The sequence below is a fragment of the Arthrobacter sp. 01N444 genome (assembly GCF_056399305.1).
Genome location: NZ_JBFTRB010000006.1, coordinates 230,686 through 277,373 on the forward strand (window position 1 = coordinate 230,686; position 46,688 = coordinate 277,373).

General features: G+C 68.6%; 43 protein-coding genes and 1 riboswitch (1 of these 44 running past the window's edge). Of the genes, 28 read left to right on the top strand and 15 right to left on the bottom strand.

The window, feature by feature from the left end:
* The 4 genes in view from AC1DKN_RS09970 to mutM are tightly spaced (at most 36 nt apart) and all read left to right on the top strand, a layout consistent with a single transcriptional unit that may run on beyond the window.
* Positions 1–501, top strand: the 3' portion of a protein-coding gene (locus AC1DKN_RS09970; RefSeq protein ID WP_079553424.1) for a YceD family protein. The gene continues 24 nt to the left of window position 1, outside the view; the window shows 501 of its 525 coding nt (coding positions 25–525); its start codon lies beyond the left edge, outside the window; the stop codon is at positions 499–501.
* Between the two features lie 36 nt (positions 502–537).
* Positions 538–741: a 50S ribosomal protein L32 gene (rpmF, locus tag AC1DKN_RS09975; RefSeq protein WP_009356569.1), complete on the top strand. Its 204-nt coding sequence runs from the start codon at positions 538–540 to the stop codon at positions 739–741.
* A 21-nt stretch (positions 742–762) separates the two neighbouring features.
* A complete protein-coding gene (gene rnc / locus AC1DKN_RS09980) occupies positions 763–1,485 on the top strand; it encodes a ribonuclease III (protein ID WP_079553422.1) in 723 nt (240 codons plus the stop codon).
* 9 nt (positions 1,486–1,494) lie between these two features.
* Positions 1,495–2,466 carry a bifunctional DNA-formamidopyrimidine glycosylase/DNA-(apurinic or apyrimidinic site) lyase gene (gene mutM, locus AC1DKN_RS09985; protein WP_476860313.1) on the top strand — a complete coding sequence of 324 codons (972 nt, stop codon included), beginning with the start codon at positions 1,495–1,497 and terminating at the stop codon, positions 2,464–2,466.
* Here the strand turns inward: mutM and AC1DKN_RS09990 are convergent.
* The 3 genes from AC1DKN_RS09990 to AC1DKN_RS10000 are packed head-to-tail and all read right to left on the bottom strand — an operon-like array spanning position 2,402 to position 7,151.
* Complete coding sequence (locus AC1DKN_RS09990) at positions 2,402–3,439, bottom strand: NAD-dependent epimerase/dehydratase family protein (RefSeq protein WP_476871163.1); 1,038 nt, start codon at positions 3,437–3,439, stop codon at positions 2,402–2,404. The genes mutM and AC1DKN_RS09990 overlap by 65 nt on opposite strands.
* A complete protein-coding gene (locus tag AC1DKN_RS09995; protein ID WP_476871164.1) occupies positions 3,436–6,135 on the bottom strand; it encodes an alpha/beta fold hydrolase in 2,700 nt (899 codons plus the stop codon). Before AC1DKN_RS09995 ends, AC1DKN_RS09990 begins: the two co-directional genes overlap by 4 nt.
* The gene (locus tag AC1DKN_RS10000) at positions 6,129–7,151 is read right to left on the bottom strand and encodes a 3-oxoacyl-ACP synthase III (RefSeq protein WP_476860310.1); all 1,023 of its coding nucleotides are present in this window, start codon (positions 7,149–7,151) and stop codon (positions 6,129–6,131) included. The genes AC1DKN_RS09995 and AC1DKN_RS10000 overlap by 7 nt, the downstream gene beginning before the upstream one ends.
* A 262-nt stretch (positions 7,152–7,413) precedes the next feature.
* Here AC1DKN_RS10000 and smc point away from each other — a divergent pair, with 262 nt between their 5' ends.
* Positions 7,414–11,058, top strand: a complete 3,645-nt coding sequence (gene smc / locus AC1DKN_RS10005; protein ID WP_476871165.1) for a chromosome segregation protein SMC — start codon at positions 7,414–7,416, stop codon at positions 11,056–11,058.
* An 88-nt stretch (positions 11,059–11,146) separates the two neighbouring features.
* The gene (gene ftsY / locus AC1DKN_RS10010) at positions 11,147–12,358 is read left to right on the top strand and encodes a signal recognition particle-docking protein FtsY (RefSeq protein ID WP_028276845.1); all 1,212 of its coding nucleotides are present in this window, start codon (positions 11,147–11,149) and stop codon (positions 12,356–12,358) included.
* Positions 12,359–12,436: 78 nt separating this feature from the next.
* Here the strand turns inward: ftsY and AC1DKN_RS10015 are convergent, their stop codons facing one another.
* Entirely contained in the window at positions 12,437–14,143 is a 1,707-nt protein-coding gene (locus tag AC1DKN_RS10015) for a hypothetical protein (RefSeq protein WP_476871166.1), read from the bottom strand.
* 161 nt (positions 14,144–14,304) lie between these two features.
* Positions 14,305–15,555, bottom strand: coding sequence for an MFS transporter (locus AC1DKN_RS10020; RefSeq protein ID WP_476848955.1), 1,251 nt, complete (start codon positions 15,553–15,555; stop codon positions 14,305–14,307).
* Positions 15,556–15,806: 251 nt separating this feature from the next.
* Here AC1DKN_RS10020 and AC1DKN_RS10025 point away from each other — a divergent pair, with 251 nt between their 5' ends.
* Complete coding sequence (locus tag AC1DKN_RS10025; protein ID WP_243177164.1) at positions 15,807–17,189, top strand: ammonium transporter; 1,383 nt, start codon at positions 15,807–15,809, stop codon at positions 17,187–17,189.
* Positions 17,186–17,524, top strand: coding sequence for a P-II family nitrogen regulator (locus AC1DKN_RS10030; RefSeq protein ID WP_028276847.1), 339 nt, complete (start codon positions 17,186–17,188; stop codon positions 17,522–17,524). The genes AC1DKN_RS10025 and AC1DKN_RS10030 overlap by 4 nt, the downstream gene beginning before the upstream one ends.
* Positions 17,525–17,699: 175 nt before the next feature.
* Here AC1DKN_RS10030 and AC1DKN_RS10035 read toward each other — a convergent pair whose 3' ends face one another.
* Entirely contained in the window at positions 17,700–19,088 is a 1,389-nt protein-coding gene (locus AC1DKN_RS10035) for a glucose-6-phosphate dehydrogenase (RefSeq protein WP_476871167.1), read from the bottom strand.
* Positions 19,089–19,240: 152 nt separating this feature from the next.
* Between AC1DKN_RS10035 and ffh the strand changes: the two genes are divergently transcribed.
* Positions 19,241–20,830 (top strand): signal recognition particle protein, encoded by a 1,590-nt coding sequence (gene ffh / locus AC1DKN_RS10040; protein ID WP_223916506.1) that lies wholly within the window; start codon positions 19,241–19,243, stop codon positions 20,828–20,830.
* Between the two features lie 71 nt (positions 20,831–20,901).
* Complete coding sequence (locus tag AC1DKN_RS10045; RefSeq protein ID WP_230011099.1) at positions 20,902–21,636, top strand: alpha/beta fold hydrolase; 735 nt, start codon at positions 20,902–20,904, stop codon at positions 21,634–21,636.
* Here the strand turns inward: AC1DKN_RS10045 and thiC are convergent.
* Positions 21,633–23,438 carry a phosphomethylpyrimidine synthase ThiC gene (gene thiC, locus AC1DKN_RS10050; protein ID WP_476871168.1) on the bottom strand — a complete coding sequence of 602 codons (1,806 nt, stop codon included), beginning with the start codon at positions 23,436–23,438 and terminating at the stop codon, positions 21,633–21,635. The two genes, AC1DKN_RS10045 and thiC, sit on opposite strands and share 4 nt — an antisense overlap.
* Positions 23,434–23,541: riboswitch (TPP riboswitch) on the bottom strand. (Overlaps the previous gene by 5 nt.)
* A gap of 76 nt (positions 23,542–23,617) precedes the next feature.
* On the opposite strand from thiC, the gene AC1DKN_RS10055 reads away from it, so the two are divergent.
* The 13 genes from AC1DKN_RS10055 (at position 23,618) to AC1DKN_RS10115 (ending at position 33,217) form a co-directional block, all read left to right on the top strand.
* Entirely contained in the window at positions 23,618–24,118 is a 501-nt protein-coding gene (locus tag AC1DKN_RS10055; protein ID WP_476871169.1) for a GNAT family N-acetyltransferase, read from the top strand.
* 3 nt (positions 24,119–24,121) lie between these two features.
* Positions 24,122–25,228, top strand: a complete 1,107-nt coding sequence (locus AC1DKN_RS10060; protein WP_476871170.1) for an amidohydrolase family protein — start codon at positions 24,122–24,124, stop codon at positions 25,226–25,228.
* A 75-nt stretch (positions 25,229–25,303) separates the two neighbouring features.
* On the top strand, positions 25,304–26,179 hold the full coding sequence (locus AC1DKN_RS10065) for a VOC family protein (protein WP_476871171.1): 876 nt from the start codon (positions 25,304–25,306) through the stop codon (positions 26,177–26,179).
* A 580-nt stretch (positions 26,180–26,759) separates the two neighbouring features.
* Entirely contained in the window at positions 26,760–27,197 is a 438-nt protein-coding gene (locus AC1DKN_RS10070; RefSeq protein WP_223916518.1) for a hypothetical protein, read from the top strand.
* 218 nt (positions 27,198–27,415) lie between these two features.
* On the top strand, positions 27,416–27,835 hold the full coding sequence (gene rpsP / locus AC1DKN_RS10075; protein ID WP_476871172.1) for a 30S ribosomal protein S16: 420 nt from the start codon (positions 27,416–27,418) through the stop codon (positions 27,833–27,835).
* A 1-nt stretch (position 27,836) separates the two neighbouring features.
* Positions 27,837–28,079, top strand: a complete 243-nt coding sequence (locus AC1DKN_RS10080; RefSeq protein WP_018773450.1) for an RNA-binding protein — start codon at positions 27,837–27,839, stop codon at positions 28,077–28,079.
* A gap of 123 nt (positions 28,080–28,202) precedes the next feature.
* Complete coding sequence (gene rimM, locus AC1DKN_RS10085; RefSeq protein WP_476871173.1) at positions 28,203–28,820, top strand: ribosome maturation factor RimM; 618 nt, start codon at positions 28,203–28,205, stop codon at positions 28,818–28,820.
* A complete protein-coding gene (gene trmD, locus AC1DKN_RS10090; protein WP_476871174.1) occupies positions 28,821–29,684 on the top strand; it encodes a tRNA (guanosine(37)-N1)-methyltransferase TrmD in 864 nt (287 codons plus the stop codon).
* Positions 29,685–29,919: 235 nt separating this feature from the next.
* Positions 29,920–30,279, top strand: a complete 360-nt coding sequence (gene rplS, locus AC1DKN_RS10095) for a 50S ribosomal protein L19 (protein WP_018773447.1) — start codon at positions 29,920–29,922, stop codon at positions 30,277–30,279.
* Positions 30,280–30,409: 130 nt separating this feature from the next.
* On the top strand, positions 30,410–31,090 hold the full coding sequence (lepB, locus tag AC1DKN_RS10100; protein WP_476871175.1) for a signal peptidase I: 681 nt from the start codon (positions 30,410–30,412) through the stop codon (positions 31,088–31,090).
* Positions 31,091–32,128, top strand: coding sequence for a signal peptidase I (lepB, locus tag AC1DKN_RS10105; protein ID WP_476871176.1), 1,038 nt, complete (start codon positions 31,091–31,093; stop codon positions 32,126–32,128). It abuts the gene before it with no gap.
* A gap of 10 nt (positions 32,129–32,138) precedes the next feature.
* Positions 32,139–32,804: a ribonuclease HII gene (locus AC1DKN_RS10110; RefSeq protein ID WP_476857269.1), complete on the top strand. Its 666-nt coding sequence runs from the start codon at positions 32,139–32,141 to the stop codon at positions 32,802–32,804.
* Positions 32,805–32,890: 86 nt separating this feature from the next.
* Positions 32,891–33,217 carry a DUF2469 domain-containing protein gene (locus AC1DKN_RS10115; protein WP_018773443.1) on the top strand — a complete coding sequence of 109 codons (327 nt, stop codon included), beginning with the start codon at positions 32,891–32,893 and terminating at the stop codon, positions 33,215–33,217.
* 10 nt (positions 33,218–33,227) lie between these two features.
* On the opposite strand, the gene AC1DKN_RS10120 is transcribed toward AC1DKN_RS10115, so the two are convergent.
* On the bottom strand, positions 33,228–34,157 hold the full coding sequence (locus tag AC1DKN_RS10120; RefSeq protein WP_476871177.1) for a transglycosylase domain-containing protein: 930 nt from the start codon (positions 34,155–34,157) through the stop codon (positions 33,228–33,230).
* Between the two features lie 431 nt (positions 34,158–34,588).
* The gene (locus AC1DKN_RS10125; RefSeq protein ID WP_223916528.1) at positions 34,589–35,011 is read right to left on the bottom strand and encodes an HAD domain-containing protein; all 423 of its coding nucleotides are present in this window, start codon (positions 35,009–35,011) and stop codon (positions 34,589–34,591) included.
* Between the two features lie 171 nt (positions 35,012–35,182).
* On the opposite strand from AC1DKN_RS10125, the gene AC1DKN_RS10130 reads away from it, so the two are divergent.
* The 5 genes from AC1DKN_RS10130 (at position 35,183) to AC1DKN_RS10150 (ending at position 40,234) form a co-directional block, all read left to right on the top strand.
* On the top strand, positions 35,183–35,539 hold the full coding sequence (locus tag AC1DKN_RS10130) for a YraN family protein (protein WP_476871178.1): 357 nt from the start codon (positions 35,183–35,185) through the stop codon (positions 35,537–35,539).
* Entirely contained in the window at positions 35,540–37,087 is a 1,548-nt protein-coding gene (locus AC1DKN_RS10135) for a YifB family Mg chelatase-like AAA ATPase (protein WP_476871179.1), read from the top strand.
* 45 nt (positions 37,088–37,132) lie between these two features.
* A complete protein-coding gene (gene dprA, locus AC1DKN_RS10140; protein ID WP_476871180.1) occupies positions 37,133–38,320 on the top strand; it encodes a DNA-processing protein DprA in 1,188 nt (395 codons plus the stop codon).
* Between the two features lie 48 nt (positions 38,321–38,368).
* Entirely contained in the window at positions 38,369–39,349 is a 981-nt protein-coding gene (locus AC1DKN_RS10145; protein WP_476871181.1) for a tyrosine recombinase XerC, read from the top strand.
* Between the two features lie 381 nt (positions 39,350–39,730).
* Positions 39,731–40,234: a DUF3145 domain-containing protein gene (locus AC1DKN_RS10150; protein WP_026266435.1), complete on the top strand. Its 504-nt coding sequence runs from the start codon at positions 39,731–39,733 to the stop codon at positions 40,232–40,234.
* Between the two features lie 131 nt (positions 40,235–40,365).
* Here AC1DKN_RS10150 and fabF read toward each other — a convergent pair whose 3' ends face one another.
* The 6 genes from fabF to AC1DKN_RS10180 form a co-directional block, all read right to left on the bottom strand.
* Complete coding sequence (gene fabF, locus AC1DKN_RS10155) at positions 40,366–41,601, bottom strand: beta-ketoacyl-ACP synthase II (protein WP_028275211.1); 1,236 nt, start codon at positions 41,599–41,601, stop codon at positions 40,366–40,368.
* 177 nt (positions 41,602–41,778) lie between these two features.
* Entirely contained in the window at positions 41,779–42,024 is a 246-nt protein-coding gene (locus tag AC1DKN_RS10160) for an acyl carrier protein (protein ID WP_018773434.1), read from the bottom strand.
* 202 nt (positions 42,025–42,226) lie between these two features.
* The gene (locus AC1DKN_RS10165) at positions 42,227–43,288 is read right to left on the bottom strand and encodes a beta-ketoacyl-ACP synthase III (RefSeq protein WP_026537071.1); all 1,062 of its coding nucleotides are present in this window, start codon (positions 43,286–43,288) and stop codon (positions 42,227–42,229) included.
* On the bottom strand, positions 43,285–44,214 hold the full coding sequence (locus tag AC1DKN_RS10170; RefSeq protein ID WP_028275209.1) for an ACP S-malonyltransferase: 930 nt from the start codon (positions 44,212–44,214) through the stop codon (positions 43,285–43,287). The genes AC1DKN_RS10165 and AC1DKN_RS10170 overlap by 4 nt, the downstream gene beginning before the upstream one ends.
* Before the next feature lie 87 nt (positions 44,215–44,301).
* Positions 44,302–45,546, bottom strand: a complete 1,245-nt coding sequence (locus AC1DKN_RS10175) for a PucR family transcriptional regulator (protein ID WP_018773431.1) — start codon at positions 45,544–45,546, stop codon at positions 44,302–44,304.
* 215 nt (positions 45,547–45,761) lie between these two features.
* The coding region (locus AC1DKN_RS10180; protein ID WP_476871182.1) for a transketolase-like TK C-terminal-containing protein at positions 45,762–46,688 on the bottom strand (927 nt) is incomplete at its 5' end.

The following is a 46,688-nucleotide window of genomic DNA, read 5'->3' on the forward strand; positions in this document are numbered from 1 at the left end:
GGACGCAGTCCGGGAAGCATGCGGACGCTGACGGAACATGTACCCGCGCCAAGTGATCTTGGCGTGGCGCTCATTGGCGTGCAGGAAGGCTCGGATGTCGAGCTGGACCTGCGGCTTGAGGCCGTACACGAAGGAATTCTGGTATCAGGAACCGCGCACGTTGAAGTTACTGGCGAATGCGGCCGATGCCTGGATCCCCTTGCGTATGACCAAGAGGTTGATGTGCAAGAACTTTTCTTCTACGAGGATGCTGTGTTCTCCGACGAAGAAGACGAAGAAGAGCAACGTCGAGTCGAGCACGATCTGATCGATCTTGAGCCGGTGTTGCGGGACGCAGTTGTCACCATACTGCCGTTCCAGCCGGTGTGCCGGGAAGACTGCCAGGGCCTTTGCTCCGAATGTGGAGTGCGCCTGGAAGACGAGCCGGGGCATCACCACGAGGTCGTAGATCCTCGCTGGGCCGCCCTGGCTGACTTGGCTAAGCCTGACCGGCAAAACTGATTTGTAAGTGTTTTTCTAGAGAGAAATGAGTTAGCCGTGGCTGTCCCGAAGCGGAAAATGTCTCGCTCGAATACCCGCGCCCGCCGCTCCCAGTGGAAGGCAACTGCCCCCCACCTGGTGAAGACTGTCGAGAACGGCCAGGTCACGTACAGCCTGCCGCACCAGGCAAAGGTCGTTACCGACTCGGCTGGCACTGCGCTGTTCCTTGAGTACAAGGGCCGCAAGGTCGCAGACGTCTAATCCGCCAACAGGCTGAAAAAGATGTCTTCAACTGAAGAGCTTCTGAAGCGTCTCGGTGTCACTATTGACGCCGGGACGCTTCGTCTTGCGCTCACACACCGTTCCTACGCCTACGAAAACGGCGGCATCCCCACCAACGAACGGCTCGAGTTCCTGGGCGACTCCATCCTGGGGTTCTCCGTAACGGACGCGCTGTACCGTGACAACCCCACGCTGCCCGAAGGCGACCTGGCCAAGCGCCGCTCCGCCGTCGTCAGCACCCGGGCGCTGGCCGGCATCGGCCGCAGCATCGGGCTGGGGGAGTACATCTACCTTGGACAGGGCGAAAAGCTCACCGAAGGCAAGAACAAGGCCTCCATCCTGGCGGACACCATGGAGGCGCTGATCGGCGCCACCTACCTCTCCAACGACATCGAGACGGCCCGGCAGCTGGTCATGCGGCTGGTCGGCCCGCTGTTGAAGGACGCCGCCGCCCTCGGCGCGGGCACCGACTGGAAGACTTCCATCCAGGAGCTCGCCGCCAGCCGGCAGCTTGGGACCATCAACTACGCGGTCGACGGCTCCGGGCCGGACCACGCCCGGACGTTCGAGGCCGTGCTGCGGATCGGCGGCACGGACTACGGCACCGGCACCGGCAACTCCAAGAAAGAGGCCGAACAGGAAGCCGCCGCCGACGCCTGGCGCCGGCTGACCGCCCCGTCCGCGCCGGATCCGCAGCAACTGCAGTCCCAGACCGGCAGCTAGGCAGCGGCATTGCCTGAACTGCCCGAGGTCGAGGTGGTCCGGCGCGGCCTGGTGAGCTGGGTGCGCGGCCGGACCATCACCTCCGTCGAGGTGCTGGACCCGCGCTCCCTGCGCCGGCACGCCCTGGGACCGGACGACTTTGCCGGCAACCTTGAAGGCGCGCGGGTCCTGGACGTGGTCCGCCGCGGCAAATTCCTGTGGATGCCACTGGCGGACACGCCCGCCCCGCCCGGAAACGGTGCCCCGGCCGGCGAACCGGCCCCCGCCGTCGCGCTCATGGCCCATCTGGGCATGTCCGGCCAGCTGCTTATGCAGGACCCCGGCGTTCCGGACGAAAAACACCTGAAGGTCAGGCTGCGGCTCAGCCCAGCCGACGGCATGCCCGAACAGCTCCGGTTCGTGGACCAGCGCATCTTCGGCGGCCTGTTCCTGACCACGCTGATCCCCACCGACGACGGCGGCCCCGGCGGCCTCGCCGAAACGCCGCTGCCGCTCATCGCCGAGGAAGCCGCGCACATTGCCCGCGACCCGCTGGATCCCTGGTTCTCCTTCGAGACCTTCTACCGGCGCCTGCGGGCCCGCAAAACCGGGCTCAAGCGGGCGCTGCTGGACCAGGGCCTGGTCTCGGGGATCGGCAACATCTACGCGGACGAGGCCCTCTGGACGGCGCGGCTGCACTACGCCCGGCCCACCGACACCCTGCGCCGACCCGATGCGCTGCGGGTCCTCGACGCCGCCCGTGCGGTCATGACGGATGCCCTGGCCGCCGGCGGCACGAGCTTCGATTCGCTCTACGTCAACGTCAACGGAGCCTCCGGGTACTTCGACCGTTCCCTGAACGCCTACGGCCGGGAGGGGCTCGAGTGCAAGCGCTGCGCCGCCGCCGGCCGGGTCAGCCGGCTCCTGCGGGAACAGTTCATGAACCGGTCCTCGTACACCTGCCCCGTCTGCCAGCCCCGGCCGCGGAACGGGCGCTGGTAGGGGGCGTCCGGGCGTAGTGCCCGGCCAGCCTCGCCAGGCCCTCGTCAAGCGAAACGGCGGGGGCCCAGTTGAGGAGTTCACGGGTCTCGCGCTGGTCGAACCAGTGGGCCGTGGAGAGCTGCTCAGCGAGGAATCTGGTCATCGGCGGCTCCCCGGCCCGGCCGGACCGGGACCACACCTTCTCCACCACCGATCCCGCAGCCCGCGCGAGACTGCCCGGCACCGTCCACGACGGCGCAGGGACGCCGCCCGCGGCGCAAATGCCCGCCAGCAGCTCACCAACCGGGCGGGGTTCGCCGTTGCTGACCACGAGCGCCCGGCCGTGGATGTGCTCCATCCGGTCAAGCGCGGCGACGATGGCCGAAGCGGCGTTGTCCACGTAGGTCGTGTCGATCAGGGCCGCACCGGCGTCGAGCAGCGGCAGGCGGCCGCGGCTGGCACGTTCCAGCACCCGTTCCACCAGCTGGGTGTCACCCGGGCCCCAGACGATGTGCGGGCGCACCGCCGTGACCCGGAAACCCGGCGAGTCCGCGGCCAGCGCCAGCAGTTCGGCCTCGGCCTTCGTGCGGGAGTAGTCACCGTGCGCGCGGGCCGGGTCCGCCGCCTCGGCGCCCAGCCCGGCGATGGCGGCCCCGGAATTGGCCACGGACGGGGAGGAAACAAACACCAGCTCCCGCACACCGGCCTCGCGGGCGGCCCGGAGCAGGCGGCGCGTGCCTTCGACATTGACCTCGTCGAACTCCGCGGCACGGCCCGTGAAGGACACCTTCGCGGCCAGGTGGATGACGCCCTCGGCGCCGGAGACGGCGCGGCGCACGGCGGCCTCGTCCGCAACGGACCCTTGGAGGTCCGTTACGCCGTCGACCCCGGAGGGGCGGCGCTGGAACGTGCTGACGGCATGGCCCTGCCGCACCATCAGACGTGCCACCTCCCGCCCGAGCAGCCCGCTCGCGCCGGTGACGAGGACCCTCATGGCGTGCCTGGACGGCCGCCGGCCAGCACCGCCGAAGCCCACCGGGCCACGCGGCTCCGGTCGATCTTGGCGTTGTGGCGGATGTCGGTCGGCTGGGAGGGGACAGCGAGCACGGCGGAGACACTGACCCCTGCCGCGCGGGCGGCGTCCCGTACGCGGCCCGCCAGCTGCGGCGCGGCGGGACCGGCCCGGCGGACCGGCGGAACTGTTTCGACGACGGCGACGACAGCCTGCGTCCCGGACGGACCGACCCCGACGACGGCTGCCATCCCGACGTCGTCCAGGCGTTCGATGGCCTGCTCGGCGCCCACCGGCGTCACCACGGCGCCCGGGGCCGTCACGACGTGCACGAGGCGTCCTTCCACCCAGAGCCGGCCGGCGGCGTCGAGGTGCCCCACGTCGCCGGTGCGGTGCCATCCGGCCGTGCGGACGCTCTCGCGCTGGGTCAGCCAGAGCCGGTCGTAGGCTTCTTTCACGTGCGGGGCGCTGACGAGGATCTCCCCGCTCACTCCGGCCTCGCTGACGGGCTCGTTCCCGGGTGCGGTGCCGTCCGCGGCCAGCGGGATGATGGCCACGCGGGCGCCCTGCACCGGCCGGCCCACGCACACGCCGTTGCCGGCGCCTGCCATGGTTCCGGCGGCGGCGTCGGCCGCGGCGGCACGGATCTGTTCGAGGCTGATGTCCGTGACGGGCAGCGCCTCGGTCATCCCGTACGGGGTGTGCAGCGAGGCGCGCGGCAGCAGCCGCTGCACCTCTGCGAGGAGGGTTTCAGGGACCGGTGCGCCGGCGGAGAGCAGCAGCTCCACGCGCCCCAGCGCCTCGTGTCCGGCCCGGCTCAGGCCGGCCCGGGTGGCCAGGACGTTGCGCAGCGCCGCGGGCGAGGCGAAGACCACCGTCGCATCGATGGCTGCTGCGGCGTGCGCCAGCGCGCTGGCCGTCAAGGTGCGGGGGGCGGTGACGTCCATGGCGGGCGTCACTGAAACGGCTCCGAGCGCCGGTCCCAGCAGGGCGAACGGCGCGAAGCCCGCCACCAGGCGTGCGCCCGGGCGGATCTCCAGCGTCGCGGCCACGGCATCGCGCATCGCTGCCAGCCGCCGGTGCGTGTAGACCACGCCCTTGGCGGGCCCGGTGGAACCGGAGGTGAACAGCACCGCGGCGGGGGCGTCCGGGTCCGGAACCGGGGCCGTGCCCGGGCGAGGGAGTCCGGGGCTGAGGCCGGCTCCGCGGCGGGCAAGGGCAGCGAGGGAGGTCTCGACGGCGAGGAGCCGGCGGCGGCGGGCCGGCAGGTCCCGCACACTGATGCGCCGCCCCGGCCAGCCAAGTACCGAGGCGGCCGCCAGGGCCTTGTCGATTCCGATGAGGAAGTCCGGGGTGGCGCCCTTCACCGCACGGCTCAGGCCGCGGGTGCCCAGGCCGGCGTCGGCCACGATGACCACCGCGCCGAGCCGCAGGCAGGCGTAGAGGACCACGGTCAGGTCCACGCCCGGGGGAACCATCAGGCTCACCCGGGTGCCGTTCCCTACACCGGCGTCCTGCAGGCCCGCCGCGAGGGCGGCGATGTTCTGTTCGAGCTCCTGCCAGCTGAGCGAGCGGGCGACGCTGCCGTCCGTGGCCATTTCCGCGACGGCGGTATCCCCGGCCGCCGGTCCCGCCGCCAGCTCGGCGAGGGGCGCCCAGAGGGGCGTGACCCCGGCGCCGGGCTCCAGGGGCCCGGCCCCGAATTCCAGCATCGAGTCGTCGGCCGGGCCGTCGGCCGGTCCGCTGTCCGGGCCGCACCCGGCCAGCCACTCGAAGACGGGCGCGGCGATGTCCCGGTCTTCCGCGACCAGGTGGCCGGCACCCTCGAAGCGGTGAACTTTCGCGTCCGGCAGCCGGCCGATGAGGTCCTTGAGGTACCGGTCGGAAAAGATCGGATCGCGCGGGCCCCAGAGCATCAGGGCCGGAACCCCCAGCCCGCGCACCCCTTCAGCGACGCGGCTGAGCGTCGGGAAGCTGGGATGGGACGCGTCGGCGGGAATGTCCGCGACAAAGTTCCCCACGCCGGCGCGGCGGCCGGCGCCGCGGTAGGGGGCCATGAAGGCGCCACGGACATCCGCGGTGAGCGGCGGGCGGGCCAGGGCATGCGTCACGCGCAGGAAGCTGTCCGTGCCCGTCGTTCCCCAGCGGTGCACGGCAGGGTGCAAGGCAAGCCGCAGCGCCGGCGGGATGCGGGCGCCGGAGGGCTGGTGCACGGCCGTGTTGGTCAGCACCACGCCGGCGAGCTGCTGCGGATGGGCCACGGCCCAGCCCAGGCTGATCACGCCGCCCCAGTCGTGGCCGACGGTGACGACCGGCCCGTCCAGGCCGAGCGCCGCGGTGAGGTCGCCCAGGTCGTTGATCCGGTCCTCCAGGCGCCGGAACGTGCCGGTGCGCTCGGAGAAGCCCATGTCCAGCTGGTCCACGGCCACCACGCGCCACGGGTGTGCGGGGTCGGATCCGGCGGCCAGCAGGGTCCGCCACAGGTAGGACCACGTCGGGTTGCCGTGCACGCACAGCAGGGCGCCGGCAGGTGTCAGGCCGCGGCGCGCGAGCTGGGCACCGTTGTCCAGCAGGTGCCAGCGGCGCACGGTGCCGGGCTCATCCGCGGCGGAGGTGGACGCCACATCGATTTCGCGCGACCATTCGGGGTCGACGCCGGGCCAGTCGGCGGCTACCAAACGATTTCCACCATGGCGGTGTTCAGGCCGGAACCGACGCCCATGCACAGCACGCGGTCCCCGGCGGCGAGAGTCTGCGCTTCGGCCGCGAGGGTCATGGGGAGGGAGGCCGGGCCCACATTGCCCCAATGCGGGAACGTGATCGGCACCTTGTCCGGGTCCAGGTCAATGGCGTTGATGATGGCCTGGGTATAGGCATTGCTCACCTGGTGCGTGACGTACCGGTCCATCGAGGCCCAGTCCCACTCCGGCTGGGCCTCGTGCCAGGCATCGACCACGAGCTGCAGGCCGCCGTCGAGCAGGCCTTTGGTGTCGGTGGCCATGCCGTCAATGCTGCCCACGCACAGTTCATGGTGCTCGGTTCCGGCACGCATCACGCCGCCGAGGACCCGGTGCGCCCCGGGGTGCTCGTCCGCCGGGCCCAGGACGGCCGCAGCGGCTCCGGAGCCGAGCGTCAGTGTGGCGAACTCGCGGTTGAAGTCCTCGCGGGTGGTCTCGGGCCGCTGCAGCCGGGCCAGGGTGGCCTCCTGCGTTGGCTGGGCGTCTTCACCGTTGACGATCATCGCGTACTTGATCTGGCCGGAGTCGATCATGTTGGCCGCCAGCGTCATGCCGTTGACGAATCCAAGGCAGGCGTTGGCCAGATCAAAGTTCATGGCCGACGAAGGCAGGCGCAGTCCGTGGTGGATCTTCACCGCGACGGACGGTTCGAGGTTGCGCCGCGTCACGGAGGTGTTGATCAGCAGGCCAATCTCGGACGCTTCGATGCCGGACTCGGCCAGGGCCTTTGCGCCCGCCTCGATGGCTGCGTCGTCGAACGATGTCCCGGGGGCCCACCAGCGCCGGTGTGTGATGCCCGCGACCCGTTCGAGCAGCTTCGGGGGGACCCTCAGCCGCCGCAGGGTCGAAGCCAGCCTGCGGTCGAAATCCATGGAACTGATGATCGTCGGAGCTTCGACGCTGCTTACCGAAAGTAGAGCGGTGTTGCTGTGCCGGAATGTTGCATTGCCTACCAATTCAAGCCCCTCTTCATGTCCGTCCTGCGCTCCGGCGGTGGCCGCTCACAAGCCCGAGAGCTTAACTATGCCCCGTGCAGGTCAATTCCCGCATATGCGGCCTCAGCCATCTGCGGCGGCTTCGCGCTGGTTCTGCGCGGAATGGCCGCAGATGCGCAGTAGATTGTAAGTATCCGGGGCCGCCCCGGAACCCCCGTGTCCGTCCGAATCATGCTTTCGTCGGACAGCGGACCAGTCCGCCGACCAGGAGAACCGAAGCGCCTTGCACCTGAAAAGTTTGACCGTCCGGGGATTCAAGTCGTTCGCCTCGGCGACGACCTTCGAATTCGAACCGGGCGTCACCGCCGTGGTGGGCCCCAACGGCTCGGGCAAATCCAACGTGGTGGACGCGCTGGCGTGGGTCATGGGCGAACAGGGAGCCAAGACCCTCCGCGGCGGCAAGATGGAAGACGTGATCTTCGCCGGCACCTCGGGCCGGCCGCCCCTGGGGAGGGCGCACGTCTCGCTGACCATCGACAACAGCGACGGCGCCCTCCCGATCGAATACAGCGAGGTCACGATCTCGCGCACGCTGTTCCGGACCGGCGGCTCGGAATACGCCATCAACGGCGCGGGATGCCGGCTGCTCGATATCCAGGAGCTGCTCTCTGACTCGGGCCTGGGCCGCGAGATGCACGTGATTGTCGGCCAGGGCCAGCTGGACAAGGTCCTGCACGCCACCCCCGAGGACCGGCGCGGCTTCATTGAGGAGGCCGCCGGCATCCTCAAACACCGCCGCCGCAAGGAAAAGACGGTCCGCAAACTCGAAGCCATGCAGGCCAACTTGTCCCGGCTCAGCGACCTCACCGGCGAAATCCGGCGGCAGCTGACCCCGCTGGGCAAACAGGCCGAGGTGGCCCGGCGCGCCCAGAGCGTCCAGTTCGAGGTCCGTGACGCCCGCTCACGGCTCCTGGCCGACGACCTCGTTGCGCTGCAGTCCGCGCTGGCGCAGGACGTGGCGGATGAATCGGCGCTCAAGGCACGCCGCGCCGTCGTCGAACGCGACCTCGAGGCCGGGCGGCAGCGCCAGGCCGTCCTCGAAGGGCTCGCAGCCGAGGCCACGCCCGCGCTGAACGCCGCGCGGGAGAACTGGTATTCGCTTTCCACCGGGCGCGAACGGCTCCGTTCCCTCGGTTCGCTCGCAGAGGAACGCCGCCGCCTGCTCGGCGCCGCGGACGTGGTTCCGGACACCGGCCGGGACCCGGACCAGCTGGAGCAGCAGGCCGCCCGCGTCCGCGACGAGCAGGCCGGGCTGGAACGGCAGATCCTGGACCGCACCGAGGCCCTGGACGCCGCGACAGCCGCCAAACACGACGCCGAACAGGCCGCCGCCGCCGAGGACAAGCGGCTCGCTGCCCTGCTCCGCGCCGCCGCGGACCGGCGTGAAGGCCTGGCCAAGCTCGCCGGGCAGGTCGGCGCGGCACGGTCCCGCGTCGAGTCTGCCCAGTCCGAGCTCGGCCGCCTCCGCGAATCGCAAAAGGCGGGCGAGGAGCGCCGCCGGCAGGCGCACAGCGAGTTCACGGCTCTGGAAGCGCAGGTCGCAGGGGTCGAGGACGGCGAGGAATCGCTCGACGCCGATTACGAGGCCGCGAGCGAGGCCCTCGAAACCATCATCGCCGAAATTGACGCCCTGAAGGCGGCCGAGCGCGAAGGCGAGCGGGAACGTGGCGCCCTTATGGCCCGCCGCGATGCCCTCCAGCTGGGCCTGAACCGCAAAGACGGCTCCGGGCATGTGCTCGGCGCGGCAGCCGGGGACCTGGCCGACGGGGTCCTGGGATCGCTGGCATCCATGATCACCGTGGATCCAGGATTCGAGGCCGCCGTCGCCGCCGCACTCGGCAGCGCGTCCGACGCCGTGGTGGTCCGGGACCAGCAGACGGCCGCCGCTGCCGTGCGGCTGCTGCGCGCGGACGACGCCGGCCGTGCCGCGCTGCTGCTGGCCGGCCCCCCGGCCGGGTCCCCGCCGCCGGTGGCCGATGCGCTGACGGCCGATGCATTAACCGGCGGCAGCACGCTTCCCGCGGGCGCGCGCTGGGCTGTGGATCTGGTGGATCTTGTGTCGGCTGCGGCACCGGACGCCGCCGGCCTGCCGCTGCCCGCCCTGCTGGCCGGCGTCGCCGTCGTCGAGGACCTGGATGCCGCAGCGCAGCTGATCGCCGCGCGTCCCGAGCTGACCGCCGTGACCCGGACCGGGGACGTCTTCACGGCGCTGACCGTGACCGGCGGGTCCGCGTCGGCGCCGTCGCTGCTGGAAGTCCAGGCCGCCGTCGACGACGCCGCGTCGAAGCTGGCCGCCGTCACCGCCGCGCTCGAACGCAACCGCTTCGCACTCTCCACCGCCCGGACCCGGCGCGCCGAAGCTCAGGACCGTGCCGACGCGGCCCTCGCGAAACTCCACGATTCCGACGCGAAACTCGCGGCCGTCGCCGAACGCCTGGGCCACCTGAACGCGGTGCTGCGCAGCGCCGTCGCCGAAAGTGAGCGGCTGGCCGCGTCCCTGGCCAGGGCTGAGGCCCAGATTGTCAGCGAACAAGGTGCGCTGGAAGCGGTGGCGGCCCGGCTCGCCGCGGCCTCAGAGGCCCCCGCGGAGCAGGAACCTTCCCCGGAGCACCGGGATGCCTTGGCCCTGGCCGCCTCGCTGGCCCGCACGGCCGAGATGGAGGCCAGGCTCGCCCTGCGCAGCGCCGAGGAACAGCTCACGGCCACCCGCAACCGGGCGGCGTCGCTGGAACGGGCCGCCGCCACCGAACGCCGCGCCCGCGAGGAAGCCGCGGAACGGGCCCGCCGCCGCCGGCTCCAGGCCCGGCGCGCCGCCGCCGTCGCCGGCGCCGTGCAGCAGGTCATCGGATTCATCGACGTGTCCGTGGAGCTGGCCCGCCGCGAGCGGGACAGCGCCGAGGAACGCAGGGACGCCATGGACCTTGAACTGGCCGGGGTCCGCAGCGGCAACGACGCGCTGGCCCGCGAACTGGCCGAACTCACCGACTCCGTGCACCGCGACGAGCTCGCCCGCACGCAGCAGCGGCTGCGGATCGAGGCGCTGGAACTGAAGAGCGTGGAGGAGCTCGGGCTGACTGCCGGACAGCTCGTGGCCGACTACGGACCGGACCTGCCCGTCCCGGTCCCTGCCGGCGACTCGGCGGACAAATGGGCCGCACTGCGCGCCCCGGTGGACGAGGACGGACGCGAGATTTCCGAGGGCAAGCCCTTCGTCCGTGCGGAACAGGAAAAGCGGCTCAAACGCGCCGAACGCGACCTCGCGGCCCTGGGGAAGGTCAACCCGCTGGCGCTCGAGGAGTTCGCCGCGCTTGAAGAGCGCCACCAGTTCCTCAGCACCCAGCTCGAAGACCTGAAGGCCAGCCGCAAAGACCTGCTGGACATCATCAAGGAAGTCGACGACCGCGTCCAGAAGGTCTTCGCCGAGGCGTTCGAGGACACCTCCCGGCAGTTTGTCCGCGTCTTCGCCCGGCTGTTCCCCGGCGGCGAGGGCCGGCTGGTCCTGACCGACCCCACCGACATGCTCACCACCGGCATCGAGGTCGAAGCCCGCCCGGCCGGCAAGAAAATCAAGCAGCTCTCGCTGCTTTCCGGCGGCGAACGCTCCCTGACGGCCGTGGCGCTGCTGGTGGCCATCTTCAAGGCACGGCCCTCGCCCTTCTACGTCATGGACGAGGTCGAGGCCGCGCTCGATGACACCAACCTGGGCCGCCTCATCACCATCTTCGAAGAACTCCGCGAATCCAGCCAGCTGATCGTCATCACGCACCAGAAACGCACCATGGAAGTCGCCGACGCCCTCTATGGCGTCACAATGCGCGGCGACGGCGTCTCCACGGTGATCAGCCAGCGGCTCAGTGCGGAGATCTGAGCAAACGTCCAGGTCCCGGCACGACGGCGTCCGCGCGCAACAAAAGCGCTGGCCACGGCCCATTTGGGGTTTGTGAGAAGCTAGGGGAGTGAACGATATCCTCCCCATCATTCTGCCCATTTTCGCTGTCCTGGTGGTCCTCGGTGTGCTGATCCCGGTGCTCATGAAGACCCGGAAGAGCGCCAAGACCTACACCGGCCCGCGTGACGCAAACGACCCCGTGCAGGCCCCGGGAGCCGGAACCCTTGTGGAGGACCGTCCCGCGCAGGCGCCGGCACCGGCACGGACCTCGCCCGACGGCGTCGAACTCGAAGAACCAACCCTCGAAGTTCCGGACGACGCAGCCGGGCTGGAAACCGTCCCGGTCGAAACCCCGCTGCCGGTGGCCGGGCGGCTGATGCGGCTGCGCGAGCGGCTGGTCAAGTCCAACAACATCCTCGGCAAGGGGCTCCTGGCCCTGCTCTCGGCAGACAAGATCGATGAAAACGTCTGGGATGAGGTCGAGGAAACCCTGCTGCTGGCCGATCTCGGCACCGAACCGACCATGCAGCTCGTGGACTCGCTCCGCGAACGCGTCAAGGTGATGGGCACGCGGGACCCTGAGCACGTCAAGGCCCTGCTCCGGGAGGAACTCATCAAGCTCGTGGATCCGACCATGGACCGGAGCCTGAACGTCGAGCGCCACGGCGACAAGCCCGCCGTCATGATGGTTGTCGGCGTCAACGGCGTTGGCAAGACCACCACCGTGGGCAAGCTGGCCCGCGTGCTCGTGGCCGAGGACAAGGACGTGCTGCTGGGCGCGGCGGACACCTTCCGCGCCGCCGCCGCCGAGCAGCTGGCCACGTGGGGCCAGCGCGTCGGCGTGCCCACCGTGAAGTCGGACATCGACGGCGCGGACCCGGCCTCGGTGGCCTACGAGGCCGTCAAGGCCGGCATCGACCAGGAAGTCGACGTCGTCATGATCGACACCGCGGGGCGCCTGCAGAACAAGGTGGGCCTCATGGACGAGCTCAGCAAGGTCAAGCGGGTCATCGAAAAGCTGGCCGAGGTGGACGAGGTGCTGCTGGTCCTGGACGCCACCACCGGCCAGAACGGACTCAACCAGGCCCGGGTGTTCTCCGAGGTCGTGAACATCACCGGGATCGTCCTGACCAAGCTGGACGGCACCGCCAAGGGCGGGATTGTCGTCGCCATCCAGAAATCCCTCGGAGTCCCGGTGAAGCTGATCGGCCTGGGCGAAGGCGCCGACGACCTCGCGCCGTTCGACGCTGAAGGCTTCGTGGATGCGCTGCTGAACTAGCCCGCACCGCAACAAAAAGAGTGCCCCGGTCCTGTCTGGCCAGTTCAGACGGGACCGGGGCACTCTTTGTTCGAGCGGCTAGTACTTGAAGTTCAGGACCGTCACTGTGCCGGCCGTCAGCTTGAACTGCTGCGTCTGGGACTTGAACGCGAAGCCGGGCACCGTGGCGCGCTTGGCGAGGGGCGTGGGCTCGGTCTTGGCGCCATCGATCACGGTCTGGTCCTCGGCTGCGTAGCCGGGTCCGCTGAGCTGGGTCATGGTCCCGGTGACCGGTTTGCCCGGAAGGTTCAGGGTGACGGAAGTCTGCGCGGCCTTTTCGGGGTCGTTTTCGTTGATGATCACCACGCTGGTGCTGCCGTCGGCGTTCTGCAGCGCGTAGCTGAACGCCGGGCCGCCTCCGGCGCTGTTCACTTTCATGAACTTGCCGGCCTCCAGCTCGGCCACCATGGAGATGCCGAAGAAGTTGGCCCGGCCGGACATCTGGCCATTGCCGAACGGGTAGGCCCCGGCGCTGCAGATGGCGGATAGGGGCGGGCCGCCCTTGCAGGTCAGCAGCGAGCTGTGGAAGCCGATTCGGGTGATGCCCAGCTGGGCGGCGGTGAGGGCATAGTCTGCCGCCCAGAGCGCAGATGCGTGGGTGCGGGAGGTCTCATTGGAACCGGGGCACGCCGAGATCCCGGTTTCCGGAATCCAGGTTTCCAGGCCGGCGGCCTGACCCACCGCGAGGGCCGCCTTCTGGTAGTTGACGCCACGGTCGTGCATCGTTCGGCTCATCGCGTTTGCCAAGGTAGGCGAGTCCTGGGGCAAGCTGCCGTCACAGTTGGAGAGCGGGTAGTGGTGGAACGTCAGGATCTTCTTCTGCGGGAGGTCCGCATCGACGAACGGCTGCCACCACTTCTGGTCGTAGGCGCCCGGTCCGGAGATGGGCACATTCGGCGCCACTGCATAGATCGCGTTGGCGTAGTCCTTCAATTCCCGAATGTACTGATCCAGGCTGTAGCCACTGCCGGACTTCACATCGTTGAACACGAAGCCGTTGGGCTCATTGCCCACGGTGATGCTCAGCAGCCGGTCGCCAAGGATTGCCGAGGCGTTTTTGGCCATGTCCGCAGCCCGCGCCGGGTTGTAGTGGCCCAGGTCCACTGTGAGGCTCACCCTGGCGTCGCCGGCCTCCAGCAGGGTCTTGAGCCGGACCAGGTCTGCCGGGCCCACGGCCTTGACCGGGTGCGTCTTGTCACCCTTGTAGTCGGCGGGGACGGCCTCGCCGGTGGAGGTCCAGAAGAAACGCCGGTCCACGGCGTTGCCGCCGAAGCGCAGGACCGGCTGGTCGATCTCCTTGAGCAGCTTGACCATCGACGCGTTGTCGCTGCTGAGGTCGGGATCGGCCAGATCCGTGGCCTCCAGGGAAATTCCCGCCATGCCCTTGTTCAGGGAAGTGCCCACGAGGTCGCTGGAGACATCGACCTTGAGGGGCTCAACCTTTTCCAGCGGCGATCCGGCCGGCGGACCCGGCTGCGCGTAATAGGTGACGGTCGGGCCCACCTCGGCAGGAGCGAGCGCCGGTGCCGACTGGGCCGGGGAAGAAGCGGCCGGCGGGGCCGGCGTCGGGTTTCCGAGGGCGAGGGGAACCAGTACTGCTGCGGCGACGGCGACAATTCCGGCGCCGGCGATCAGCCCCGCGCGCTTCCTGTTTCCCGCGCTTGTGCCCGCACTCTTACCGGGGTTTGCGGGTTGGGCGGGGTCGGGGCTTTCGGCTTTCCCGGGGGAAGAGTCGAATTTGGCCATGGGGGATTACCTCCGGAAGTTTGTGGCACGTGCCCCCAGCTTAGCCAAGGGCGGAGGCCGCCGCTGACCGGAAGGCCCTGGACAACGTCCCGTGCACGGTCCCGGACAAGGTCCCGGCGGAGGCGCCGCCCGGACTGGACCAGCGGCGGCAACGCCGCAGGTCAGGCGCGGTCCGGGGCCGGCCGGCGGAACGTTTCGCGGGCCGGCAACCACACGGCGGCGGCGGCCAACAGGATGCCGCCAGTGACCCCAAAGGCCCAGCCGTAGCCCAGCCGGTCCGCCAGCAGCCCGGCCACCACCGGTCCGACAATTGCGCCGCTGTCGGAAGCCATCTGGAAGACGGCCAGAACGCGGCCGCCCGAGCGCTCGTTGCCGATCACGTCGGCGATGGCGGCCTGCTGGGCCGGTCCGAGCAGTCCGGAGCCGATCCCGGCGCAGGCGGAGGCGAGCAGGAACCAAGGCAGCTGGTGCGTGAAGCCGATGGCCGCCGTGGCGGTGCCGGTGACCAGCAGTCCGGCCAGCAGGAGCGGCTTGCGGCCGAGGCTGTCCGCGAGCCGGCCGGAAAACGTCAGCGCCACCGCGTTGCCGCCGGCAAATACCGCCAGGGCCCAGCCGGCCGATTCCGGACCGGCGCCGAGCGCCACGACGGCGAAGAGCGGCACTGTGGCCATCCGCACCCCGAAGGTGGCCCAGCCGTTGGCAAAGCTCGAAAACAGGCCGGCCCGGTAGGCGCTGTCCCGCAGCGCGTCCCGCAGTTCCATCGCCGGGGCCGTGGCGCCGGGCTGCCGCGAGGCGGCGGGGACATGGCTGAGCTGGGTCTGCACCACGACGGCGGCCAGCACCAGGGCCCCCGCGTAGGCCAGGAACGGCACCCGCAAGCCGAAGCTGGCGAGCATCCCGCCGACGATGGGGCCGCAGACGTTGCCGATCAGGAAGGCGGAGGCATAGGCCCCGGAGACCCGGCCGCGGCTTTCCGGCGGCGCGAGGCGGACCACGAGCGCCATGGACGCCACCGTGAACATCACCGAGCCAGCCCCGCCGAGGCCGCGGAAGACCAGCAGCTGCCAGTAATTCTGGGCGAAGGCGCAGGCGGCCGTGGACACCGCGACGATCAGCAGCCCGGCCACATAGACCGGCCGTTCGCCCAGCTTCACGATCAGGGTGCCCGCGGCCGGTGCGAAGACGAGCCGCATGAAAGCGAAGATGCTCACGATCACGGCCGCGGCGGTCGCCCCGACGTCGAACGTGGTGGCGAACTGGGGCAGAACCGGTGCCACGAGGCCGAAGCCGATCGCAATCAGGAAGGCCGCCACCAGCATCACCTTGATGTCCCGGGGCAGCCGGGAACGGCCCGGGGCCCGGGAGGGCACCTCGGCTGCGGCGTCGCCGGCGGGGCGGGAGGTCTTGCTCATAATGCGTTCGTCCTTGGGAAGATGTGGTGCCGGCTGGCGGCGGGTCCAACAAGTGCGGGAATAATCCGCTGAAACATAACCGTAACAAGTGTGAGATGCACCATTTACGTCCGGGAGGTTCTTGTAACAACCCGGCAATGTAAATCCTCCGCCAGCGAAACACGGCCCCGCGAAACTCTTTCTAGAACGCAAATAAATGCGTTGGGACCGGCGGACTACTCCGCACCTAATAGCAAGAGAGGACGTAGACCATGGAACTCACCGCAGGTCTCGTTTGGCTCCTGGTCGCCGCGGCACTCGTGCTGTTCATGACCCCGGGCCTGGCATTCTTCTACGGCGGCATGACCCGCGCCAAGTCGGCTTTGAACATGATGATGATGAGCTTCGTCGCCATTGGAACCGTCGGCATCATGTGGATCCTGTGGGGCGCTTCGATGGCTACGACCAACGAAGACAACTTCTACCAGATCTTCGCCAACCCGTTCAGCCACTTCGGCCTGCACAACTTCACCGAACCGGCCGACCTGCTCAAGGTCGGCTACGCGGCCACGTTCGCGATCATCACGGTGGCCCTGATCTCCGGTGCGGTCGCCGACCGCGCCAAGTTCTCCGCATGGGTGGTCTTCACCCCCATCTGGGCCACCCTGGTCTACGCGCCGATGGCCTTCATGGTCTGGGGCGGCGGACTCTTCTCCGCGAATGGCTGGTTCGGCCAGACGTTCGCGCCGGTCATCGACTTCGCCGGCGGCACCGTGGTCCACATCAACGCCGGCGTCGCGGGCCTGATTCTGGTCCTGATCATCGGTAACCGCAAGGGCTTCGGCAAGGACCCGAACCACCGCCCGCACAACATTCCGTTCGTCATGCTCGGTGCCGCAATCCTGTGGTTCGGCTGGTTCGGCTTCAACGCCGGTGCCGCTGCCACTGTGGAGCAGGCCGGCCTGATCTGGATCAACACCCTGGCCGCCCCGGCCGCAGCCATGCTCGGCTGGCTCGCCGTGGAGCGCTTCCGCGACGGTCACCCGACCTCCCTCGGTGCCGCGTCCGGCGTGGTCGCCGGCCTGGTCGCCATCACCCCGGCCTGCGCCAACGTCTCCCCGCTGGGTGCGATCGCCCTCGGCGTCGTTGCCGGTGTGGCTTCGGCGCTCGCCGTCGGCCTGAAGTTCAAGTTCGGCTACGACGACTCGCTCGACGTCGTCGGCGTACACCTCGTCTCCGGTGTTGTCGGCACGGTCGCAATCGGCTTCCTGGCCACCCCGACCCAGGGCGCCGCGGGCCTGTTCTACGGCGGCGGCACCACGCAGCTGGTCGCCCAGACCCTCGCGGCAATGATGGCCATCGTCTTCACCGCCGTGATGACCTTCATCATTGCCTTCCCGATCCACAAGCTCATGGGCTTCCGGGTTTCCCAGGAACAGGAAGTTGTCGGTGTGGACCTGAGCCTGCACGCAGAGACCGCCTACGAGTTCGGCGTCGGCGGGCACGGCGGCAGCTTCCAGCCGCTGCACGAACTGATCACGGGCAAGCCGATGGGCGGCGAGCCGCAGGAGGAAGGCACAGCCGCCGAAGTGCCGGTGGACGCCGCGTCCAACGGCAAGCAGAACGCAACGGGCAAGGAAAGTGTGGGGGCATGAAACTGATCACGGCAATCGTCCGACCGGAAAAGCTTGAGGCTATTCGCGAAGGCCTGGAAGCCTACGGTGTGCAGGGCCTCACGGTCAGCGCAGCCAGCGGCTACGGCCGGCAGCGCGGCTACACCGAGGTGTACCGCGGGGCCGAGTACAACGTGGACCTGCTGCCAAAGATCCGGGTGGAAGTCCTGGCCACCGACGAACAGGCGGACGACATCCTGGATGTCATCATCGCCAGTTCCAACACCGGCCGGGCCGGCGACGGCAAAGTCTGGACGATGGATGTGTTCGAGGCTGTCAGGGTCCGTACCGGAGAGCGTGGTTCGGCAGCGATCTAGCTGCCCCCGCTCCATGCCGCTAGGGCCAACAGACACAGCGGCGTTGACACGGCACTGACACAGCGGGCCGGATACCTGAGAAGGTATCCGGCCCGCTGTGTCGTTGCTGCTGTGTCGTTGCTGCTGTGTCGGCCCGGCGCGCCGCGGGATCCGCGCTGGCCCTGCCGCGACGAATCTAGGCCGGCCAGCCCTCCGGCCCCGGGGTCCCGGCCGGATATTCCTCCAGCGGGACATGTCCGGCGGTCCAGGATTTCAGCACCGGCGCCAGGATGCGCCAGCAGTCCTCGGCGGTATCGGCACGCACGGACAGCAGCGGATCCCCGCTCAGCACGCCCTCGAGCACTTCACCGTAGGGGAGGAGTTCGGAGGCGCTAAGTTCGGCCTGCAGCGTGGCCCGGTCCAGGCTCAGGACATTGCCCGGGCCGTTCACGTCGACGTCGAACTGCAGCGTGTCCGGGCCAAAGCCGATCCTCAGCTGGTTGGGGGCGTCCACACCGGTGAACCCCTTCGGAAGGTGCGGCACCGGCCGGAAGGTCACCACGGCCTCCTTGCGTTTCTGGCCCAGCGCCTTGCCTGAGCGCAGGATGAACGGCACGCCCTGCCAGCGCCAGTTGTCGATCTCCACCTGCACCTCGGCGAGGGTTTCAGTAGCCCTGGACGCGTCCACGCCCTCCTCCTCGGCGTAGTCCGGGATGTCCCGGCCGTTGATCGAACCCGCCGTGTACCGGGCCCGGCGGCTGCTTTGCCGGTAGGGGGCCTTGATGCTGCTGGCCCGCAGCACGGTGGCCACGGCATCGCGGAGATCGCGTTCGTCCACGGATGCCGGCGGCTCGATTGCCATGAGGGCCATGATCTGAAGCAGGTGGCTTTGGATCATGTCACGGAGCGCCCCGGCGCCGTCGTAGTAGCGGGCGCGGCCTTCGAGGGCGAGGTCCTCGTCGAAGATGATCTCGATTTTTTCGATGTTCTGCCGGTTCCACACCGGCTCGAGGAACGTGTTCGCGAAGCGCAGGCCAAGGATGTTCAGGACCGTTGCCTTGCCGAGGAAGTGGTCCACGCGGTGGATGTGGTCCTCCGGGACCAGCGCGGCCAGCGTCTTGTTCAGGTGGCGCGCCGACTGCTCGTCTGAGCCGAACGGCTTCTCCATGACCAGCCGGGTGCCGGCGGGCACGTCCTCCGGCGCCAGGGCCTCGCACGCGAGCTGGCTGACCCGCGGCGGCAGGGCGAAGTAGACAGCCACAGGCCCCTCCAGTTTCGCCAGGAGCCCGGCGAGCTGGCCCTCGGCCGTGACATCGAGCTGGTGGTAGGTGCTCTCCTTGCGGATCCGCTTGAGCTCCCGCTTGCCGTGGGCGTCGGCCTTGGAGTCCTCGTCCGCGAACGACTCCTCGATCCGGCCAAGCCACTGCTCCGGCGTCCAGGGGTCCGATCCCGCTCCCGCCAGGGCGAGGCCGTCGGCGCGGCCCCGGGCCACCAGGCGGGCAAGCCCCGGTAACAGGAGCCTTCCGGTGAGATCGCCGGAAGCGCCCAGGATGAGCAGGGTTTTTACAGTTGTTTGGCTGGTCACCTACGCCAGCATGCCATCTTGAAGGCGCATCTTGGTACCCTAGATAGTCGAGTCCTGTTGTCGTGGCGGTTCGTCCAGGCGAATACCAGTCGCGACGCTGGCGTGCCGCACCGGCCGCCACCTGTAGATCCACTGAAAGAAGTGCACGGCGCGTGTTCAATTCACTCTCTGACCGGTTGACAGCAACCTTCAAGAATCTGCGTGGCAAGGGCCGCCTGACCGAGGCGGACGTTGACGCCACAGTCCGCGAGATCCGGCGTGCCCTCCTGGACGCCGATGTCGCTGTGCCCGTGGTCCGGGAATTCACCGGCCGCGTGCGCGAGCGTGCCCTCGGCGCCGAGGTCTCCGGGGCGCTGAACCCGAGCCAGCAGATCGTGAAGATCGTCAACGAGGAACTCGTCGAGATCCTCGGCGGCGAGACCCGCCGGATCCGCCTGGCCAAGACCGGACCCACCATCATTATGCTGGCGGGCCTCCAGGGCGCCGGCAAGACCACCCTGGCCGGCAAGCTCGCCAAATGGCTCAAGTCCCAGGGCCACAGCCCCATGCTGGTGGCCTGCGACCTCCAGCGGCCCAACGCCGTCACCCAGCTGCAGGTGGTCGGCCAGCGCGCCGGCGTACCCGTGTTCGCCCCGCACCCGGGCGCCACGTCCACCGAACTGGACCACCCTGCCGGAGACCCCGTCGCCGTCGCCCGTGACGGCGTCGAGGAAGCCAAGCGCACCCTGCACGACGTCGTGATCGTGGACACCGCCGGCCGTCTCGGCGTCGACGCCGAGATGATGGAGCAGGCGCGCCAGATCCGCCGCGCGATCGTCCCGAACGAAGTCCTGTTCGTGATCGACTCCATGATCGGCCAGGACGCCGTCAACACTGCCCTGGCCTTTGACGAGGGCGTCAACTTCACCGGCATCGTGCTCTCCAAGCTCGACGGCGACGCCCGCGGCGGCGCCGCGCTCTCCGTCGCGTCGGTGACCGGCAAGCCGGTCATGTTCGCCTCCACCGGCGAAGGCGTGGACGACTTCGAGCTCTTCCACCCGGACCGCATGGCCTCGCGCATCCTCGACATGGGTGACGTCCTCACCCTGATCGAGCAGGCCGAGAAGTCCTGGGACAAGGATGAAGCCGCCCGGATGGCGAAGAAGTTCGCCGACCAGGAAGACTTCACCCTCGATGACTTCCTCGCCCAGATGCAGCAGATCCGCAACATGGGCTCCATGAAGAAGATGCTCATGATGATGCCGGGTGCGCAGAACATCCGCCAGCAGCTGGAGCAGTTCGACGAGCGCGAGATCGACCGCGTCGAGGCCATTGTCCGCTCGATGACCCCGCACGAGCGCGTGGCTCCGAAGATCATCAACGGCTCCCGCCGGGCCCGCATTGCCCGCGGTTCCGGCGTGCACGTCTCCGAGGTCAACGGACTGCTGGAACGTTTTGCCCAGGCCCAGAAGATGATGAAGAAGATGGCCGCCGGCGGCGGGATGCCCGGCATGCCGGGGATGCCCGGCATGGGCGGCGGGGGCGGTGCCCGCAAGGGAGCCAAGTCCGCGCCCAAGAAGAAGGCCCGCTCCGGCAACCCGGCCAAGGCGGCGCAGGAACTGCGCGACGCCGAGGCCCGGCGTGCCGCCGGCCCCAAGGCGCTGCCCACCGGCGCGTCGTTCGGCCAGCAGGGCGGCGACTTCGATCCGTCCCAGCTGAACCTGCCCAAGGGTTTCGACAAGTTCCTCGGCGGCAGCAAGTAGCCGCAAGTGCTGAGGGCCGCCGGCACTGTGTCGCCGGCGGCATCAGCACTGAAGTGCCATAGGGTTAGACAATGTTCAAGCAGCGCGTAGTCTTCGTCCACGGGGACGGCAGCTTTGGCGCCGCCGCGTGGCCAAAACAGCACGGAATGGCGCTGGACTACGACGCCCTGTTCCTGCGGCGGCACGGGTTTGACGCCGTCGCGGAACCGCTCGAATCCAGCTTCGCCGCCGACGCCGCCATCGTGCTCGCCTCGCTGGCAGACGACGGCCGCGGCGAGGCCGGCGGCCATGTGGTGGCCCATTCGCAGGGCGCGATCGCCGCGATGATGGCCGCCGTCGAACGGCCCGACCTCGTCCAGTCGCTGACCCTGGTGGAACCGGCCTGCCTGTCCCTGACCGCGGAACTCCCGGCCACCGCCGCGCACCGGGCCCTCATGCAGCCGCTCTTCGACGTCCGCCACAACCTCAGCGACGATGACTTCCAGCGGGAGTTCATCCGCCGCGCGTTCGCGGCGGACGCCCCCGGGGCCACGACGCCGGAGGCCCTCCGGGCTGCGCGCCGGCTCCGCCTGCAGGCGCCGCCGTGGGAAGCCCCGCTGCAGATCGTGCCGGGCGTGCCGACCCTGGTCCTGACCGGCGGCTGGGAACCGCTGTATGAGGAAATCGCCGGTTACCTGCGCGAGACCGGCGCCCTGCACCGCACGGCGCCGGGAGGGCACCGGCCCCAGGATTCAGCCGAAGGGGACCGGGCCATCCGCTCCTACATCGCCGAGGTCAGCCGGCACCAGCACGCCCGGGCGTCCTAGGAAGCTGCGGGTTCTCCCACCGAGGGCGGCGGCAGGTAGACCTTGCCGCCCGAGGCGAGGAACTCGTTGCTCTTCGCCCGCATTCCGGCCGCCATCTGCGCACGGGCGGCCTGCGAATCTGCTGATCCATATTCGTCCCGGATGTCCTGGCTGATCCGCATGGAGCAGAACTTCGGACCGCACATCGAGCAGAAGTGGGCTGTCTTGGCCGGCTCCGCGGGAAGCGTCTCATCATGGAAGGCCTCGGCCGTGACCGGGTCCAGGGACAGCGCGAACTGGTCCCGCCAGCGGAACTCGAACCTTGCCTTGGACAGGGCATCGTCGCGTTCGTGCGCGCCGGGGTGGCCCTTGGCGAGGTCCGCGGCATGGGCGGCGATCTTGTAAGTGATCACGCCCGTCTTCACATCGTCCTTGTTCGGCAGCCCGAGGTGTTCCTTGGGCGTGACGTAGCAGAGCATGGCGGTGCCGTAGCGGGCGATCTCGGTGGCGCCGATCGCCGAGGTGATGTGGTCATAGCCCGGTGCGATGTCCGTGACGAGCGGCCCGAGTGTGTAAAACGGGGCGCCCTTGCAGAGTTCCTGCTGGCGCTCCACGTTTTCCCGGACGAGGTGGAAGGGCACATGCCCGGGGCCCTCCACCATGACCTGCACGTCGAAGTCCCAGGCCCGCTGCGTGAGCTCGGCCAGGGTGTCCAGTTCGGCGAACTGTGCCGCGTCGTTGGCATCCGCCGTCGCGCCCGGCCGCAGCCCGTCGCCCAGCGAGAACGCGACGTCGTAGCGTGCGAAGATCTCGCACAGCTCATCGAAGTGGGTGTACAGGAAGTTCTCCCGGTGGTGCGCCAGGCACCAGCCGGCCATGATGGAACCGCCGCGGGACACGATGCCGGTGACCCGGTTGGCCGTCAGGGGCACATACCGCAGCAGCACGCCGGCGTGGATGGTCATGTAGTCCACGCCCTGCTCGCACTGTTCGATCACGGTGTCCCGGAAGATCTCCCAGGTCAGGGCGTTCGCCTCACCGTTGACCTTCTCCAGCGCCTGGTAGATCGGGACCGTTCCGATGGGGACGGGGGAGTTACGGATGATCCACTCGCGCGTGGTGTGGATGTCGTCCCCGGTGGAGAGGTCCATGACGGTGTCCGCGCCCCACTGCGTGGCCCACTGGAGTTTGTCGACCTCCTCGGCGATGGAGCTGGTCACGGCGGAGTTGCCGATATTGGCGTTGATTTTCACCAGGAACGCCTTGCCGATGATCATCGGCTCGGATTCGGGATGGTTGACGTTGTTGGGAATGATCGCGCGGCCCGCGGCCACCTCGCTGCGCACCAGCTCCACATCGCAGTTCTCGCGCAGCGCGACGAACCGCATTTCCTGGGTGATGACACCGTCCCGGGCGTAGCGCATCTGCGTGACGGTCCTGCCCTCGACGGCCCGGCGCGGCACCGGCCGGCCGCCCCGCCACTCGGCCGACGCGGCACCGCGGCGCACCGCCGATTTGCCGTCGTCGAGCAGCTCCCGTTCGCGGCCGGCGTAGGGTTCGGTGTCCGCCCTGGCCTCAATCCAGGGGGTGCGGAACGGCTCCAGCCCGCGGACCGGATCGCTGCCCGGGCCGGCAGTGCGGTACACCCGGAACGGCGGGTTCCGGACGCCGCCCGGGGAGGGTTCCAGGGCGATCTCGGTCACCGGCACGCGGATGCCATGCTCCGGGTCCGTGCTGAAGGCCAGCGAGTGGGACTTCAGCGACTGCGTGGTGGCTGCGGACTGAATTTGGACAGGGCTGTGCTGTGTCACTTGGGTGTTCACGGAAAAGCTCACTTCCTTCGCCGGCATTACCCGGACAGGTTCAACGGTCGCAGGCTGCGTCAGCCCGATCTCAGCCCCTGCAGGGGCACCCGTGTGGTCGTAGACGAAACTACCACGCACCTCCGGCCGGCCCTCGAGTGTGACGGAGTGCGGTCGGGCCGCGGTGTTAGCGTGGCATTGTGACTCTGCCCAGGGCCGTGCCCCGCATCCGGATGGCGACGCCGGAAGATATCCCGGCGCTGCCGGTTCTCGAGGCCTCAGCAGACCGCATCCTCGAAGCGGAGCTGGGGAACCGGGCGCTCCCGGCTCCGGAGTTGACGACGCCGGTTGAGCCGCTGTTCATACTTGTCGCCGGAAACCCGCCCGTAGGGTTTGCCCGCGTTGACGAGGTCGGCGGCCAGGCCCATCTGGAACAACTCTCCGTGCAGCCGGACTCCGCCGGGCGGGGGATCGGACGGTCCCTGGTGGAGGCGGCCTTTGATGCGGCCCGGAGCCGGGGCTATTTATCGATGACGCTTTGCACCTTCGCAGGCGTCCCGTTCAATGCGCCGTTTTATGCGAGCTGCGGTTTCGAGGAACTCGCCCAGCCAGGACAGGCGTTGGGCGCCCTGCGGATCCACGAAGCGCAGCTGGGGCTGGACGGTCTTGGCCGGCGGATCGTCATGCGGATTAGGCTTTAGGTCATGACCGGCATCATCGAGTTCAGCGGCCCCATCCTCACCGCGGCGGACCAGGTCCGCTACGGGCTCTGGTCGGTGGAGGGCCTGCTGACCTTCCGCCGTCCGGCCGCCGCGCCTGACCTCGTGCTCGACGGCTGGGTCATTCCGGGCCTCGTGGACGCGCACTGCCACATCGGCCTGGGCCCGGGCGGGGACGTTACCGAGGACACCGCGGAATCCCAGGCCCTGGCGGACCGCGACGCCGGGACACTCCTGGTCCGCGACGCCGGCGCCGTCCACAACACACGCTGGCTCCAGCAGCGCGCGGACCTGCCCCGGATCATCCGCTCGGGCCGGCACCTCGCGAGGGCCCGGCGCTACCTGCCGGGCCTGGCCGTCGAGGTCGAGCCGGAGGATCTCGTCGAGGCCGTGCGGAAGCAGGCCCGCGCGGGCGATGGCTGGGTCAAGCTCGTGGGGGACTGGATCGACCGCGACGCCGGCGACCTCGCCGCCAGTTTTCCCGCCCGGACGGTCAAGGACGCCGTCCGTGCCGCCCACGATGAGGGGGCCCGCGTCACCGCACACTGCTTCGCCGAAGACACCCTCGATGACATGCTCGACGCCGGGATCGACTGCATCGAGCACGCCACCGGGCTGCTGCCGCGGCACCTGCCGCGCTTCCTCGAACAGGGTGTTCCCATCGTGCCCACCCTGATCAACATCGCCACGTTCCCGGACATCGCCGCCCGGGCGGCGGCCAAGTTCCCCCGCTACGCAGCCCACATGCGCTCGCTGTGGGAGCGCCGGGCGGAGCGGATCCTCGAAGCCCACGAGGCCGGGCTGGCGATCTATGCCGGTACCGACGCCGGCAGCGTGATCAGCCATGGCAGGATCGTGGACGAGATCCAGGCCCTGCACGCCGCCGGCCTTTCCGCCGCTGCCGCCCTCAACGCCGCGAGCTGGTCCGCGCGGACCTGGCTCGGCGCGGAGTCCATCGGTGAAGGGGCAAGCGCTGATGTCCTCGTCACGGCCGAAGATCCGCGGAGCAATCCGGCCACGCTCCGCCGGATCCGGCATATCGTGCTGCGTGGGCTGCCGGTGGACCGGGTGCCAGTCCATGTTTTGGAATAAATTGAAGCTTCAAGTAATTTATCCTTATGTAGAGTCGCCGAAGGCCGGTGGCTACAGAATCCACGGAGCATTGCCATGACCGCAGAAGCCAGCACCCAGGACCTCCTTCCTGCCGAACTCACCATGGGCACCGTGATGCTCAAGGTCGGCGACATGAAGCTCATGACCGACTACTACCAGCGCGCCCTCGGCCTGGAGACTGTGGCCGAACAGGACGGCGGGCTCTACCTTGGGCGCCAGCAGAAGCCGCTGGTGCATCTGGCGCCTGCCCCGGGCCTGAATCTACCTTCCCGCGGCGAGGCCGGGCTCTTCCACACCGCCCTCCTCTTCGAGGACCAGCACTCCCTGGCGGCCACCATCGCCACCGCGGCCCAGTACGAGCCCCAGTCCTTCACCGGCAGCGCGGACCACCTCGTCAGCGAGGCGTTCTACTTCAACGACCCCGAAGGCAACGGCATCGAGCTGTACTGGGACCGGCCGCGGGCGGCGTGGTCCTGGGAGGGCAAGAACGTCGTCATGGACAGTCTCGCCCTGCCGCCGCAGCGCTACCTGCAGCAATACCTGACCGAGGAGTCCGTGGCCGGCCAGCGCCAGGCCGCCGCCGGCGTCGGGCACGTCCACCTGCAGGTCGGCGACGTCCAGTCGGCGCATGATTTCTATGTCGGCACGCTCGGCTTCGAGAAGACCGCGGGCTGGCACGGCCAGGCGCTGTTCGTCTCGGCCGGCGGCTACCACCACCACATGGCCATGAACGTATGGAACAGCCGCGGCGCGGGCCCCCGGCGCGACACGCTGGGCCTGGGCGAGATCCTCATCGAGGTGCCCTCCGGCGACGACGTCGCGGCCCTGGCCGACCGGCTCAAGGTTGCCGGCGTCGAATCCCACCACACCGGCGCCGAGCTGCGCTTCGAGGATCCGTGGCGCAACCGGATCCGCGTCGCCGTGCGCTAGAAGTTCTCCCCAGGCACGCTGGTCGCTGGACATGTCCAGCGCGCACAGCTTCCCCCGGACATGTCCACTCTTCGCCGGCGGGAACGCTGGGCATGTCCACTGCTCGCGGCCGGGACTCCGGAACATGTCCATTGCTCGCAGCCGGGAATGGACATAGTTGCCATATGTCCAGTGCTCAGGGTCAGGGGAGGGCATGTCCAGCGGGCCTTGGTCGGGTTCCCCGGGCCAGCGAGGGACATGTCCACTCTTCGCCAGCAGGAGACTGGAACATGTCCATTGCTCGCAGCCGGGAATGGACATAGTTGCCATATGTCCAGTGCTCAGGGCCAGGGGAGGGCATGCCCATCGGGCCTTGGTCGGGTTCCCGGGCCAGCGAGGGACATGTCCACTGTTTCCAGGCAGGACGTCGGAGCATGTCCATTGCTCGCAGCCGGGAATGGACATAGTTGCCATATGTCCAGTGCTCAGGGCCAGGGGAGGGCATGTCCAGCGGGCGGGACGGGGCCGTGCTGAAGCGGCTAGGCTGAAGCGACGCCGAAAACAGCGGTCTGCGGACCGCCGAACCCTAAGGACCAGCTGCATGGGATTCACCGAACTCTTTGTGTCCACCCACGAAGAAGCCCTCAAGCGCGCCGGCGCACTGGAAGGCGGCAGCCCGGCCGCCCCGGGCGCCGTCCGCATCCCGGAGATCAGCGATTTCGAGGTGGAGCGGCTGGGAGACCTCGCCGGCGTCGCCGTGCACGCCCCGGGCGCGGACTATGAACTGGCCATGGTCGACGTGGCCAGCGACTCGCTGCTTGGCGTCCCGGCGGCAATGGTCCGCACACTGGCGGAACTGCTCAGCTATGAAACCGAAGGGGAGGGCGAGGTCCTGGAGGATGTCGCCGCCAACTGGGCCGCCGAGGAGGACATGCCCTTCGGTCCCGACGAGGCCCGGGACTACGTCCGCCGGATCGCCGAGCTCGCCGCCGGCGTCGACCCCGCCACCAGGTCCGGCCTCTACGTCTGGACGTCCTGACCGGCACTCGAGGCCGCTTCCAGGCTGCGCGCTGGTGCGCCGGGCACGTGTCAAGTCGAAATCCTGCCGGTGATCTGGCACAATGAACAGGTACTCGATCTGCGTGGCCCCTCTCTCCGCGTCTGGATCTTGTCCTTTAGAACCCCCAAGTACGGCCCGCCCCACGGGTGCAGAACGCCGGGCTCGACCCCGTTTCAGAAACAGGAGTGACCACAAAAGTGGCCGTAAAGATTCGCCTTAAGCGCTTCGGTAAGATGCGCGCACCGTACTACCGCATCGTCGTCATGGACTCACGCTCCAAGCGTGATGGCCGTGCTATCGAAGAGATCGGCAAGTACCACCCGACCGAAGAGCCCTCGTACATCGAGGTCGACACGGACCGTGCCCAGTACTGGCTCGGCGTCGGCGCACAGCCGTCCGAGCAGGTCGCCGCGATCCTGAAGATCACCGGTGACTGGCAGAAGTTCAAGGGTCTCCCGGGCCAGGAGGGAACCTTGAAGACCAAGGCTCCCAAGGCTGCCTTCGTTACCCCGGAAAAGGGTTCCGTGATCATCCCGGAAGCCATCACCAAGAAGGCCAAGAAGGACGAAGCTGCCGAGGCTCCCGCCGCCGAAGCAGAGACCACCGAGGCTGAGTAAATTGCTGGCAGAAGCGCTCGAACACCTGGTCCGCGGGATTGTTGACAGCCCCGAGGACGTCAAGGTCAGTGCGAAGAACAACCGCCGCGGGGAAACCCTCGAGGTGCGCGTTCATCAGGACGACCTCGGACGGGTGATCGGCCGGCAGGGCCGGACCGCACGCGCACTGCGCACTGTGGTTGCGGCGCTGGCGGACGGCGAGCCGGTCAGGGTCGACGTCGTCGATACCGACCGTCGCCGGTAGCGAGTTCAGCACTACTTGTCTTAAGTCCGGCCCCTTCACCAGATAATGGTGGAGGGGCCGGACTGTTTTCCCGTAATTCCGCACCAGAGAATACAGAATTACCAACCCCGAACAGAGGAACAGATGCAGCTCCAGGTGGCACGAATCGGCAAGCCCCACGGCATCCGCGGCGAAGTGACCGTCCAGGTGCTCACGGACGCGCCCGGCGACCGTTTTGTCCCCGGCACGCAGTTCATCGTGGAACCCGCCTCGGCCGGGCCGCTGACGGTAATCAGCGCCCGCTGGAACAAGGACATCCTGTTGCTGGCCTTCGATGAGATCGAGACCCGCAACGAGGCCGAGACCCTGCGCGGCGCCAAGCTGTTCATCGAAACCGAAGACATCGGCGCCGAGGACGACGACGAGGGCTGGTACGAGCACGAGCTCGTGGGCATGGAGGTCCGGGTGGGCGGCGACGTGGTCGGCAAGGTCTCCGGACTGCACACCCTGCCGGTCCAGGACCTGCTGGTGGTCACCACCGATGAGGGCAAGGAAGTCCTGATCCCGTTCGTCGAACAGATTGTGCCCGAGGTCAACGTGGGTGAAAAGTACGTCCTCGTCACCCCGCCGCCCGGACTGTTCGAAGTCAACACGGACGAGGCGCCCGAGGCCCCAAACCTCGAGGCCCAAAACCCCGCAGCCCAGGCTCCGAAAGCCGAGGGTGCCGCGGCCCGGAACTCCGAAGAGCAGGGCATCGCGTAGATGAGAATCGACGTCGTCAGCATCTTTCCGGAGTACCTGGCCCCGCTGGAGCTGTCGCTGATCGGCAAGGCCCGCCAGGACGGCCTGCTGGACCTCAAGGTCCATGACCTGCGGGACTTCACCACCGACCGGCACCGCACGGTCGATGACACCCCCTACGGCGGCGGCGCCGGCATGGTCATGAAGCCCGAACCCTGGGCTCAGGCCCTCACCGCCGTGGCCGCCGGGCGGTCCGGGGACGCAGGGGACGCCGGCGCACCTGACGACGCCGGCACCCCCGGCACTCCAGAGTCTGCCGGCCCGGAAGCTGCCGCCAAGCCTGTCCTGATCGTCCCGTCGCCGGCGGGGGAGCGCTTCACCCAGGCCACCGCCCATCAGCTCGCCGAGGAAGACCAGCTGGTCTTCGCCTGCGGGCGCTATGAGGGCATCGATGAACGGGTCCTGGAATGGGCCGCGGAGCACTTCACGGTGCGCCCGATGAGCCTGGGGGACTACGTCCTCAACGGCGGCGAGGTCGCCGTGCTGGCCATGGTTGAGGCCATCGGCCGGCTGCTGCCCGGCGTCGTCGGCAACCCCGAGTCCCTCGTGGAGGAATCCCACTCCGACGGCTTCCTTGAATACCCCGTCTACACCAAGCCCTCCAGCTGGCGGGACCGCGACGTCCCGGCCGTGCTGCTGAGCGGCAACCACGGAAAGATCGCCCAGTGGCGCCGGCATGAGCAGTACCGGCGCACCGCCGAACGCCGCCCCGACCTCCTCGCGGAGTTCGACGCCGGCAAGCTGCCGCGCGCGGACCGTACGGCCTTCTCCGACCTGGGGTACGACGTCGTCGACGGCCGCCTGCTGCGCCGTCCCGACGCCTAACCGCCGGGATTGGGCTAACCCGCACAAAATGTGGCAAAATTAGTCCTTGTGCCTGCTGGGTTGCGAACCTGCCACAGGGGGAGCGCTACCAACAGCCCGGCACCCCGGCCCCGTCTACTCCTGACAGGGCCGGATTGACAAACTTTCGGCGGAAATTTCCGGGCGGCGCATGCCACCGGCCCTGACCGCCGTAACCCAACGTGAGTGACCTGTGGCGTTCACCAGGAGTGGATCAATGCATATCCTCGATTCCGTAGATGCAGCCTCGCTGCGCACCGATGTTCCCGAGTTCCGCGCGGGTGACACCATCAAGGTTCACGTGAACATCATCGAAGGCAAGAACTCCCGCGTCCAGGTCTTCCAGGGCTTCGTCCTTGGCCGCCAGGGCGATGGCGTCCGCGAAACCTTCACCGTCCGCAAGGTCTCCTTCGGGGTCGGCGTAGAGCGTACCTTCCCGGTGCACTCCCCGATCATCGACAAGGTCGAGCTCGTCTCCAAGGGTGACGTGCGCCGCGCCAAGCTTTACTACATGCGCAACCTGCGTGGTAAGGCCGCGAAGATCAAGGAAAAGCGCGACTTCCAGACCGCCAAGTAAGCTTTTTCGTCTTCCACGACAGGCTTCCACCGCGGATCCACGGACCGTATCCGGGGCGTCAGCTAGTGCGGCGCCGGAGCTATCCGCAACAGCGCACATTAGTTCACGACAGCGCCAGGGGATACGGAACATGGAACAGCCAAAACGCCAGCCCAGGAAACCGGGCTGGCGTTTTGCGTTGCTGGCCCTGGTGCTCGCCGTGGCCATCAGCGCCGTGGTCCGCTCCCTGTGGATGGACATCTTCTTCATCCCGTCCGCCTCCATGGAGCCGCTCCTGCACACGGGGGACCGGATCGTGGTGGCGCGGACCGGCTTCCAAGCTGAGCCCTTGGGCCGGGGCGATGTCGTCGTCTTCGACGGCCGCGGTTCCTTTGCCCCGCTCAACAGTGGCAACGGCCCCGTGGTGGATGCCCTCGCCGAAGCCGGACGCTGGCTTGGCCTTGCGGGCAGCGACACCACGTATGTCAAGCGCGTCATCGGACTGCCCGGCGACCGTGTGGTCTGCTGCGACGCCGGCGGCCGGCTCACAGTCAACGGCCAGCAAGTTGCGGAACCGTATGTGTATCCGGGGGACACCCCGAGCGATGTGAAGTTCGCCGTCCAAGTGCCTGCCGGGCGGCTCTGGCTCATGGGGGACCACCGCTCGATGTCCGCCGACTCCCGGAGCCTCCTGGGCGCCCCTGGCGGGGGCATGGTGCCGCTGGAACGCGTCATTGGCAGGCCGGTACAGATCATCTGGCCGCTTGATAGATTTGCAGCAGTAGCGCGGCCCGAACCGGCTGCGACAACGACGACGACGAACGGACAGTAGATGCCCGAGACCGAACCGCGCACTCCTGATCCGCAGGGCCAGGACCGACCCCGGGTTACCGCCTCGGCGATTCCCGCGGATGAGCCGGCGGATCCACCGGCTGGTGCGCCGGCTCCTGCTCCGGCGTCGGCTCCTGCGTCGCAGGACGACAGCGCCGGTGCGCAGCGCGCTGATCGTATCCAGGCTGCCCGTATCGAGACTTCCCCTACCGCGGCTGGGCCGACCGCGCCTGGGCCGATCGCGGCTGGGCCGATCGCGGCTGGGCCGACCGCGCCTGAGCCGACCGGGAAGGAGCGGGCCGACGGCCCCGCCCACGCCGATCCGACCTCCCGCCGGGCCAGGAAGGCCAAGGCCCGCGAAGGGCGCAGCCCGCTCTTCCTGTGGCTCAAGGAGGTTGCCACGGTGGTCGTCGTGGCGATTGTGCTGTCCTTCCTGATCAAGACCTTCCTGTTCCGGGCCTTTTACATCCCGTCCGAATCCATGGTCAACACCCTCGATGTGAACGACCGCATCTTCGTGAACCTGCTCGTGCCCGAGCCCATGGCGCTCCAGCGCGGGGACGTGGTGGTGTTCCGGGACAGCCAGGGCTGGCTCGCCCCCGCCGCCCCCAAGGCCAAGGGCCCCTTCACCTGGGTGCAGGACGGGCTGACGTTCGTCGGTTTGCTGCCGGACAACTCGGAACAGCACCTGGTCAAGCGCGTCATCGGGCTCCCGGGTGACCACGTGGTCTGCTGCGACGCCGGCGGACAGCTCACCGTCAATGGCGCGCCGCTGGACGAGAAATACATCAATGCCGCAGAGATTCCCCAGGTCCGCGACTTTGACGTCGTCGTGCCCGCGGGCAAGGTCTGGGTCATGGGCGACAACCGCAACCACTCCGCGGATTCCCGCGCCCATATGGACACCAACGGCGGCTTCGTCAACGAATCCGACATTGAAGGCAAGGCCGCCGTCATCGCTTGGCCGCTGAACAGGATGTCGGCCCTGGACAACTACCCGGACGTCTTCCGCAGCGTCCCCGCCCCGTCCGGAAAGTAAGCCGCCCGTCATGTCAGCAGCCCCCACCCTCGACTACGAACGCCGCTTCCGCAGCTCCGGCGCACGGCTCCTCGCGGGCATCGACGAGGTCGGCCGCGGCGCACTGGCCGGTCCCGTCAGCGTGGGGATCGCCGTCGTCGACCTGCAGCAACAAAAGCTCCTGGCCGATGTCCGGGACAGCAAGCTGCTCAAGGTCGCGGACCGGGAGCGGCTGGTGCCGCTGGTCCGGGACTGGAGTGTCGCCTCCGCCGTCGGGCATGCGTCCGCGAACGAGATCGACGAACTCGGGATCATCGCGGCGCTCCGTCTTGCCGGGAACCGGGCCTGGTTTGCCGTGCTCGCCGCCGGAATCAGGCCCGAGGTTGTCCTGCTGGACGGCAGCCACAACTGGCTCTCGCCGGATCTGCAGCCCTCATTGTTTGACGATGCCCCCGCCGAACCCGGTTGCGATGCCCCGGTGCACACACTGGTCAAAGCCGACATGCAGTGCCTCAGCGTCGCCGCGGCCAGCATCATCGCCAAGGTCGAGCGCGATGCGATGATGTGCGGGCTGCACACCCAATACCCGGCCTACGGCTGGGACGTGAACAAGGGCTACGGCACCGCAGCGCACAAGGAAGCGCTGCGGACCTCCGGTCCCACGCCGTACCACCGGGTCAGCTGGCAGCTGCTCTAGCTGCTCTGGCTGTTCTGGCTGTTCTGGCCGCTCGGGCGCGACGGCCGGTGGCGCGCGGCCGGCGCCGGATGGTGCAAGATGGAACCATGAGTGCCGAGGACCTTGAAAACTATGAGACCGACATGGAGCTACAGCTCTACCGCGAATACCGCGACGTCGTCGGGCTGTTCAGCTATGTGGTCGAGACCGAGCGGCGTTTCTATCTTGCCAACCACGTTGACCTGCAGGCCCGCAGCGCCGACGGCGAGGTCTACTTCGACCTGACCCTGCAGGACGCCTGGGTGTGGGATGTCTACCGCTCCGCCCGGTTCGTCAAGAGCGTCCGCGTCATCACGTTCAAGGACGTCAACGTCGAGGAACTGCCCCGCAGCGAGGAACTCGCCCTGCCCAAGGTCGAGGACCTGGGCAACTGACCTTCGATTCCTAGCCCCCGGGTGGCGCAGGGTTTCCGTTGCGGTCCAGGGCAATGCCCTGCTGCCGCAGCAGGTCCAGCACACTCTCCGGATACGAACCGCAGCCATCCGGGTTCGCGGATCCCCGCTCGGCCGCGTGGTCGGACGCCGTGTCGCCGATGCCGATGGTTGCGACGGCCGCCTTCCATCCGCCGAGCCCCTCGATCTGCTTGGGGACCCACACGTTGGCCGCACCGTTGACGTAGTCCCACACTTTGGGGTGGACCCCCGGGCCCAGATAGATGCCGCCTCCCGCCGCCCGGGTGACGAGTGTGGGCAGTGGCAGGACCCCCATCAATTGCGCGGCCTGATACTCGGACATGTTCCACGGGGGTTCGTCGAAGTAGTACCAGCTCGCCGCGCAGATGCCGTACAGCCTCGGGGCGAACTGCGCGTAGTTCAGATACAGCTCCATGATCCGTTGCGGGGTCAGGGTGAGGCTGAACTCGGTCGCAAGCCCGGCCTCCAGCCCCTTCCTCAGGGCATTCGTATCAGGCCACAGGAAGATGTTCTTGACCAGCTGCTGCGGGACCGTGGAACCGCTCGGGTCATCCTTGCCCTGCAGGTAGGCGACTGCCCTGTCCCGGAACTCATCGACGGAGAACGCGCCAACACGCGTTCCCAGCTGTTGGTCCTCGTGGGCGACGGCCGCGGCGATGACATAGCGGCTGATGTGGTTCAGGGACACGTACTGGTAGGCGATCGGGCCGCCGGTCTGCAGCATGTAGGCAGTGCGCGGGGGAGCGAACCAGATGAAGGAGACGGCGGCCAGCTCTGTGATGACCACCATGGCGAGGGCGAACTTGAAGATCCTGGCGAGCAGACGCCGGACCCGGTGCTTGCGTTTTACCGCTGGATCCGCCGGCTCGGGCTCTGGAGCGGGGCCTGGCTCTGACCGCACTGGCGCGGGCCCGGATCCTGGCTCAGTCTGCGCTGGTAGGGGCCACGATCCTGGCTCGGGCCGCGCTGGTGCGGTCTCGGTCTCAGGACGCGCTGGTGGGGGCCAGCTGGGGCCCGCCTGCCCGCCGGGCGGACCTGGTTCCGTAAGCTGCTGCGTTCCCAGCGGCTGGGCCGCTCGATATTCCATACGCCGATCCTTCGGCCGATCCTCAGGAGAGACTACGGACGCCCCGCGGAATTCGAGGGGGTTGGGAAAAGCCTAGGTGGGCCGTGCGGGCATTGGCTACGTTTCGTTGCCTGACAATCGCATCAACACGTCCTGTCAATGCCGCCACGGATTTGATCGCCCGAAGTGGCCGCCCGGGATCCGCCCAGATCCGGGGCCGTCGGCAGGCGTCGCGGCGAAGTGTCCCAACGTTGGTAGATGTGCACTCATGGGTTATCTCCACTGTTGAGAAATTCGGTTACCTGCTGCGCAACCTCGTCGGAGATTCCCGTTTGCCAGCTCGTTTTGAACAAGGGCTGATCGGCATAGAAGTCAGTGTCATCGTCGACGATTGCATACCGCGCAACTTCCGGATGCCGGTCCAGCCACATCTTCACTTCCTCGCCACGAAAACCTGTGTCCGCTGTCGGAGTAACGTCAAAGGTCTTGCAAACGTGTCTGTCGACTTCTTCACGGCCGCCGGGGATATGCCGCCATGTGGACGTTAGAACAACGGCTGCGTCCGTGTCGAAGATGATCTTGCAGACCTTGGACGCCAGGAAAGGATCGATGCCCATGAAGCCGCGAAAGCTCTGTCTCGTACCAACGCGGTTGACGACACCGTCAATGTCGAGGAAAAGTACCTTCATTCCTTGTTCCTCCTGCAGTTCTTTCGTTCTGCCTTGATTATGCGATCAGCAGTGCTGAGCGGGCTGCGGACACTCTTCTCATCAGGCTTGTGCTCTTGCAGCCCGGCGATGTTTTCCACATAGCCGAGGTGGGCCCTGTCGTCGTAAGTGGCGGCGCTTCACGCTGGAGGCATGAGAGCTAAGGATGTGCTGGGCCGGCGCGGGGAGGACCTCGCTGCGGATTTCCTGCAGGCCCACGGCATGCGGATCGTGGAGCGGAACTGGCGCTGCCCGGAGGGTGAGATCGACATTGTCGCGCTCGACGGCGACGCGCTGGTCATCGCCGAGGTGAAAACCCGGAAATCCCTGGCCTTCGGGCATCCGTTTGAGGCTGTCGGCGCGGACAAGCTGGCCAGGCTCCACCGGCTGGCAGCGGCGTGGTGCCGTGCCCAGGGGCTGTGGATGCCGCTGTGCCGCGTGGACGTGATCGCGGTGGTCGACGACGGCATCCGCGAGCCCGCCCTCGAGCACCTCAAAGGGGTGGGGTAGATGGCCCTGGGCCGGACCTATTCTGTCGCCCTCGTGGGCCTCAACGGCTACATCGTGGAGGTCGAAGCCGACATTGGCCAGACCCTGCCGGCGTTCGTGATCCTGGGCCTGCCGGACGCCTCACTGAACGAGGCCAAGGAACGGATCCGCTCGGCGGCGCAGAATTCGGGGATCCCGCTGAGCCGCCGGAAGATCACGGCCAACCTCATTCCGGCATCCCTGCCCAAACGCGGTTCGGGATTCGACCTCGCCATCGCGATGGCCGTGCTGCTGGCGGCGAACGACATCAGGCCCACGGGCCGCACGGTCTTCATCGCCGAGCTCGGCCTGGACGGCCGGTTGCGGCCAGTGCGCGGTATCCTTCCGGCCGTGATGGCCGCGGTCCGGGCCGGCTACCCGGAGGTCGTCGTGGCCCGGGCCAACGTGGCGGAGGCCGAACTGGTCCCCGGCGCGCAGGTCCGGGGCTACGCCACACTGGCCCGGCTCGCGTTCGACTGCGGCGCGGACCCGCAGGACCTCGCTCTCGACTTCGAACCCGAGACCGAGGACTCCGGCCACCCCGAACCCGGCACCGGTCCCGCCCTGGCGCCGGACATGTGCGATGTCTCCGGCCAGGCGGCGGCGCGGCATGCGTTGGAAGTGGCCGCCGCCGGTGCCCACCACCTGCTGCTGACCGGACCGCCTGGTGCCGGGAAGACCATGCTCGCGGAGCGGCTGCCCGGGCTGCTGCCGGACCTGGGCGACACCGAGGCCATGGAGGTGACCGCCATCCACTCCCTGTGTTCGCTGCCGTCGGGCTCCGTGCAGCTGCTGCGCCGCCCGCCCTACGAGAACCCGCACCACACCGCGACGGCGGTTGCCATCATCGGTGGCGGGTCCGGGCTGCCGCGGCCCGGGGCGGCATCCCGCGCGCACCGCGGGGTGCTCTTCCTGGACGAGGCCCCGGAGTACGACCGCGGCGTCCTGGACGCCCTGCGGCAGCCGCTGGAAAGCGGAGAGCTGGTCATCCACCGCTCGGCCGGGTCCGCGGCCTATCCCGCGCGATTCCAGCTGGTCCTTGCAGCCAACCCCTGTCCCTGCGGCAAGGCAACGGGCAAAGGAGTGGACTGCATCTGCACGCCCATCATGCGCCGCCGGTACCAGGCCCGGATGTCAGGGCCACTGCTGGACAGGGTCGACATCCAGCTCGAAGTCGAGCGGGTCTCGCTCGCCGGCTTCGGCCAACCTGCGGCCGAGGAAGGAACGGCCAGCATCGCGGAAAGGGTCCGGGCGGCCCGGACCCGCCAGCTGGACCGGTTGCTGCCATTCGGGATGGAAACCAACGCGCAGGTGCCGGGGCGGCTGCTGCGCGGGTCCCTGCGGCTCGATGCCCCCACCACCCGCATCCTGGACCACGCACTGGAGCGCGGAGTGCTGACCGCCCGCGGCTACGACCGCGTACTGCGCCTCGCATGGACCCTTGCGGACCTGTCCCGGCACGACGTCCCGGACGCAGACGACGTCGGGCAGGCGCTGGGCCTCCGGCAGGCCGCCGCGGTCTCACCCTGAGCCTGCCGGCACGAAGCCCACCCCAGCCGTGCGAAAGGAACCACCATGATTGATGACGACCGAACAGCCCGCGCCGCCCTGGCCCGCCTGTTCGAGCCGCAGGACGCGGCGGCCCTGGCACTGGTCCAGGCAGTGGGGGCGCAGGACGCCCTGCGGATTGCCAGCGGCGCGCTGGCCGCGGGTCCCGGGCTCGAACAGGAGATCACTGGAATCCTGGCGGACGGCGGGTGCGGCAGCGGCTGGTCCGGGCTCAGCGAGGCGCTGAAGCGTTGGGCCCCGCGCGTGCCCGACCTCGCGCCGGAGCGGGACCTGGCCACCATGCACCGGCTCGGCGGACGCCTCATCATTCCCACGGATGACTTGTGGCCGCGGCAGCTGGCGGACCTCGGACTGCAGGAGCCCCTGTGCCTGTGGTGGCGCGGCGTGGAACAGGAGCTGCCACCGGCGGCCCGGTCCGTAGCCCTCGTGGGCTCCCGGGACAGCACCAGCTACGGGGCATCGGTAACGGGCGACCTCGCCTACTCGCTGGCCCAGCGCGGCTTCACGATCGTCTCCGGCGGGGCCTACGGGATTGATGCCCACGCCCACAGGGCGGCCCTGGCCGGAAGCGCGGGCGGCGTGCCCACCATTGCCGTCATGGCCGGGGGAGTGGACCGCTTCTACCCCGCCGGAAATGAGGACCTGCTGCGGACCGTGGCGAACCGCGGCGCGGTCCTGGCCGAGGTTCCGCCCGGGTCCGCTCCCACCCGCTACCGGTTCCTGCAGCGGAACCGGCTCATTGCGGCGTTGGCCTCCGTCACGGTCGTGGTCGAGGCCCGGTGGCGCTCCGGCGCCCTCAACACGGCCCACCATGCCGAAAGCCTGGGCAGGGCCGTAGGCGCCGTGCCCGGATCCATCCACAGCGCCAACTCCGCCGGCTGCCACCGGCTTCTCCGTGAGGGCGGCGCGGTATGCGTCACGGATGCCGGGGAGATCGCCGAGCTCGCCTCCCCGAGCGGCGAGGCGATGCCCCCGGACAAGGCAGGCCGGTCCGAGGCCCACGATGGCCTGACCCTGGAGGACCTGATCCTGCTCGATGCCCTGCCGCTGCGGACCACCACCACGGTCGAGAAGCTTGCCGCGGTGGCCGGGCTGAGCCCGGACTCGGTCCGCGCAGGTCTTGGCCGGCTCGGGCTGCTGGGGCTGGCCGAATCCCGGCATGGCGGCTGGAAACGCTCCGGGAAGGCGGACTGAGATGGCTTGCTTCACCGGGAAGAAGCGGCTCGCCGACCGGCTCCTTGAATGCGGGGGGAATACTGCCAGAGTAAGAGGGTGTCTACACAGGATCCCCCCGCTGCCTCGCCCGCCGCGCTCGACGGCGGTATCCGGCTCGTCGCCGCACGCTTCGGCCGCTACCTGGAAGCGGAGCGGGGCCGGTCCGCCCATACCGTGCGGGCCTATCTCTCCGATGTCGAAAGCCTGCTCGCGCACGCCGCAACCGAGGGCGTCCACGACCTTGCCGGGCTGGAGCTCGGGACCCTGCGGCGCTGGCTTGGTGCCCAGAGCGAGTCCGGGAAGTCCCGCGCCACCCTGGCCCGCCGCGCCGCCACCGCCAGAGCCTTCACCGCCTGGGCTGTCCGTGAGGAGCTGATCGAAGCCGACCCCGCCCTGCGGCTCAAGGCGCCAAAGCGGGAGAAGTCCCTGCCCGGCGTCTTGCACCAGCAACAGGTCCGGCGGCTCGTGGACGACGCCGAATCCGCCTCGGCCGAGGGGGAACCGCTGGCCTTGCGCAACCGTGCCATGGTGGAGCTGCTCTACGCCACCGGCGTCCGGGTTGGCGAGCTGGCCGGCATGGACGTCGACGACCTCGACCCGGACCGCAGGACGCTCCGGGTGCTTGGCAAGGGCAACAAGGAACGCACGGTGCCCTACGGGCTGCCGGCGGCGCTCGCCGTCGACGACTGGCTCCGCCGCGGCCGGCCGGCCCTCGCCACCGGGACCAGCGGCCCGGCGCTCTTCCTGGGCGCGCGCGGCGGAAGAGTGGACCAGCGCCAGATCCGCAGCGTGGTCAAGGAGATGCTGGAACGGCTGGGAGACACCGCCGCCACCGGGCCGCACGCCCTGCGGCACTCCGCAGCGACCCACCTGCTCGACGGCGGGGCGGATCTGCGCGCCGTGCAGGAAATCCTCGGGCACAGCAGCCTTGCCACCACCCAGATCTACACCCACGTGTCCGTTGAGAGGCTCCGGCAGAGCTACCAGCAGGCACACCCCCGGGCCTGAGGATTGCCGGTCCGGCGCGTCCGGCCGGCCGAAAATGGCGCACAATTCGGACCGGATTCCTGCCCCGGATTCGGCCCGCATACCTGCCCGGCGCCAAGCGGACCAGGGTCCACCTGCGGGACTGCCGAAGCATGCACGGCGCGCCGGGAAAGACGCGCCGAATCGCACTGGCGTAATTAGGAGGGGTAGGGCAGAATAAAACTCACGCCCGGGAAGTTTCAAGTTGAACTTGAAGCTGGAATGCACCACGTCCCAGCTTTGAACCCGGTTGTATATTAGTAGTCTGGCAGGGACCGCCGGCATAAATTGGGATCCGCGCAACAGACAGACATCCAGGCACAGGTCGTTGGGGAAGACGTACCTACAGCTATGGAGGATGGAATGTCTGTTGCACTGACCCGAGGTGTGTTGTTCGTTCACTCGGCCCCGACTGCCTTGTGCCCCCACGTCGAGTGGGCCATAGGGTCTGTCGTGGACAAGCGGACGGACCTGGAGTGGACCGCTCAGCCTGCCGCGCCCGGAATGTTCCGGGCCGAGCTGTCGTGGACCGGAACGCCGGGCACGGGGGCTCAATTGGCGTCCGCTCTGCGAGGCTGGGCGCACCTGCGCTATGAAGTCACTGAGGAGCCGAGCCAGGGAGTCGACGGCGGCCGCTGGTCGCACACCCCGGAGCTCGGGATCTTCCACGCCACCACTGACGTCCACGGCAACATCATGGTGTCCGAGGACCGCATCCGTTACGCCTACGAATCCGGCGCCGGCGACCCCTCGGCCGTCTACCACGAACTCTCCCTCGCCCTGGGCGAGGCCTGGGACGAGGAACTCGAGCCGTTCCGGCACGCCGCCGAAGGCGCCCCCGTGCGCTGGCTCCACCAGGTCGGCTAGGGCCTCACCGGGCGCACCACCGCAGCAATTCCATAGCTAGGCGCCAAAAGGCAGATGGCGGCAATGTTCACGAAGAACATTGCCGCCATCTGCCGTCCCGGCGTGCTGCGGGCGTGCTGCTGGTCGTGCAGCTAGACGCTGCGTACCGCGATCACGGCGTTGTGGCCGCCGAAGCCGAACGAGTTGCTCAGCGCGGCGATGCTGCCGGCCGGCAGGTCGCGGGCGGTCGTGACGACGTCGAGCGGGATTTCCGGATCCTGGTTCTCGAGGTTGATGGTCACCGGCGCCTTGCGGTCGTAGATGGCCATGACGGTCAGCACGGCCTCCACGGCACCGGAGGCGCCGAGCAGGTGCCCCATCTGGGACTTGGTGGCCGAGACCGCTACGGAGTCCACGTGCTTGCCCAGGGCGGCTTTGAGGGCCGCGTACTCGGGCTTGTCGCCGACCGGGGTGGAGGTGGCGTGCGCGTTGACGTGGACGATGTCTTCGGGCTGGATGCGGCCATCGAACATCGCAGCCTTCAGCGCGCGGGTGGCGCCCAGGCCCTGGGGGTCCGGGGCGGTGATGTGGTAGGCGTCGGCGGTGACCGAGGTGCCCGCCAGTTCGGCGTAGATCCGGGCGCCGCGGGCCAGGGCATGTTCCTCGGCCTCGAGCACCAGGGCGCCGGCACCCTCGCCCATGACGAAGCCGTCGCGGTCACGGTCGTAGGGGCGTGAGGCGTGCTCGGGATCGTCGTTGCGGCGTGAGAGGGCCTGCATGGAGGCAAAGGCGGCGATCGGCATCGGGTGGATGGCGGCTTCGGCGCCGCCGCACACGACGACGTCGGCCTTGCCGGCGCGGATGAGGTCCAGGCCCACGTGCACGGCCTCGGTGCCGGACGCGCAGGCGGAAACGGGGGTGTGGGCGCCGGCGCGGGCACCCAGGTCCAGGCTTACCGCGGCGGCCGGGCCGTTGGGCATCAGCATGGGCACGGTCATGGGCAGGACGCGGCGGGGACCCTTTTCGCGCAGGGTGTCCCAGGCATCCAGGAGGGTCCAGACGCCGCCGATGCCGGTCGCGAAGGCCACCGCCAGACGGTCGTGGTCGATTTCAGTGATGCCGGAGTCGGCCCACGCCTCACGGGATGCGACCACGGCGAACTGGGTGGACGGGTCCATGCGCTTGGCCTCGACCCGGGTCAGGACGTCCAGGGCAGGGGTGGAGGCGCGTGCGGCGAAGTGGACGGGCAGCTCGTACTTGGCCACCCAGTCGTCCTCAAGCGTGTGCGCGCCGGAGACGCCCTTGAGCGCGTTCTTCCACATCGTGGGGACATCGCCGCCGATGGGTGTGGTGGCACCCAGACCGGTAATGACTACTTTGCGTGCCATGGGATCACTCTCTGTCGGTGCGCCTGCCGTATCCGGAACCGCGAACGGGATGGCCGGGGCCTGCGAGGGGAAAACTTTCGGGTGGTGCATTTCGTGGCGGTGCTGGTGGTCCGGTCCGGGCGCTGCTGCAGCGCCCGGACCGGACACCGGGGTCCGCCGATACCGGCGGATGCCAGACTAGGCCTGGGCGTTGGCGATGAAGCTGACGGCGTCGCCGACGGTCTTGAGGTTCTTGACCTCTTCGTCCGGGATGCGGACGCCGAACTTCTCTTCGGCGTTGACCACGATCGTCATCATCGAGATGGAGTCGATGTCCAGATCCTCGGTGAAGGACTTGTCCATTTCGACAGCCTCCGTGGCCAGGCCGGTCTCTTCGTTGACGATTTCAGCCAGGCCGGCCAGGATTTCTTCGTTGCTAGCCATTGATGGCTCCTTTTCTGGTTGTTGCCCTCGGCTGCCGGTGGAATGCCGGCAGCCTAAGGGCGGAAATGATTCAAACCGAGGGTTCGGCTTGGTGCGGGAATGCTTGCGAGCACAGCATGCGGGGCTGGCCCTGAAATTGAAGGACATGCGGTGCAAGGGTGAAACGGGTGGAACGTATTTAGTTCGGAAAAGCGGTGGCTGCCTAAGGAAGCACGACCACCTGGGCGCCGAAGACCAGACCGGCTCCGAAGCCGATCTGCAGCGCCAGCCCGCCGCTGAGCTCGGGGTTTTCCTCAAGCAGGCGGTGGGTGGCCAGGGGGATGGACGCCGCCGACGTATTTCCGGCGTCGGCGATGTCGCGGGCGATCTTGACGGTCTCGGGCAGCTGCAGCTTCTTGGCCATCTCGTCGATGATGCGCATGTTGGCCTGGTGCGGGATGAACGCAGCGAGGTCCTCGGACCGGATGCCGGCTGCGTCCAGGGCCTGCTGGGCCACCTTGGCCATCTCCCACACGGCCCAGCGGAAGACAGTCTGGCCGTCCTGGCGCAGGGTCGGCCACAGGGAAGCGTCGGTCACGGCCGCTTCCTCATCGCTGACGGCGGCGCCGTGCTTGCCGGTCAGGGCGAGCTCGCGGATGTCCAGCATGGAGTGGGTCATGCCGATGGCATCCCACTTGCTGCCGTCCGAACCCCACACCGAGGGGCCGATGCCGGGCGTGTCAGAGGGGCCGATCACGACTGCGCCCGCGCCGTCGCCAAGCAGGAAGGAGATGGTCCGTTCCGTGTTGTCGATGACGTCGGAGAGCTTCTCGGCACCGACCACCAGGACGTAGGATGCCGCGCCGGAACGCACCAGGGCGTCGCCCTGGGCGATGCCGTAGCAGTAGCCGGCGCATGCCGCGGAGATGTCGAAGGCCGGGGCCGGCGTCGCGCCGAGGCGGTCGGCGAGGCTCGCTGCGGCGGACGGGGTCGCATACGGGTGGGTGACCGTGGAAACAATCACGGCGCCGAGCTGGGAGGCCTCGATGCCGGCCTTCTGCAGTGCTTCACGTGCGGCGCCCTCGGCCATGTCAATCACGCTGACATCGGCGGGCGCGCGGTGCCGGGTGATGATGCCCGTGCGCTGGCGGATCCACTCATCCGAGGAGTCGATCCACTGGCACACGTCCTCGTTGGTCACGATCACGCTGGGCCGGTAAGCCCCGATACCCATGATGCGGGTGTTGGCCTGCACCGGTGCCTGCTTCAGAGTGGGAACGCTCATGCCCCTCCCTCCAGTTCTGCAAATAGGGCCAGGGCCGCGGAAAGATCGTCCGGGGTCTTGACGGTGACTGTCTTGACGCCGGGCATGCCGCGCTTGGCCAGGCCCGCCAGTGTTCCGGCGGGAGCCAGTTCGATCACGCCGGTCACCCCGCGCTGCACCATCGTCTCCATGCACTGGTCCCAGCGGACCGGCCGGGAGACCTGGGCGATCAGGCTGTCGACGGCGGCGGCGCCGTCGGTGACTTCCGCGCCGTCGAAGTTGGACAGCAACGGCACCTGCGGGTCCTTCGGGTGCAGCGACGGACGCAGGGCCTGCAGGGCCGCGCCCGCGGGGGCCATGTGCGAGGTGTGGAACGCGCCCGCGACCTTCAGCGGAATAACCCGGGCCTTGGCCGGCGGGTTCTCCGCCAGGGCCTTCAGCTGCTCCAGGGTGCCTGCGGCGACGGTCTGGCCGGCCCCGTTGACGTTGGCGGCCGTGGCCCCGGCGGCAGCAATGGCTGCCAGGACCTCCGCGGGGTCGCCGCCCACGACGGCACTCATGCCGGTCGGGGTGGCGGCGGCAGCGGCTGCCATGCTGTTGGCGCGTTCGCGGACAAACGTCATGGCTTCGGATTCCGACAGGACACCGGCGAGGGAAGCCGCGGTGATTTCGCCGACGGAGTGGCCGGCAAGGATGACGGGAAGCGTGCCGAGTTCGACGTCGAACAGCGACTTCGCCGTCACCAGGCCCGCAGCAACGATCAGCGGCTGCGCGACTGCGGTGTCCTTGATGGTCTCCTCATCGGAGGTGGTGCCGTGGGCGGTGAGGTCGATGCCTGCTATTTCGCTGAGGGAGGCCAGGAGGCCTGCGACGGGTGGCAGTTCCAGCCAAGGGGCCAGAAAACCAGGGGTCTGGGAGCCCTGTCCAGGGCAAACGATTGCAAGCACGTAACCAGCTTTCCAAATTACCGCGTGAACATTCGTGTTTTCATGCACCAAGCTCACTGGGTCAGTTTGTAGGAAGTCTACAACGGTTCAGGAGCCGTTGCGGGGAGGTTGCCGCTCCGTGGGGGCCTTCGGCGGGGCAGAAAGCCGGCCCACGACGAGGGCGGTCTGGAGCACGAACGCCTCCCGCGGCAGCAGCGGATCCCAGCCGGTGACGTCGCAGACGCGCTTGAGCCGGTAGCGCACTGTGTTGGCATGGACGAAGAGTTCCCGGGCCGTGGCCTCGAGTGAATGGCCCAGTTCGAGGTACGTGCCGAGGGTCTCCACCAGCCCGTTGGAGGCGGCCAGAAGCGGGCGGTAGATGTTCTTGACCAGCGAGCGGCGGGCGGCGTCGTCGCCGGAGATCACCCGCTCCGGGAGCAGGTCATCGGCCGCCACCGGGCGCGGCGCGGAAGGCCACGCGCGGGCCGCGGTGAGGCCGGCAAAGGCGGACTGGGCGGAGCCGCTGGCCTCGAGGAGGGACCCGGCCTCCGGGCCGTAGACCACCGGGCCGGGGGCAAAGAGTTCGCTGAGTTTCAGGTACGCGGTCTCCCGGTCGTGGACCCCGCCCAGGATCAGGATGAGGCGGTCGCCCTGGATCCCCACAAGGGCGTCCTCGGCGAAGCGCCCCGCCGTGCGCCGCAGCTCGCTGACGTAGCTGGCGCTTGGTTCGGACGGGGAATTTCCGACCATGACCGTGAAGCGCTCCTGTGCTTTCCAGCCCAGGGCCGCGATCCTGGACCGCAGCGCGTCGGTGTTTTCGCCACGGAGGATGGCATCGACAATCAGGGCTTCCAGCCGGGTATCCCAGGAGCCGCGGGATTCCGCGGCGCGGGCATAGACGTCGGCGGCCGCGAACGCGACCTCCCGCGAGTAGCGCAGCACGGCCTCCCGGAGGGCCCCCTGGTCCGCTTCCGGGGCGATCACCGGGACCTGGTCCTCGACGACTTCCACCACGATCCGGATCAGCTGGAGCGCCTTCTGCAGGCTTATGGAGCGGGTCAGTTCGGTGGGCGCGGTGCCGAAGACGTCGGAGAGGATCCACGACGGCGAACTTGGCCGTTCGTACCAGGTGACGAAAGCCGCGATGCCGTTCTGGGCCACCATGCCCAGGGCGGAACGTTCATCCGAGTTCAGCCGGCCGTACCACGGCAAGGACTTCTCCAACTGGCGCAGCGTCGTCGTCGACAGCTGGCCCACGCTGGCCCGGAGCTTCTTGAGGGTTTCGGCTTTCTCCGGAGTCATCGCCCTCGAGCTCGGCTTGCGTTTTTCGGGAGTGGTGATCGGCTCTGCCATGCATTGAGCATACGGGGCGGGCCGCCCAAGCTCCATTTGTGCGAAGGCTACAACTGTCCTTGTCCTGCATCACAGCGGCCCGCGGGAGTCCAGAGCGCCCCCGGAGGGAGGCCCGAGGGAGGCCGGAGGGAGGCGGGGCGGTTAAGCGCCCGACGGCGGCCCCCACCTTTCGGTGGGAGCCGCCGTCGAACGTTCGCTCTTGCGCTGAGGCGCGGTTAGGAGTCGCCGCCTGCGTTGCCGGTGGTGCCGGCGTTCACGTTGTGCAGGCGGTACTTCTCGATGGCCTGGGCAGGTGCCTGGGCATCCACTTCGCCCCGGCGGGCCAGCATCTGAAGGGAACGGACCACAACCGAGTGGATGTCGTTCTTGAAGAAGCGGCGTGCCGCGGCGCGGGTGTCCGAGAAGCCGAAGCCGTCCGCGCCGAGCGAGGCAAACTCGTTCGGCAGGAACTGGCGGATCTGGTCCGGCACGGCCTTCATGTAGTCGGTGACCGCCACGATGGGGCCGGTGGCGCCGGCGAGCTGCTGGGTCACGAACGGGACGCGGGCGGGCTGGCCGGGGTTGAGGAAGGAGTCTTCCTCGGCGGCCATGGCGTCGCGGCGCAGTTCGGTCCAGGAGGTCACGGACCAGACGTCCGCCGAGACGCCCCAGTCCTCGGCGAGGACCCGCTGGGCTTCGAGGGCCCAGGGAACCGACACACCCGAGGCAAGGATCTGCGTGCGCGGGCCGTCAATCTTGGCCGGCGCCAGCAGGTAGATGCCCTTGATGATGCCCTCGACATCGAGTTCCGCCGGTGCGGGCGGCTGCACGATCGGCTCGTTGTAGACAGTGATGTAGTACATCACGTTCCGCGACGGATCGTTGTCGGCAATTTCCTTCCCGGCTTCGCCGGGGCCGTACATCCGGTTGAGGCCGTCACGCATGATGACGCCCATCTCGTAGCCGTATGCCGGGTCGTAGGTGATGACGGCCGGGTTGGTTGCCGCCAGCATGGGGGAGTGGCCGTCGGCGTGCTGCAGGCCTTCGCCGGTCAGGGTGGTGCGTCCGGCGGTGGCGCCGATGATGAACCCGCGGGTCATCTGGTCGGCGGCGGCCCAGAAGGAATCGCCGGTGCGCTGGAAGCCGAACATCGAGTAGAAGAC

What these genes read in the sequence shown, in the direction of transcription:
- trmD (WP_476871174.1), top strand. Translation starts at nt 28,821, where the DNA reads ATGAGAATCGACGTCGTCAGCATCTTTCCGGAGTACCTGGCCCCGCTG.
- AC1DKN_RS10025 (WP_243177164.1), top strand. Translation starts at nt 15,807, where the DNA reads ATGGAACTCACCGCAGGTCTCGTTTGGCTCCTGGTCGCCGCGGCACTC.
- AC1DKN_RS10045 (WP_230011099.1), top strand. Translation starts at nt 20,902, where the DNA reads ATGTTCAAGCAGCGCGTAGTCTTCGTCCACGGGGACGGCAGCTTTGGC.
- AC1DKN_RS10165 (WP_026537071.1), bottom strand. Translation starts at nt 43,288, where the DNA reads ATGAGCGTTCCCACTCTGAAGCAGGCACCGGTGCAGGCCAACACCCGC.
- AC1DKN_RS10175 (WP_018773431.1), bottom strand. Translation starts at nt 45,546, where the DNA reads ATGGCAGAGCCGATCACCACTCCCGAAAAACGCAAGCCGAGCTCGAGG.
- AC1DKN_RS10060 (WP_476871170.1), top strand. Translation starts at nt 24,122, where the DNA reads ATGACCGGCATCATCGAGTTCAGCGGCCCCATCCTCACCGCGGCGGAC.
- rplS (WP_018773447.1), top strand. Translation starts at nt 29,920, where the DNA reads ATGCATATCCTCGATTCCGTAGATGCAGCCTCGCTGCGCACCGATGTT.
- AC1DKN_RS10115 (WP_018773443.1), top strand. Translation starts at nt 32,891, where the DNA reads ATGAGTGCCGAGGACCTTGAAAACTATGAGACCGACATGGAGCTACAG.
- AC1DKN_RS10065 (WP_476871171.1), top strand. Translation starts at nt 25,304, where the DNA reads ATGACCGCAGAAGCCAGCACCCAGGACCTCCTTCCTGCCGAACTCACC.
- AC1DKN_RS10160 (WP_018773434.1), bottom strand. Translation starts at nt 42,024, where the DNA reads ATGGCTAGCAACGAAGAAATCCTGGCCGGCCTGGCTGAAATCGTCAAC.
- AC1DKN_RS09990 (WP_476871163.1), bottom strand. Translation starts at nt 3,439, where the DNA reads ATGAGGGTCCTCGTCACCGGCGCGAGCGGGCTGCTCGGGCGGGAGGTG.
- AC1DKN_RS10135 (WP_476871179.1), top strand. Translation starts at nt 35,540, where the DNA reads ATGGCCCTGGGCCGGACCTATTCTGTCGCCCTCGTGGGCCTCAACGGC.
- AC1DKN_RS10125 (WP_223916528.1), bottom strand. Translation starts at nt 35,011, where the DNA reads ATGAAGGTACTTTTCCTCGACATTGACGGTGTCGTCAACCGCGTTGGT.
- AC1DKN_RS10070 (WP_223916518.1), top strand. Translation starts at nt 26,760, where the DNA reads ATGGGATTCACCGAACTCTTTGTGTCCACCCACGAAGAAGCCCTCAAG.
- AC1DKN_RS10145 (WP_476871181.1), top strand. Translation starts at nt 38,369, where the DNA reads ATGCGGGGGGAATACTGCCAGAGTAAGAGGGTGTCTACACAGGATCCC.
- rimM (WP_476871173.1), top strand. Translation starts at nt 28,203, where the DNA reads ATGCAGCTCCAGGTGGCACGAATCGGCAAGCCCCACGGCATCCGCGGC.
- fabF (WP_028275211.1), bottom strand. Translation starts at nt 41,601, where the DNA reads ATGGCACGCAAAGTAGTCATTACCGGTCTGGGTGCCACCACACCCATC.
- dprA (WP_476871180.1), top strand. Translation starts at nt 37,133, where the DNA reads ATGATTGATGACGACCGAACAGCCCGCGCCGCCCTGGCCCGCCTGTTC.
- AC1DKN_RS10030 (WP_028276847.1), top strand. Translation starts at nt 17,186, where the DNA reads ATGAAACTGATCACGGCAATCGTCCGACCGGAAAAGCTTGAGGCTATT.
- lepB (WP_476871176.1), top strand. Translation starts at nt 31,091, where the DNA reads ATGCCCGAGACCGAACCGCGCACTCCTGATCCGCAGGGCCAGGACCGA.
- lepB (WP_476871175.1), top strand. Translation starts at nt 30,410, where the DNA reads ATGGAACAGCCAAAACGCCAGCCCAGGAAACCGGGCTGGCGTTTTGCG.
- AC1DKN_RS10015 (WP_476871166.1), bottom strand. Translation starts at nt 14,143, where the DNA reads ATGGCCAAATTCGACTCTTCCCCCGGGAAAGCCGAAAGCCCCGACCCC.
- AC1DKN_RS10110 (WP_476857269.1), top strand. Translation starts at nt 32,139, where the DNA reads ATGTCAGCAGCCCCCACCCTCGACTACGAACGCCGCTTCCGCAGCTCC.
- rnc (WP_079553422.1), top strand. Translation starts at nt 763, where the DNA reads ATGTCTTCAACTGAAGAGCTTCTGAAGCGTCTCGGTGTCACTATTGAC.
- AC1DKN_RS10130 (WP_476871178.1), top strand. Translation starts at nt 35,183, where the DNA reads ATGAGAGCTAAGGATGTGCTGGGCCGGCGCGGGGAGGACCTCGCTGCG.
- AC1DKN_RS10150 (WP_026266435.1), top strand. Translation starts at nt 39,731, where the DNA reads ATGTCTGTTGCACTGACCCGAGGTGTGTTGTTCGTTCACTCGGCCCCG.
- AC1DKN_RS10020 (WP_476848955.1), bottom strand. Translation starts at nt 15,555, where the DNA reads ATGAGCAAGACCTCCCGCCCCGCCGGCGACGCCGCAGCCGAGGTGCCC.